The following is a 52,232-nucleotide window of genomic DNA, read 5'->3' as shown; positions in this document are numbered from 1 at the left end:
ACCGGTGCTATATACCACAGGTTCTGATACGGTTTCTCAATGACTCTCGCGAACCTGAATGACTGGCTCGGTACCTCTGAAGGCTGGTTGTGGACCTTCAACGGCATGCCCGTCGTCGTCGTTCTGGCGCTCTATTTCACCCTTCGAACCAAAGCCGTCCAGTTCCGCATGCTGCCGGCCATGTTCAAATCCATCACGGAAAAAGCGCAACGAGACGAGGACAGCAACACGAAATCGCTGTCGGCGTTCCAGGCGTTCATCGTCTCCGCGGCAGCCCGCGTCGGGACCGGCAACGTCTCGGGCGTTGCGGGTGCCTTGTTCATCGGCGGGCCCGGTGCGGTGATGTGGATGTGGATCATGGCCCTGTTCACCAGCGCCGCGAGCTTCATCGAATCCACGCTGGCCCAGCTCTACAAGACCCGGGGCGAAGACACCTATAAGGGCGGTCCGGCCTTCTACATCCACCGCGGCCTGGGCAGCCGGGGCTTCGGCGTCTTCTTCGCCACCCTGTTCATCTTCTGCTTCGCGCTGGCCTTCACCTCGCTGCAGTCCAACACCATCGTCGACGCCGTCACCGGCGCGGTCGGCACCTTCACCGATCCGGAATCCGTGACCTGGCTACCCTGGGCCCTGGGGCTGCTGCTGGCCGGCATGACCGCCGCCATCGTCCTGGGCGGGATGCGCCGCGTCGCCTTCGTGGCGCAGAACCTGGTGCCGTTGATGGCACTGATCTACGTCAGCTTCGGCCTCGTGATCGTGCTCATGAACTTCGAAGAGCTCCCACGCGTCATCGGCCAGATCGTCGACGGGGCCTTCAACGTCAAGGCAGCCGTCGGCGGCGGCATCGGCGTCGCCATCGTCCAGGGCGTCCAGCGCGGCATGCTCTCCAACGAAGCCGGCATGGGCTCGGTCCCCAACGTCGCCGCCACCGCCTCGGTCAGCCACCCGGTCAAGCAGGGACTGACCCAGACGCTGGGCGTCTACTTCGATACGCTGCTGATCTGCTCGATCACCGCGTTCATCGTCCTCATCGCCTTCCCGGACCTCGGACAAGGCGGCGAAGGCCTGGTGATGGTGCAGGAATCCCTGGTCGGCAACCTGGGGGCGTGGGCGGCGATCGCCCTGGCGGTGATCATGTTCCTGCTGGCCTTCACCTCGGTGCTGGGCAACTTCTCCTACGGGGAAGCCAACGTCAACTTCATCACCCGGAACAAGCGGGTGCGGACCCTCTTCGCGCTCGCCGTCACCGCCGTCGTCTTCCTCGGGTCCGTGATCTCCGTTGACCTGGCCTGGTCGCTGGCCGGGGTCACGATGGTCTTCATTGCCATGATCAACCTGGTGGTGATCACCATCCTGGCACCCACCGCACTCAAGCTCCTGCGCCACTACAACGCCCAACGGGCCCAGGGCCTGGACCCGGTCTTCCTGGCCACCGACATGCCGGAAATCAAGAACATCGATTGCTGGACCGAAGAGGACGTCAGTGACCACCTGACCCAGCGCGGCTACCAGCGGAAGGTGTCGGTGTCGGACACCGAATGATCAGCCAGCGGTACAAATTCGCTGCAGGGCGGGCAGGCACTCTTCATTCTGCAGGCTCGTCGTATCGCCCAACGCGGATCCTTCGAACAGTTGGGTCAATAGCCGGCGCATGATCTTCCCGGACCGTGTCTTGGGGACATCGGGGACGAAAACGATGTCGCGCGGTTTGGCGATCGGGCCGATCTGGGTTGCCACGTGAGCGCGCAGATCGGCGGCGGCGGCCAGTTGCGAGGGCGTCGACCCGGAACTGGTGCCGCCCCCGAGGAGCGCCTTGTCGCGGGGCACGACGAACGCCGTTGCCGCATGGCCGGTCGTGGCATCGACGGAGGGGCAGACCCCCGCCTCGACGACCCCCGCATGGGAGACCAGAGCTGATTCGATCTCGATGGTCGAGAGCAGATGACCCGAGATGTTCACCGCATCATCGGTGCGCCCCAGGATCCAGATGTCGCCGTCGTCGTCGTACTTCGCGCCGTCTCCGGCAAGGAACCAGCCCTGCGCGGCGTACTTCTGCCAATAGCTGGTGAAGTAGCGTTCCGGATCGCCCCACACGGTACGCGCCATGGCCGGGCCGGTGGCGGTGAGCACGATGTTCCCTTGCACGTTCGCCGGGACCCGGGCGCCGTCCTCGTCCACGATGTCCGTGGCCACCCCGGGAAGTGCGCGGGTGCCGCAGCCGGGCTTGAAGCTTATGTCGGTGGGGCGGGGGGAGAGGACCGTGGCGCCGGTTTCGGATTGCCACCAGGTGTCGACCATCGGGATGCCTGCATTGGGCTCACCGGGAACCACGGAATCGCGGCCGACTTGGGTGCGCAGCCAACGCCAGGCCTCGGGGTTCACGGCCTCCCCGACGGTGCCGGCCATCCGGATGGAGGAGAGGTCGTGATCGGCGGGGATACCGTCCGGGAACCAGCCCATGAGCGAGCGCACCAGGGTCGGGGCCGTGTAGTAGCTGGTCACCGAATAACGTTCGATGATCTCGAAGTGCCGTCCCGGATGCGGGGCGTTGGGGACGCCTTCGTAGAGGACCTGGGTGACACCGTTGGACAGTGGTCCGTAGATCTCGTAGGTGTGGGCGGTGACCCAGGCCAGGTCGGCGGTGCACCAGTGCACGTCCAGGTCCCGCTGGCCGGGGTCCGGATGGCTGAAGAGGAACTCGTGGCTCCAGGAGGCTTGGGTGAGGTAGCCGCCGGTGGTGTGCACCAGACCCTTGGGCTTCCCGGTGGTCCCCGAGGTGTACATGATGAACAGCGGGGTTTCGGCGTCGAAGGCCTCGGCGGCGTGGGTGCGCGGCTGCTTCTCGACCACCTCGTGCCACCACAGGTCCCGGCCTTCGGTCCACGCGATCCCGCTGCCGGTGCGACGGATGACCAATACGTGTTCGATGGCGTTGTCCCCGGCCACCGCGGCGTCGGCGTGGGCCTTGACCGGCACCGCGGTTCCGCGGCGGAACTGGCCGTCGGTGGTGACCAGGAGCTTCGCCCCGGTGTCCTCGACCCGGAATCGCAGGGCCTCGGCCGAGAAGCCGCCGAAGACCAGCGAATGCACCGCACCAATCCGGGCGCAGGCCAGGGTGATGACAATGGTCTCCACCAGCACCGGCAGGTAGATGACCACGCGGTCCCCGACGCCGATGCCCAGGGAGGTCAAGGCGTGGGCCGCCTGGCTGACCATGCCGGTCAGCTCGGCGTAGGTGACACTGCGCCGGTCCCCGGGTTCGCCCTCGAAATGCAGGGCGACCTTCTCCCCCTGGCCGGAGGCGACATGCCGGTCGGCACAGTTCACCGCCGCATTGAGTTTCCCGCCCTCGAACCAGCGTAGTTCGGGGCCCCGGCGGGCCACCGGGTCCACGGCGGTAGTGCTGTGGATCGTATGCCAGGGTTCGGTCCAGTCCAGGCGTGCCGCGGCCTCGGCCCAGAAGTCCAGGCGTGCGGCTTCGGCGTTCAGGACATCGAGCTGGGCGTCGGCAGTGGGGGAGTCCATTGTCGGTACGTTGGTCATGGGTGCTCCAATCGGGTGGGCAGTATGACGCGGGGCCATGTAAGGCTTCCCCGCGGTGGGTAGCGGCCCCCGGGAGATGACCGGTGGGGTCCTAGGCGGAAACCGGGATGGTTTCTTCCGTGGTGGGCAGGTGCTGCCGGCGGGTGGTTCCTACGGTGAGATTGAAGATCGCCAGTGAGTAGAGGGTCACGGCGGTGAAGAGTCCCAGCCCCAGAAGCCCGAAATGTCCCAGCCATTCTCCGAACGTCAGCAGTGCTGCAGCGACCAACGTTCCACCCGCGGTGTAGCGGATGCCGGCCGTTCGTCGTTTTCGATCCGGGGTGGATTCCCAGGGCACGGTCACCAGCGTGACCACGACCATGACTGCAAGGTTGATGCCCATTCCAACCCACACGGGATGGATTCCTGCGAAGAACGTTGTGGCGGACCAGCCCGAGAGCTGGTTCCAGGCAATGCCGGCAAGGAACCCGGAAAGCATGGCTGCATGTACTGCCCGACGGCTGGCCAACGGCCAAAGGAAGACCGCGAGAACCGGCGCCAACGTGGCCCCGTTGCGCAAGGTCCAGGCAAGGACGTTCCACCAGGCAGCCTGCTCGGTGCGAAGGATCCCGTAAAGGATCATCAAGGCCGTCAGGGCAACCAAGGAGTACCGGGTGTAGCGAACCAGATCTTGTTCGGTGGCCTTGGGGCGTAATGCGCTGCCGACATCACGGCCCAGGGACGTGGCTCCGGAAAACTGGCATGGCCCCGCCCAGCCCATGGCGCAGGCCCAGACGCCAAGGAAGAAGAGGCCGACCAGCGGCGCCGGCAGGGTCTCGCTGATGTAATAGGGGACAGCCACGAGGCCAAGTTCCTGGTCGGGAACCGCAATGGCTGCGGAGGTCCCCACCAGGGCACCGAGGACGATGAAGGGGATCCCGAAGAGGGCTGCCGCATACAGGCCCTTCTGGCCGTCACGCGGAGAGCGGCAGGACATGGTCATTTGGAAGGCAGCCTGCGCCAGCGGCACATTGACGATGAATGTCCCAAACCAGGCGACGATGAGGGACAGCCCGGCATTTCCGGGGTCGACCATCGCCGGACGGGTGGCTGCCAATTCCTGCCAACCGCCGGGGCCGGGATTCGACAACACTACGAAGCCCGCGATGACGAGCATGACGACGAAGACCAGGCAGTTCAACGTCTGATTGAATGCCACGGACCTCATGCCGCCCGACCAGAGAAAAACCAACAGAAGCAGCGCGGTCGCAGTGACCGTCCATTGCAGCGGCAAATCGGTGAACGCCGTCAAAGCCGAGGCGAAGGCGATCGTTGTGGCCACCGACCACATGGGGAAAGTGACCGCCGTAATGACGCCCGCGATGGCTTTAGCCGCCCGACCGAACCGATCACCGATGATGCCGGTGACCGTCACGACGAGCTTCTCCCGCAGCGGTTTCACCAGCAACAAGGCGATCAGCAGAATTTGCACCGTTTCGGCCACTCCGTACCAGGCAGCGGAAATCCCGGTCCGATAGCTGAGTTCCATGATGGAAATATATGAAGAGCCCGAGAAGAGCCCCGTGATGCAGAAGGCGACGGTCCAAGGGCTGAAGGAACGGCCGCCATCGAAGAAGCCCTGTCCGCCGGGACGCCCTGCGCGCACGCGGGACCAGCGGCCGCCAAAGAGCAAAAGAGCCGTATAGCCCACGGCTAAGCCGATGGTCCATGCGCCCGCCGATGTCACTGCTCCACCTTTCGGGACCGCGAGTCGAGACCGCGAGAGAGGGCATCCGCGTTGTTGCATTCCCTTTCAGGAGCGTCGACATCGATCAACTCCGCGAAATGCCAGCGGAGATCCACGACAACGCCGGCGGCGCGGATCAGGGTCAGCGCCGGACAACGTGATTCCACGGACGTCGTCAGCTGGTCCAACCGGCTGGCATCTTGTTCTCCGGTCTGGACGTGGACGGCGATCCGGCAGGAATGAAAAAAGGGCTGGACATCGGCGGTACCGGCGAATCCGCGCGTGTCCTGGGTAGCCAGGCAATAGGTCTCGATGGCTTCGAGACCGATCTGCAGTTCCTCGGCGATCTGTTCGACCACCACGCCCAGGCATGCGTTGACTGCGCCGACCATGTATTCCATGGGAGTGGGGGCGGTATCGGTCCCGCCAACGGGTTCGGGCTCGTCCACTTCGAAGCCGAAGGCCCGGATCCGGATCTTCGTCCGCATGGATCCCTGCCACGTCCCTTGGGAACGAATGCGTTTGTCGTGGGCTTTCGGGGAGACGGAGCCCCCGAGGCGGGTCTGCTGTGCGTCGGTCGTACGGGTCGGGGCAATGCTCATGAACTCAGCTCCATCGTTCCTGGCGGAAGCACCTTCGCCGGTGACGGGTTCCGCGGGGTGGCGGGGCCTTGTTCGGCGTGGTTGCTGCGGCGTCACGGAGCCAGATCTCTCGGCCGCTCGGGATGGGTACCTTTCCACTAAAGGCCACCGGCACCAGAAGAAGCAACTTCACACGACGCGTTGCGAAATATTTCATTGATGTTTCCTGCGAGGTGCCCGGATTGAACTTTCGTGTCCAGAACCCGTGCAAATAACGGAAATATTCGATGTTGCTTGGATTGCCTGGGGCTCGGAACCTGGGCTGAAACACCCCGGAAAAGTGGTTTCCGTTGACTCCAACGGTGGCGCTGAGGGCCCATGATGTGGCCCAATGGAGACAACAACCATCCAGAGCGGCCGAGAGATCTGGCTCCGTGACGCCGCAGCAACCCCTTCCCGATCCGTCGGGAGGAAGGTGCTCACGCCGGAACCGATGGAGTGATGTTCTGTGGCTGCCCTGCCGATCGACGAAGTGACCCCGCGACACCTGATCAAACTGACCCCCGGCGTGCCCGCCGACGGACACTACGACGAACTCGCGGCGGTCTTCAGACCCGTGTTCGCCAGCATCGCCGATGGCGCCGCCGACCGAGATGCCCGGCGGATCCTGCCCTTCGAACAGGTCGGCTGGCTCAACCAGGCCCGCTTCGGTGCCCTGCGGGTCCCCCGGGAGGTCGGCGGCTTCGGCGCCTCGCTGGTTGATTCCTTCCGCTTGCTCATCGAGCTGGGGGAGGCCGACTCGCAGATCGCCCAATTGCTGCGGGCCCATATCGGCTTCGTCGAATCGGTGCTGCTGCTCCACGACGAGGCGGTCAAGGCGCGCTGGTTCGCCCGCTTCGTCGCCGGGCAGATCGTCGGCAACGCCTACACCGAGCGCGGCGGCAACGACCTGGGCCACCTGAACACCGCCGTCGAACAGTCCGAGGCCGGCTGGCTGCTCACGGGGCAGAAGTACTACTGCACCGGGACGCTCTTCGCCGACTGGGTGGCGGTCACCGCCATGGCGCCGGCGGTTGAAGGGCGCCACGTCGCGGTGGTGTCCACCCAGCATTCGGGGGTGGTCATCCACGACGATTGGGACGGGTTCGGCCAACAACTCACCGGCACCGGGACCACCGGATTCACCCGGGTTCCCGTGGATACGCTCCTGGACCCCGAGGTGCTGGACGTCCACCCGGAATCGGCCATCTTCCAGTTGGTGCTGCTCGCCGTCCAGGCCGGTATCGCCCGGGCGGTCCTCGCCGACGCCCGCGCCCACACCCAACTGCGTGAACGAGCCTTCACCACCGGAACCGGCGTCCCCTCCCGGCATGAACCCCAGGTCCTGCAGGTCATCGGAGAGATCTCGGCGACCGCCTGTGCCGTGGACGCGATCCTGTTGGCCGCCATCGCCGAACTCGAATCGGTGATCGGCCAACCGGGGCTGAGCCCCGCGGAGCAGTACGCGGTCAGCGAGCTGGCCGCCAACCGGGCCCAGACGAGCATCCAACCACTCGTGCTCGAGGCGACCAGCAAGCTCTTCGACGGCCTCGGCGCCTCGGCGACCTCCACCGCCTGCAACCTGGACCGCCACTGGCGCAACGCGCGCACCATAGCCACCCACAACCCCGCCATGTACAAGTCCCGCATCGTCGGCGACTACGAGGTCAACGCCGCGACGCCGCGCAAACTCGGCGCCGTCGGCGACCTCAAGACCCCTGAAGGAGAAAAATGAGCACCACACCAGCACGCCGCCGGATCCGCCTGAACGCCTTCGACATGAACTGCGTGGTCCACCAATCGCCGGGGCTGTGGCGTCATCCGCAGGACCAGGCGTGGCGCTATAAGGAACTGGGCTACTGGACCGAGCTGGCCAAGACGCTGGAGAAGGGGCTGTTCGACGGGATCTTCATCGCGGACGTCTTGGGCACCTACGACGTCTACGGATCCACCAACTCCACCCCGCTCTCCGCCGGCGCCCAGGTCCCGGTCAACGACCCGTTCCTGCTGGTCTCCGCGATGGCTTCCGTCACCGAGAACCTGGGCTTCGGGGTCACCGCCGGAACCGCCTACGAACACCCCTACCCGTTCGCCCGCCGACTGGCGACCCTGGACCACCTGACCAACGGCCGCCTCGGCTGGAACGTGGTGACCGGATACCTGCCCTCGGCAGCCAGGAACATGGGCCAGGAAGACCAGATGGAACACGACGAACGCTACGACCACGCCGATGAGTACCTCGAAGTGGTCTATAAGCTGCTCGAGGGTTCCTGGGAGGACGACGCCGTTCTCCGCGACCGGGAATCGGGGGTCTACACCGACCCGTCGAAGGTCCACGAGATCGGCCACGAGGGCAAGTACTTCAAGGTCCCGGGCATTGCCATCACCGAACCCTCGGTGCAGCGCACCCCGGTCATCTACCAGGCCGGTGCCTCCCCGCGCGGCCTGGAATTCGCGGGGGCGAACGCCGAATCCGTCTTCGTGAATAGTCCGACCAAAGAAATCCTCACCGACACCGTGCGGAGGATCCGGGACAATGTCGAGGCCGCCGGCCGCGACCGCTACGACGTGAAGATCTACACGATGCAGACGATCATCACCGCTGCCACAGACGAGGAGGCGCAGAACAAATACGCCGACTATGCCTCCTACGCCGACATCAACGGGTCGCTGGCCCTGCTCTCGGGCTGGACCGGAATCGACATGTCACAGTACGACCTTGACGACGTGATCGGTGAGGACGTGAAGTCCAATGCCATCCAGTCCTCGGTGGAGACGTTCAAGAAGGCCTCCGGGGATGACGGCAAACCGTGGACCATCCGCCAGTTGGCCGAATGGATCGGCGTCGGCGGTTTCGGCCCGGTCACCGTCGGTGACGGGGCCCAGGTCGCCGCGAAGCTCGTTGAGTGGGTCCAGGACACCGACGTGGACGGCTTCAATATTGCCTACGCCATCACCCCGGGCACCTTCGAGGATGTCGTCGAATTCGTCATCCCCGAACTGCAGGCCCTGGGTGCCTACCCCACCGAATACGCGCCGGGGACCCTGCGCCAGAAGCTCTTCGGCGCCGGGGACCGGGTCAAGGACAGCCACCGGGCCGCCGACTACCGGCTCGCGGTAGCACAACTGGCCACCAGCTAGCAGCACCTACGAGAACCACCATCCAGAGCGGACGAGAGACCTGGCTCGTTGACTCCGCAGCAACCACCCGTTTCGGGCAGGTGCTTCCGCCGGGACCGATGGAAAGGAACCACCATGACCACCACCACGCCCACCCCGCCAACCCGCAGGATGCGTTCACGCGTCGCCGTCGCCAGCTTCATCGGCACCACGATCGAGGGCTACGACTTCGTGCTCTACGGGCTCGCCGCGGCGACTGTCTTCGGCCCGCTGTTCTTCGCACCGGCCGACCCGTTGGTCGGGACCATGGCGGCCTTCGCCACCTATGCCGTCGGGTTCATCGCCCGCCCCATTGGTGGGCTTCTTGGAGGGCACTACGGGGATCGGATCGGACGCAAGACCGTGCTGGTTGCCTCCCTGCTGCTGACCGGTATCGCCACCACGGCGATCGGTTTGCTGCCCACCCACGACACTGCCGGATGGATTGCCCCGGCGCTACTGCTGATCCTGCGCGTGGCCCAGGGCATCGGCTACGGTGCCGAATGGGCGGGAGCCGCCCTGATGACCGTCGAACACGCCGCCCCCGGACGCCGCGGACTGACCAGCAGCGCCACCCAAATCGGCCCGAGCGCGGGCATGCTGTTGGCCACGGCGGTGCTGTTGGGACTGGAATCAGCCCTGCCGGATGCCGCCTATCTGGCCTGGGGATGGCGGCTGCCGTTCCTGGCGAGCATCCTGCTGGTCGTCGTCGGTCTGGTGGTGCGGCTGAGGATCGAGGACAGCGCCTCCTTCAAACAGGTGGTTCAAACGCAGCAGGTCTCCCGCCGCCCGGTGCTGGAATCGCTGCGCACCCATCCCCGCCAAGTCGCCCTGACCACCGGGCTGCGCATCGCCCAGAACGCGTTCTACTACGTCTACACGGTCTTCATCCTGACCTACCTGGCCCAGGGCGGAATCAGCCGCGAAACCGGGTTGCAGGCCATTCTCATCGCCTCCGCCCTCGGACTGGTCACCGTCCCGTTCTGGGGCTGGGTATCGGACAGGATCGGGCGCCGGCGCACCTACCTCTTCGGCGGGATATTCAGCATCCTGGTTGCCCTGATCGCCTTCCCGCTGCTCGATACCGGCAGCTTCGTGCTGATCGTGCTGACCGTCGTGCTGGGCATGAACATCGGCCACGACGCGATGTATGGGCCGCAGGCGGCGTTCTTCTCCGAGCTCTTCGACACCCGGGTCCGCTTTTCCGGGGTGTCCATCGGCTATCAGATCGGTTCAGTCCTGGGCGGTGGCCTGGCCCCGCTGGTGGCCACCGCGCTGCTGGCCGCCGGCGGCGGCAGCCCGATCTGGGTCATCGCCTACTTCGTTGCGGTCGGCGCGCTCACCGTCGTCACCACCCTGCTTTCCCCCGAAACCAGTGCGCGGGATCTGGACGCACGCCAAGACGCCTGCCCCGTCTCCGAGCCCGAACATACCCTCGTCAGTTAGGAACGACCATGAGTGAAACCACCACCACCCCACCGGCCTTCGACACCCCCGTACCGGAGGGCTCCGAAGCCCGCTATCTTGCCCTGGCCGCACGCTTCCGCCCCGTCTTCGACGCCATCGCCGTCGACGCCGTCGCCCGCGAACAGGACCATGTGCTTCCCTTCGAACAAGTCGGGTGCCTCCAGGAGGCCGGTTTCACCACCTTGCGGGTGCCGGCCGAATACGGCGGGGACCCGGTGAACCATGAACACCTGTTCCGGCTGCTGGTGGAATTGGCTGCCGCCGATTCCAACGTGGCCCATCTGCTGCGATCACATTTTTCCTTCGTCGAAACCATTGCCTTGCAGCCGCGGGACTTCCGCGACACCTGGTTCCCGCGGGTGCTGGCCGGGCAGATCTTCGGCAACGCGGCCACCGAACGCGGCGGCAACGCCCTGGGCACCACGGCGACGAAACTGACACGGCACGACGGCGGCTGGGTCCTCAATGGTGCGAAGTACTACACCACCGGCAGCATCTTCGCCGATTGGGTGGTGGTGCTGGCCAGTACCGAGGGCGTCGAAGGCCGGCAGTACGCCGTCGTCCCCACCGATGCCGACGGGGTGGCCATCCACGATGACTGGGACGGCTTCGGCCAACCGTTGACCGGCACCGGAACCGCGATCTTCGACAACGTGGCCGTCGAGTCCTCCAACATCATTTCCCGCAAGGTCACCAGCACGCTGGAACCGGCGTTCTTCCAACTGGTCCTGCTGGCCGTGCTGGCCGGGATCGGCCGGGCCGCCCTGTGCGACGCCTCCGAACTCGTCGCCGCCCGCACCCGCACGTTCAATACCGGCTCCGGCGGACTCTTCCGCGATGACGCCCAGATCCAGGAACACGTCGGGACCCTCGCCGCACGGGTCTATGCCGCCGAAGCAGTGGTCGCGGCCGCGGCCCGCGACTTGGATGCCGCCGTCGACCCGGCCCTGGGCCTGGACACCGAGGCGGCATTCCTGCGCGCCGAACTCGCCGTGCAGAAAGCCCAGGTGGCTGTCCCGCCGCTGGTGCTCGACGCCGCAGGGGCCCTCTTCGACGTCACCGGGGCCTCCGCCACCAGCCGCGGAAAATCCCTGGACCGGCACTGGCGCAACGCCCGCACCGTGGCCACCCACAACCCGGCGGCCTTCAAGGCCCGCTCCGTCGGTGACTTCCATATCAACGCCACCATCCCCACCGGCCTGAACAGCATCGGTGAAGCCACCACGACCCCGAAGGGCCACGACCGAACATGAGCACCCACCACCGCCCGCGCCTGCTGCTGAGCGCCTTCGTGATGAACACCCCCAGCCATATCCTGGGAGGCCAGTGGCGCCACCCCGAGGCGCAACAGCACCGCTATAACGAACTCGGACTCTGGGTGGATCTGGCCCGCCAACTCGAGGACGCCAAATTCGATGCCCTGTTCTTCGCCGACGTGGCGGGCCTCTACGGCAACCATGAGGGCGGGTGGGCCTCCCTGGTGGAGAAGGGTCTCCAGGTTCCCTCCAACGACCCGCTGGTGCTGGCCTCCGCGCTGGCCGCGACGACCTCACAGATCGGCTTGGCGCTGACCAGCTCGGTGGTGCAGTCCGAACCGTTCCAGATGGCCCGCCAGTTCTCCACCCTGGACCACCTTTCGGGTGGCCGGGTGGCCTGGAACATCGTGACCAGCGTGCTGGAGAACTCCCACCGCAACTTCGGGGCGACGGGCCTGGCCGCCCACGCGGACCGCTATGACTGGGCCGAGGAGTACGTGGCGGCGGTCTATAAGTTGTGGGAAGGGTCCTGGGAGGACGGGGCGGTGCTGGCCGATAAGCAGGACGGCCGCTATGCCGATCCGGCCCGGGTGAATAAGATCCACCACCAGGGCCCGCGCTATTCGATCGAAGGCCCGCATCTGTGCTCGCCCAGCCCGCAGCGCACCCCGTTCCTCTTCCAGGCCGGCAGCTCACCGCGAGGCAAGGCCTTCGCTGCCACCCATGCCGAGGCCACGTTCCTGTTCGCCCCGACCACCGACTACGTGCGCAAACAAGCCACGGCCATCCGGGCGCTGGAGGCCGAAGCGGGCAGGTCACCGGGGGACGCGAAGATCTTCGCAGGACTGTCCTTCGTGGTGGGCAGCACCGAGGCCGAGGTCCGGCGCAAGGAGGCGGAGTACGACGACTACCTGGACCCCCACGCCCTGATCGCCCATATCGGCGGGGGCATCGGCGTGGACCTGGGGGGCCTGGACCTGGACACCCCGCTGGGCGATATCGAAACCGAAGGGGCCCGCGGAATCCTCGAAGCGGTCATCGCCTCGGTGCCCGGCGGAAAGCCGACCGTGGGGGATCTGGCCCGCTCGCGGGCGAAAGCACAACAGATCTCGGGGACCCCCGAACAAATCGTCGACGAACTCGAGCGCTGGCAGGACGCCGGGATCGACGGGATCAACATCGTCAACCAGATACTTCCCGGCTCCTATACCGACTTCATCGAGGGGGTCCTGCCGGAGTTGCGGGCCCGCGGTCTGGCCCAAAGCGAGTACGCGCCCGGCACCCTGCGGGAAAAGGTCTTCGGCCGGGGCGCCACTCTGGAAGACAACCACCCGGCCGCCGTCTACCGGGGAGCTTTCTCCGGTTGCTCGGCAGCGGCCACGCAGCAGGCAACCCCGGTGGGCTGACGGGCGTCGACGGGCCTTGTAGGGTGGTGGCCATGACGGAACCAGCACCGCAGAACCAACCGTCCGCCGCCGATCTGGCCGGGATCCCCGATCTGGAGATCCCCGCCGCCGAGATCCCGGAGGTCGACATGGCAGATGTCGACATCCCCGCGGCACCGGTCCGCCCACCCTCCACCGCCGGGGAACCGGGGTCGGAGGGCACGGAATCCGGGCGGACGGGCCGCCGCGGCGCGGTCGCCGAACCCGAGCTCCCCGAGGTCGAGGGCCCGCCGTTGGGCACCACCGATCCGCAGCTGCGCACCGGCGAACCGGTGCTGAACGTCTCCGATCCGGTGCTCTCGGAGCCGGTGCTGCGCGAACCGGTGCTCGGTGACGGTGGGACCGACGGTCCGCAATTGCGCCAGCACCACATCAACGATCCGGACACCATCCGGCGTTTGCTGACCACCCAGGCCCGGTGGGCCATCGTCGGACTATCCAATAATCCGCTGCGTGCCGCCGTCGGGGTGGCACGGATCATCCGTGACGACCTGGGCATGGACATCGTCCCGGTCTCGCTGAAGGGGGACACCGTCCACGGGGAGCGGGGCTACACCCGGCTCGACGAGATCCCCGGGACCATCGACGTCGTGGACTGCTTCGTGAACTCGCAGCGGGTCGGAGCGGTCGTGGACCAGGCCATCGAGATCGGCGCGAAGGCCGTATGGCTGCAGGTCGGGGTCGTCGATGAGGCCGCTGCGGCCCGCGCCACGGCTGCCGGGCTGGATGTGGTCATGGATGCCTGCCCGGCGATCGAGCGGCGCAACCTGATGCGCTCCTAGAGCCCGGCACCCTGTTTCATCTCGTCATAGCGCGAGCGCATGAACAAGAAGAGGGCGTAGGCCAGCAGGCCGACGGCGATCGCGATGAGGGCGAAGGACCCGAACGGCTGATCGCGCACTGCCTTCAGGGCCCCGTCCAGTCCGGTGGAGTCCTCGGGGTCGTGTTGTGCCGTGGAGACGACGATCAGCAGTCCCAGCGCGGCCAGAGTCAGCCCCTTGGCCACGTAACCCGCGGTGCCCAGGATCATCAGGGTGCGCTGCACCGTGGGGCTGGAGGGCCGGCGCAGGCTCTTGGTGAACTTTCTGGCCACGCCGGAGTAGATGAAGTAGATCCCGACGCCGATGACGACCAGACCGGCGATGATCAGGGCGACGCTTCCGGCGGGTGAGGACATCAGGGTGGCCGAAATGGACGTGCTCTGTTGGGAGGAGTCCTTTCCGGCGCCGAGGGCGTAGCTGCCGAACGTGGTGCCGATGGCCGCGAAGACGACGCCGGTGCCCGCCTGTTTAACGATGAAGCCGGCACCCTTGTGGCTGGGAACGACGGCCTGGGTCAGGCTCCAGATTGCCAGCAGGAGGCAGCCCAGGAAGCAGAGCCAGATCAGGATCCCGCCCCCGGGTTGCGCGGAGAGTGCCCTCATGGCGCCCGACTGGTCGGCGTCCCCGCCACGCGCCAAGGCCACGTTCAACGCCAGGAGGCCCAGCATGCCGTGCAGCACCCCGTTGGCCACGTAGCCGAGTCGGGCCGCGCGTTCGAACCACTCGCTGCGAGCTGCCTTGCGGGCTTCTGCGGCCGCCTTCTCGGTGTTCTTCATCCCCTGAGCCTAGGCCGAAGGAGCCGCCCGTTGGCGCATGAGCGCCAGAGGCAGAGTGGCCAGCGAGATTCCGGCGGCCACCAACAGGGCGATGGGGAAGGACAGCCCTGCGGCCAGGGCTCCCACGAGCACCGATCCCAGACCGGTTCCGGCATCAAAGCCCATGTTCCAGACGGCGCTCGCCGTCCCGTACTGGGAGGGCCTCACCGCCGAGAGGGAGAGCAGCAACGTGAGGTTCTGCAGGCCTCCGTAGGTGATGCCGATGATCGTCATGGCCACCAGCAGCAGGGGGACGCGGGTCGCGTCGGGATCCTTCACGGCCCAGGCTGCAAGCACGAGCCCGATGGCGGTGAGCAGGACCAGCGGCCACAGGAAGGCCTTCGTCCCGTGCCGGTCGGCCCAGGCGCCCAGACGCCACCGGCTGAGGGCCGCGGTCGCGGTGAGCAGGGCCAGTCCCCCGGTCGTCGCGGCGGGCGAGGAGCTCATCTGCGGGACGAAGGTGATCAGTGCCCCACCGGCGAGGGTGACGGCCAGCAGCAGGAGCATGGGACGGAGCAGTCCGCCCGGAAGCCGGGGGGCCCGTCGCTTCCCGGTCGTCGTGTTCTCCTCGGCCGGGGTCGCCGGGGCCGGGCGGCGACGGGATTGCTCGGCTTCGCGTTCACGTAGGGCCAGCGCCAGTCGCGGGGCCGCCACGATGCCCAGCAGCGGCAGGGTCCCCAGGGCGAAGACCGTCCAGAAGCCGATCGTGTCGGCCAACCAGGGTCCTGCAGGCAGCAGGAGCAGTTGGGGTACTGCGATCGCCGCGCCGTAGGCGCCGATGGCGGCACCATGCCTCGCCGGTGCCACCAGGTGGGCCACCGCCGCGGAACCGGTGACCGTCAGGATCCCGAACCCCACCCCACGGATCAGTGACAGGGCCAGGATCCAGCCGAGCTGGTCGGAGAGGAGCATGAGCAGGGACGGTCCGCCGAGCAGCAGCAGGCCGGCAGCCAGAACGCGACCAGTGCCCAGACGCTGGAGCAGCCGGGGGACGAACCCCTGGGTCAGGACGGTGGTCAGCAGCAGTGCGCCATTGACCAGGCCGGATCCGGCCTCGTCGGCGCCGCCGCGGACGGCCCACAGCGGGGCCATGGGTAGCAGGGCGGCGAATCCGGCGAATCCGGCGGCCGTCAGGGACAGCAATGCCGGCATTCCGGGGGCGCGCCACACCGAATTACCGCGGGAAGGATCTGAGCTGTTCACGAAGCCCCACCCTAGCAAGTGGGCCACCCTTCACTCGTATGCTCATTTGAGTATGGTGAGATGCTCATATGTTATGCTCTTGATTGTTAGCTACATCACGATCGGAGCACATCATGACTCGTCTGAATGCCGGGGCCCTGCCCGTACTGAAGGACCCGGTCTCCGTGCCCGGGTATCCGTTGGGGCAACGACGGATCGGCATCGTGCATTTCGGCGTCGGAGGATTCCACCGGGCCCACCAGGCGATGTATCTCGACGCGCTGATGAACGCGGGTCAGGACCTGGACTGGGCCATCTGCGGGGTTGGGCTCATGCCCCACGACCAGCGCATGCGCGATGTCATGTCCGACCAGGACGGGCTGTATACCTTGGTGGCCAAGGCCCCCGACGGAACCCGTGATGCCCGGGTCATCGGTTCCATCGCCCGTTACCTTTATGCCCCGGACGAACCCGAGCTGGTCCTGGAGCAGCTCACCGACCCGGAGGTGCGGATCGTGTCGCTCACCGTGACCGAGGGCGGCTACAACTACAACCCCTCCACCGGGGAATTTGATGCCACCACCCCAGCCGTCGCCGCGGATCTGGCCGAGGGGGCCGTGCCAACCACCACGTTCGGGTTCGTCACCGAGGCCCTGCGTCGCCGCCGAGCCGCCGGGATCGAACCGTTCACGGTGATGAGTTGTGACAACATCCAAGGCAACGGGCATCTGGCCGCGAAGGTCTTCACCACCTTTGCCCGGTTGAAGGATCCGGAGCTCGGGGCGTGGGTGGCCGAGCAGGTGCCCTTCCCGAACTCCATGGTCGATCGGATCACCCCGGTCACCACCGAGGCCGACCGGGCTGCCATTGCCGCCGAATACGGGGTTCAAGACGCCTGGCCGGTGGTCTGCGAGGACTTCATTCAATGGGTCCTGGAGGACAGATTCCCCACCGGGCGCCCCGACTGGGGGTCGGTAGGAGTCCAGCTGGTCGACGACGTCGAACCCTATGAGCTGATGAAACTGCGCCTGCTCAACTGCAGCCACCAGGGCATCGCCTACCTCGGTTATCTAGCGGGCTACCGCTTCGCCCACGAGGCCTGCTCCGACCCGCTGCTCGTCGAGTTCCTCCTCGCCTATATGGAACGCGAAGCCACCCCCACCCTCCAGCCCGTGCCGGGGATCGATCTGGACGCGTACCGGCACGAACTCATCGAACGGTTTGCCAACGAACAGGTCCAGGACACCCTGGCCCGTCTGGCCGCCGAATCCTCCGACCGGATCCCCACCTGGCTGGTCCCCGTGATCCGTGCGAACCTGTCCGACGGCGGTGCGGTGCGCCTCAGCGCCGCGATCGTCGCCTCCTGGGCCCGCTACGCCCGCGGCGTGGACGAGGCCGGGCAACCCATCGAGGTCGTGGACCGGCTCCGCGACCGGGTCCTGGCGGCGGCGGCCGCCCAGGATCAGGACCCGTTGGCGTTCCTGCGCGACCGGGAACTCTTTGGCGATCTGGCCGACCAGGAGGAGTTCACCCGGCCCTACCTGGAGGCGCTGGCCATCCTGGACGACGGCGGGGCGCTGGCTTTGTTGCGCACCTTGCGCGCGGATGGCTGGACGTAGGACTCCAACTCCCTGCTACTGCCTCGACGAGGGGCCTACACCCCGTAGAGGCGGGTGCGTTCGGTGGCGTAGAGGTTGCGGGATTGCGCGCCCCAGCCGGCTCCGGAGGGGCTGAGTCGGGTCTCGATCCGGCGTTCGAAGGCAGGAAGTTCGCCCGTCGCTGACCACACCGCCTGGCGGGCGGCCCCGAGTGCCACGTATTCGCCGGCTTCCAGGACGTCCACGTCGATACCCAGCAGTTCGGGGGCCACCGCGCGCAAGGATGCCGATCGCGCGCCACCGCCGATCAGTAGGGCCCGTTGGGCCGGTCGGGACACCTCGGAGAGGGCTTCGGCGGCATCGGCCAACGAGTTCATCACGGCCAGGACGGAGGACCGGGCCAGATTCTCCCGGGTCAACGAGGCCCGGCTCATTCCGGTCAGGCTCCCGGTGGCCCCGGGGAGGTTCGGCGTGCGTTCGCCATCGAAATAGGGCATGAGGTTCAGTCCTCCGGCCAACGGGTCCCCACAGGAGGCGAGCCGGTCGAATTCGGCCAGCCCAACGCCCAGCAGTTCGGCGGTGGAGGCCATCACCCGAGCCGAATTGATGACCGCGAGCAAGGGGAGATAGCCACCGGTGGCATCGGCGAAACCGGCCACCGCCCCCGTGGCATCCGCGGTGGGGCGATCTGGTACGGAGGCGAAAACGGTGCCCGAGGTGCCGATCGACACGGCGATTTCCCCGGATTGCAGGCCCAGGCCCAGGGCGGCTGCGGCATTATCGCCGGCGCCCGCCGAGACGACCGCACCGTCGGCCCCGAACTCGGGCAGGAGACGGCCTCCGACGGCATCCGGGGCGATCACCTCGGGTAGTTCGGGGGCGCGACCGAAATATTCGGTCAGCAGTTCCGGGAGGTATCCGGTAGCGGGGTGGTAGTAGGCGGTGCCGCTGGTATCCGAGCGATCGGTGAACCAGCGGCCCGTGAGCACGTGGTTCAGATAATCGTGGGGCAGCACCACGCGGTGTACCCGTGCCGCGGCTTCGGGCTCGTTCCTGGCCAACCAGGCCAGCTTCGTCAGGGTGAAGGAGGCCACCGGCACCGATCCCACTTCCCGGGCCCAGAAATCCGCCCCGTGGTCGGAGACCATGGCCGCGGCCTCGGGAGCGCTGCGGGTGTCGTTCCACAACAGCGCTTCGAAGACCGGTTCCCCGGACACGTCCAGGGCGACCATGCCGTGTTGTTGGGCGGCCAGCCCGACGCCGATCACCGTACCTGCCCCCGCAGGGTCTGCTTCTTTCCAGGCGCGGTGAAGGGCGGAGGCCCAGATCCGCGGATCGATGCTGGTCCCATCGGGGTGGGCCACCTTGGCCGAACGCAATTCGGTCCCGGTGGCGGCATCCAGGGCCAGCACCTTGCAGGACTGGGTCGAGGAATCAATGCCGACGACGACGTCGCTCATGCTGGATCCTCCGTCGCGGTTGCTTCAATCAGGTCAAGTTCCGTGGCCAGGGCGTGGGCCAGTGATGGGCCGAGGACCAAATGGTTCACGATTCCGGCGGCCACCGCAGCGCGGACCCCCGCGACACCGTCCGGGCTGGGGGCGACCATCACGACTTGCGGGGTGGCTTTCAGCTGGGCCAGCGAGACGGCGATGACACAATCATCGACCCCTGCCGCGGCCGCTGAACCGTCGGCGGCCAGCAGTCGGCCCGAGCATTCGGCGACGGTGCCCGCCGCGGTGGCGGCCTGACGCTGGGTGGGGGAGAGGCGTTCATAGACGGTTGACTTCCCGGGGACCCAATCGCCCAGGGCGACGACGGCGACATCGAGGTCCTCTGCCGCCTTCAGGGCGTCGGAGATCTCCGGCTGGCGGCGCAGACTCGCTGCCGTCTCGGCCGTTTCAAGGATGAGCGGGGCCGGCAGGGGCCAGGTCCGGCCACCGGCTGCTGCCCCGAGCCGATGGATCAGCGCCCCCGAACCGCTGCCGCCGGTGACCGTGATGGAGCCGGCGAGCTGGACGACGTCACAACCGGGCAGTGTTGGCAGGTGGCCGGCCATGGCCTGCAAGGTGCGCGACCAGGAGACCCCCAGTCGGCACCCCTCGGTGACGACCCCGGCGACGACTGCTGCTGCCGCACGGGCCAGTCGGTCGCGTTCGTCGAGGGCTCCCGTCGGGGTCGGAGCGATGGTCACCGACGTGATGCCCAGGGCGCGGGCCAGTTCCGCTTCTTCGACGGGTACGGCTGCAGGGCGACGGATGGTGATCTGCACGATGCCTTCGTGGCGTGCCTCATCAAGATAGCGGGCGACCTGGAAGCGGGAGATCCCGTGGGTTTTGGCGATCTCGACCTTCGAGGTGTTTTCGAGGTAGTACTCGCTGGCGATCTGCGCCAACATTTCCTCGTGCCGTTCGGGCATGGGGTGGATTCCTTCGTTTAGGTCGGCACTCCCTCGGGTCCGACTCATGTGAGTTGAATGTCTTGCTCAAATGATCTTATATGACTAGAGTCACATAACAAATGAGCACTTGATGGTTATCACATGAGCGAAGCGGTCGCTCGAGCGAGGAGCAGATAATGGCGATACGGGATTTTCCCCTCAGCCGCCGGGGATTCATGGGCGCCGGGATCGGTGCCGTGGCCGCTGCGGGGCTCAGCGCCTGCTCGGGACAGGCGACGGCGGGTGGGAAGACCAGCCTGATCGTGGCCATCGTCTCCAACCCGCAGATGAACGACGCGATCTCCTTGATGGATGACTTCCGGTCCAAGCATCCGGGCATCGACGTCCGCTTCGTTTCGCTTCCGGAAAACGAGGCCCGCGCGAAGATCACCGCCTCCGTCGCCACCGAAGGCGGGGAGTTCGACGTCGTGATGATCTCCAACTACGAGACTCCGATGTGGGCCGAGAACGGGTGGATCACCGATCTGGGTCCCTATATGGAACAGACCCAGGGCTACGACGCCCAGGATTTCATTCCGACCATCCGTGAGTCGCTCACCCATCAGGGAAGCCAGTACTCGGTCCCGTTCTACGGGGAGTCCTCGTTCGTGGTCTACCGCGAAGACCTCTTCGAGAAAGCGGGGCTGAGCATGCCCGAACAACCGACCTGGGAACAGATCCGCGGATTCGCGAAGGAACTGCACGCGCCGCAGAAGGGCTTCTCGGGGATCTGCCTGCGCGGGCTGGCCGGATGGGGCGAAGTGATGGCGCCGCTGGACACCGTCATCAACACCTACGGCGGGCGCTGGTTCGACGAGGACTGGAACGCCACCCTGGACAGCCCCGAGGTCCATGAGGCGGTGGCCGGATATGTCGACCTGGTCCGCAGCTACGGCCAACCCGGGGCGGCGACCTCGGGGTACGGCGACTGCATCACCCGGTTCTCCCAGGGCAACGCGGCCATGTGGTACGACGCCACGGCGATGGTCTCCTCCATCGAGGACCCGTCCTCGTCGAAGGTCACCGGAAAGACCAACTATGCCCTGGCGCCGGTGAAGGAGACCGAGTCGGCCGGCTGGCTCTACACCTGGGCGCTGGCCATCCCGCAAACCAGCCGGAAGAAGCAGGCCGCATGGGACTTCATCGCCTGGATGACCAATAAGGACTACCTGAAGCTGGTCGGCAACTCCATCGGCTGGGAACGGTTGCCCCCGGGCAGCCGCAAATCCACCTACGAGATTCCCGAATACGCCTCGATCGCCGAGGACTACGCGACACCGACGCTGAAGGCCATGGGCAATGCCACCCAGGACAAATCCATGATCCATCCGGTGCCCTACACCGGACTGCAGTTCGTGGGGATCCCAGAATTCCAGGACCTCGGCACCCGGGTGGCGCAGCAGATCTCCGCCTCCATCGCCGGCAGCCAAAGCGTCGAGGACGCGCTGCGCCAATCGCAGGACTTCGCGGCCACCGTGGCCCGGACCTACCAGAAGAAGGGCTAGGCCATGAGTACGTTGACCCGGACGGACCGCCAGCAGGCGGCCGCCGACTCCGCACCGCACGCAGCGCGACAGCGCCGTGCCCGGCGTAGGGAGGGCTGGAGCCGCCGGCTGCCGCTGCTTCCCGCGCTGATCTTCACCATCATCGTCACCCAGCTGCCCTTCCTGCTGACCATCTGGTATTCGCTGCGGTCCTGGAACCTGTTGCGTCCCGACGGCAACATCTTCGTGGGACTGCAGAACTTCGTGGACATCTTCTCCGATTCCACGTTCCGGGTCGCGGCCGTGAACTCGGTGGTGATCACGCTGGGCTGCGTGGCCGTCGCCCTGGTCCTGGGGACGTTCTTCGCGATTCTGTTGGACCGCGAATTCCTGGGCCGGGGGATCGTGCGGACCCTGCTGATCACCCCGTTCCTGATCATGCCGGTGGCCTCCTCGCTGCTATGGAGCGTTTCGATGCTCAACCCCAGTTACGGGATGGTCAACTGGGTGCTGGGGTTGGTGGGGATCGGACCGATCGACTTCACCTCCTCGCTCCCGCTGCTCTCGGTGGTCATCGCCCTGGTGTGGCAGTGGACCCCGTTCATGATGCTGCTGGTCCTGGCCGGACTGCAGGCCCAATCCAAGGACGTCCTCGAAGCAGCTTCGCTGGACGGTGCCGGCTGGTGGAAGACCTTCACCTGGGTGACCATGCCGCAGCTGCGCCGGTACATGGAACTGGCCGTGTTGCTCGGGTCGATCTACGTGGTCAACACCTTCGACCAGATCTACCTGATGACCGCCGGCGGACCGGGCACGGCCAGCGCGAACCTGCCCTTCTACATCTACCAACGCGCCTTCCTGGGCTTCGACATCGGCCAGGCGGCCGCCATGGGCGTCGTGGTGGTCATCGCCACGATCCTCATCGCCATATTTGCGCTGCGTTTGATCTTCCGCAGCTTCGACGACAAGGAGCTGTCATGAGCGCCACAACCCAACAAACCGCGGGGTCCGGCACCCGGGCCGAACGCCCGGAAGTCTATAAACCGCGACGGAAGGGGGTGGTCAGCGGAAGTCTGCTGACCACGTTCACCTGGGTCGCGGCACTGGTCTTCTTCGCCCCGATCGCATGGATGGTGATGACTTCCTTCAAGCAGGAGAACGTGGCCTCGTCGAGCCCGCCGAGCTTCTTCTTCGAACCCACCTTGGATCAGTACAAGGCAGTGCTGGGCTCCGATGCCGCCCCCTACTTCCTGAACTCGCTCATTGCCACCGGTGTTTCGACGCTCTTGGTGATTCTGTTGGCCATTCCTGCCTCCTATGCGTTGAGCATCCGGCCGGTGAAGAAGACCAATGACGTGTTGTTCTTCTTCATCTCCACCAAGATGCTTCCGATCGTCGCGGTCATCATGCCCATCTACGTGATCTCCGGTCAGCTGCGGGCGCTGGACAGCATCTGGACGCTGGTCATCCTCTATACGGCCATGAATCTGCCGATCGCCGTGTGGATGATGCGTTCCTTCTTCCAGGAGGTCCCCGGGGAGGTGCTCGAAGCGGCCTCGGTGGACGGGGCCGGACTGATCAAGACGCTGCGCTCCGTATTGATCCCGATGGTCACCCCGGGGATCGCGGCGACCGCGTTGATCTGTGTGATCTTCTCCTGGAACGAGTTCTTCTTCGCTCTGAACCTCACCGCCGCGAAGGCGGCGACGGTCCCGGTGTTCCTGATATCGCAGATGACCAGCGAGGGCTTGTTCCTGGCCCAACTCTCGGCGGCCTCGGTGCTGGCCTCGCTGCCGGTGGTCCTGGCCGGTTGGCTGGCCCAGAAGCAGCTGGTCCGTGGCCTGTCGATGGGTGCCGTGAAATAAACAGCAACCACGTCCTCCTGCGGTACGACGCCGGCACCCCTCGGGTGCCGGCGTCGTACCGCGTAGGATGCCGGGTATGGACGACTCCGCCTTCCGTGCCTATTGCCTCGGGTTGCCGGGGGTGTTCGAGGACCATCCGTTCGGCCCGGATGCCAGTGTGTTCAAGGTTTCTGGATCCCCCGAAGGGCGGGTGAAGATGTTCGCCCTGCTCTGGGACGGATCGGACCCGGCGCGCGCGAACCTGAAATGCGAGCCGGTCCTGGCCGACCAGCTGCGGGCCGCGCACCCTGAAATCACTCCCGGCTACCACATGAGCAAAAAACACTGGAACACGGTGGCCTGCGCCGGATCACTCGATGATGCCACGGTGCGTGACCTGATCGAGGACTCCTACGATCTGGTCGTCGAATCGCTTCCGAAGGCCGAGCGCGAACGCCTGGGGTGGAATGGGCTGGCTCGGGGATAGGCTGGGCGCATGATTTTCATCGTCGTCAAGTACAAGGTCAAGCCCGAATTCGTCGACTCGTTCCTCGAGATCACCCGGCCCTTCACCGAGGCCACCCGCGCCGAGGAAGGCAACCTCTGGTTCGAGTGGTCGCGCAGCGTCGAAGCGGAGAACGAGTTCGTGCTCGTTGAGGCGTTCCAGGACGGGGCCGGTGAGGCCCATGTGCGCAGCCAGCACTTCGCCGATGGCCTGGAGGCCATGCGCCCGACCCTGGCCGAAACACCGCTCATCGTCAGCCGCCAGGTCGAGGGCGAAGGCTGGGAGCAGATGGGCGAACTCCAGGTCGACGCCTGAAGCACGCCCCCTGCGATGGTCCCGGTTCTAGGCCGGTTCACCCGTGGAGACCTCGACGTCGAAGGCCACGGGGGTTCCGTGCTCGACGGTGCGTGAGACCGTGCAGTGCTTATCGTGGGAGAGCTTGACGAGGCGTTCGACCATGCTGGCCGCCTTCTGGCCCCCGGCGTCATCGCCGAAGGCCAGCTTGAACGCGAGATTCAGATTCTCCATCCGGCTGGCACCGCCCTCGTCGGCGATCTTGTCGCCCGAGGCGGTGACCTCGAATTGGGTGGGTTCGGCGCTACGTGAGGTGGCGACGTCCACATCGATCGCCGAGCAACCGGCGATGGCCGCCAAGAGCAGTTCCACGGGGGAGAGCAGCCCCTCGCCCTGGCCGAATTCGACCTCGGCTCCCGCGGCATTGCGGGCGGTGTAGTGGCCCGTCCGGTTACGTGACAATTCGATGGAACGGGTGCTGGAATCCTGGGTTTCACTCATGCGACCATCATGCCATCGGCGGATCGGTCCGCGGGGCGGGGGGATACGCTGGCGCTATCGACGTCACCGAGGAGGAACCCCCATGAATCGCCCGCACTCAGTGTCCGGCATGTTCGTCGCCACCCTCGTGCTGTGGCTGGTGTCCATCGGCTGCGGCATCGCCGCCGGACTCACGCTGAACTGGAACGCGGATCCGGGGCAGCAGATCCAGCCGCTGGTCGTCATCGGGGCCGTGGCCGCGGTGGGGTCGGCCATCTTTGCCCTCTGGACCGGGTGGCGGGCCTGCCGGGCGCTGGACTACCTGGTGGCCACCGCCCGGTAGTGCGGGCGTCACCGGCCCGCCCCGGCGCCCGGGATCATCCCTGGGCCGGGGAAGTCTCCGCCACCGAGGAGCGTCGCATCCGCTTGCCGTTGACCAGGCCGATGGACACCGAAGCGAGCAGCAGGACGCCCATGCCGATCAGCAAGGGGTAGGGCCCGAACTGGTAGATCAGGGGCATTGCTGCTGCCGTGATCAGCCCGCCGCCGAAGAACGGCTCGAAGACCAGTTGCTTATATCCGAAGGCCTCGTAGGCGGGGCTCTTGCCCTCGGGGTCGGCGATCCGCATGAGGATCAGGCCCGTCGCAGTGACCCCCATCGACTGCCCGAAGTCCCCGATCCCGCGTTCGAACCAGTACTTCGGGATGTAGCGGCGGGCGAGGAAGAACAACACGACCACGTTCCAGATGATGCCCACACCGGCCAGGAGCAGGAAGGGGCCGATGTTGGCGGCGATCGCCTTCAGCGACAGGGACGCCAGGGCACTGACGATCAGCAGGTCCAGGGCCAGGCCCTGGATGCGCATCATGGATCCACGGTCGATGAGGTGGGTCTTGCCGGTCTGGTCCAGGACGAGCTGGATGATGACCCCGCCGAGCATCGCCAACGGGAAGAGCGGAACGTATTCGAAGACCTGGACGCTGTCGGCCCAGGTGACGCTCTCGATCCACTGCAGCGCCGAGAGGAGCACCTGTCCGACGAGGATGGCCAGCGCGATGAAGGCCACGTGCAGCGTCATGCTTTCCACCGACGAGGAGCGCACGGTCAATTGCCCGGCCGAGGGCTGGTCGTCCTTGGAGTAGAGGCCCTTGAGCTCATTGTCCGGAAGCTTGGTCGAGGCGGAGATGACCTCGGTCCGCCCCGTGCGCACGGCCCAGTTGATGGCTGCGATCCCGATGACGATGCCGCTGACGATGCCGATCGTGGCCATGCCCAGCGCCAGGTCCGGTCCTTCGGTGAAGCCCAGTTCGTTCATGACCGGGGCCATGCCGGCTGCCGTGCCGTGGCCGCCTTCGAAGCCGATCTCGATCAGTGCCCCGGCCATGGGGGTCATCCCGAAGAGCGGGACCAGGACCAGGACGGCCAGGGCCAGGCCGAAGACGTACTGCCCGGAGGCGAAGGTGACGCCCAGGCTCAGTTGCGGGCCCAGCAGCCGGGCGGCACGTTTGGGGGAGGGGATCGATTCACCCATGAACAGTGCCGCGAACACCACGCTGATGAGCAGGCCGGGCAGCGTGCCCCAGACCTCGAGGATCTGCGTTCCGAAGAGGCCACCCTCGGCGAATCTGTCGGTACCGGCCAGCGAGGCCAAATTGCCGAACACGTAGGGTCCCAGCAGCAGGGCCAGGAATCCCCCGAGGATCGAGGCCGGCAGGAACAACTTCTGCGCGATCTTGCTACGTACCCGGATCAGCTTGCCGAGCAGGACGATGAGTCCCAACAGGGCAAGAGCCAGGCCCACGACGTCTGCCGACATGGTTCTCCGATTCTTGGTGGGCGGACGCTGTCACAGCAGCGGCGCGGTGGTCGATCGGCAATTATTGCGTGATGCAGGCCTCTCGGTCCACTCGGATCTTCGGCCCGGAGGCCGGTTCCCGTACCGCCGCGTGACAATTCGGTGCAATAGGTGAACAAGGTCACACGGTATTGGTTGAAACCGAGCAAATTCCGTGCGTTGTTTGCCGCGTCCTCAGGGCACCCCGGCGGTGGGGGCCGGGATCATTTCTGGTGGATCTGTACGCGGTGCCCGTCGGGGCCGTCGATGAAGGCAAACGAGCCCCACGGCTGGATATCGGGGTCGGTGACCGTGGCGCCGCGCTCGCGGAGCCAGCCGACGGTCGCGGCGATGTCCTCGCAGGCATAGGTCAGGTAGGCGCCCTCTCCCGCCTGCTTGCCGGCCTGGCCGGCATCGAGCAGCGCCATCGTGGTCGCTCCTTCCGCCGGGGCCAGCTCGAGCCATCGGGCGCCGTGGCCCATGTCCTGATCGGTGACGATCACGAATCCCAGCAGATCACGATAGAACCGAAGGGACGCGTCCTGATCCGAGACGTACAACATGGCGGTACCGATGCGGGTGATCATGCGCTCACGGTACGCGGAAGGGCCCCGCGGACCAAGGGGTGAAGCGCTGTCGCGCTAGGCTCACTGGATGCGCTTTTCCGCTTTCGACTGGTACGTCGAGCACACCCTGGGCCTGCGGACGGAATTCGTTCCCGTTGCCCCGGAGGAACAGAACAGCGATTACGAAGCAGGCAATGCACCGGTCTCAGGGCAGCGCTGGCGGTTGCGCACCGCCCGCGTCACCCCGACGAAAGCGGGAGCCTTCGTGGCCGTGTGGCGCCGATCCGAGCAGGGCGCCACCGAGCCCTTTCCGGCCGATGAAGAAATAGCGGGTCTCGCCGTATTCGTGGTGGAGGAGGACCAACGCCGGGGGCTCTTCTGGTTCACCGCGGCACACCTGCGCGAGCTGGGCATCACCAGTTCGCAGGGGCATCCCGGAAAACGGGGGTTCCGCGTCTATCCGGAATGGTGCACCGGCCTGAACCGGCAGGCTTCGAGAACCCAGGCGGCGCAGGCTCCGGCGTTTGTCCGGCTCGGAGCAACTTCAGGATCGTGAGCCCGGTCCGGGGGAAACTGCGACAGAATGGCAGGATGGACGCCAACGCCCCGGAATCCGCTCCGGCCCAGGGATCGCTCAAGCGCAGTCTGACATTGGGGCAGTTGGTCTTCTACGGTCTGGTCTTCATCGGTCCCGCCGCTGCCGTGGGCATCTATGGCACCCTCGACGCCAAGTCCGGGGGAGCGGTGGCGACGGTCTATGTCGTGGCCACCCTGGTCATGGCCTTCACCGCCTCCAGCTACATGCGCATGTCGCGGGAAATCCCCCGGGCCGGCTCCGTCTTCGCCTACGCCGGGGCCGGGATCGGGCCCCGCGCCGGGTATGTCTCGGGGTGGATGATCCTGCTGGACTACCTGCTCATCCCCTCGGTCGCCTACATGTTCACCGGCATCGCCCTGAACTCGTTGTTCCCGTCCGTGCCCATCTGGGTGTTCGTCGCCGTCGCCGTGGTGGGGACCACGGCGCTGAACCTGGCCGGGGTGCGTGTGGCCTCCAAGGTCATCACCGCCGTCGTACTCCTGGAGGTCCTGGTCCTGCTGATCGTGTTGGTCTGCGGTGCCTATGTGCTGGCGACGGCCGGACCGGAACGGCCCTGGCTCAGCCCGTTCACCGGGATCGGCGGCTTCTCGCTGACCGCGGTCCTGGCGGCCGTCTCCGTCGCGGTGCTTTCCTTCCTGGGCTTCGACGCCCTGGCCACGTTCGCCGAGGAGACCAAGGGGACCGTCCGGCTCGTCGGCCGGGCGACACTGATCTGCCTGGTGGCGGCCGGACTGCTCTTCGTCGCCCAGACCTACGTCGGGGCACTACTTTCCACCACGACGCCTGCGCAGCTGGCTGCCGATCCGAGTCTGGAAGGTGCCGCCTACTATGTGGCCGTGGAGGACAGCATCGGCGAATGGCTGCACTGGTTGCTCGCCCTCTCCAAGGCGGCGGGCGCGGCCTTCGCGGCGATGGTCGGGCAAGGCGCGGGCAGCAGGATCATCATGGACATGGCGCGGGAGCGGCGCCTGCCGCACGCACTGGCCGCGGTTTCGGAGCGGACCGGGGTGCCGGTACGCAGCATCCTGATCACCGCCAGCGGGAACATCGTCGTCGCCGTCTGGGCGGCCACCCGGGCCGACGGGCTCGATATCCTCAGCTCGATCGTGAACGTCGGGGCGCTGACGGCGTTCATCCTGCTGCACGTCTCGGTGATCGGCTACTACCTGGTGAAGCAGAAGGCCGCCGCGCGCGGGACCTGGTTCGCCCACGGCGCCATCCCGGTCGTCGGGGCCCTGATGCTCGGGGTGGTCCTTGCCTCGGCCACGCAGCTGGCACTGCTCGTCGGGCTCGTCTGGTTCGGTGTCGGGCTCATCGTTGCCCTGGTCTCGCATCGGAGTAGCCGAACCTGACCCGGGAGTAGGCTCGGGGAATGGACCTGTTGGCACCTTTGAGAACCCGTTTGCGGATGACCTTCGCCGGCCAAACCGAAACTGTTCCTGCCTGGGAAGACGCGTTGGAGAACGGCGAGGATGCCGGATACTTCAACGCCGGATCCGTCGTCTGGCAGGTGAACGGGGGCACGACGCCGATTGCCGCCGGGATCCGTGCCCTCCTGATCCAGGCCCTGCATCCGGGCGCGCTCGCCGGCGTCGCCGAGCATTCGAATTACCGCGAGGATCCGCTGGGTCGACTCGCGGGAACCATCCGCTGGATCTTCACACTCACTTACGGCGATACGGTCGCCGCCCACGAAGCCTGCCGGTATGTCCGCAAACTCCATGTTCCGGTCCGGGGGGAGTATATGGACGCGCAGGGTACCGGCCGTCGCTACTCGGCGAACGACCCCGGGCTGTCCGAATGGGTCCACCTGGCCTTCACCGACGCATTCCTGCGTTCCTACGAACTCTTCCGCGGCCCCGTGCCAACACGGCTCGGTGGTGCCGACGCCTATGTCGGCCAATGGGCGAAGGCCGGTGAACTCATGGGGGTCATCGATCCACCGCGCACCGACGCCGAATTGCGTCAACGCCTTCAGGGGTACGACGACGAGGGCCTCCTGGCCGGTGGTCCTCGCGTGGATGAGGTGGTGTCCTTCCTGAAGAACCCTCCGCTGGATCCGATGCTGATGCCCGGCTACCGCCTGCTCTTTGCCGCCGTCGTTGATTCCCTTCCGGGGCGGTACCGCGACCTGCTCGGGCTCTCAGCCCCTGCACTGGGACTGCCCGGCGGCCGTCAGGTCCACGTTCCCGTACGCTCCGGCGCGAAGGCGTCGTTGGCCGTCATCGGTGCCGCCTTGGGCAAACAGGGGCCCAGCGAGCTGGCGGCACTGCGCCGGCTCGCCCGGATCGGCCAGCCCGGGGATCTGACCTACACCGATTATGGGTTGACCGAACTCGGGCACGCGCCGGCGGGTTACCGAACCGTCAGGCGGCGCTCACGCGTCGGGGCCGGCGAGGACGCGTTCCGCCGCCTGGCCGACGGGATCCTGGATTGGCAGATGCACCGCGGTGCCGGACTGAGGGTGCCGGAGGATACCCCGCGGGCGAGCCCGGGCGTCCGCGTCGTCTCCGGCATGGGGATCGGACCGATCCGGGTGCCCGCGCCCTGCCGGGTGTTGTGGAGCCTGGAGCCGGAGGCTGCGGATCCGGATACCGGGCCGCGCCGGGCCGGCTTCGGCTACGGAACCCTGAAGGGCCATCCCGTGGCGGGGGAGGAGGCCTTCACCGCCGTGCTAGATGACGAGGGCACCGTCTGGTTCGAGGTCCTGGCCTACTCGAAGCCGGCCAACTGGTTGATGCGGGCTGCGGCACCGGTGACCCACCGAACCCAGGAGTGGGTGACTCGGGCCTACTTCGAATCCGCCGAACGGTTGGCCGACGGCCGCCTGTCCTGAGGATGGACCGCGGAAGAATCCCGAGGAATCAGGGGCGGGGCGCCCGGCGGCGCAGAGGACTGTTGACCACGCGGCGGGAGGATCTGGACACCGGGGGGTTCGAGATGACGATCTGGGATCCCTGTTCGCTGCGCTCGGTGCGGGCGATCAGATCCGGGAGAGTCGGGACGTCACCGCCGTCGATTTCGTCGCGGAGCTGCGGCAACGGTGGAGATTGCGGCCGACCCACACCTTGGCGTCCCAACATCAGCGAGACAAGCAGGGCGAGTGCTCCCGCCACCGCGAGGATGCCCGCCCAGAGCCAGGTGCTCTGGAAGGCGCCGGAGAGCAGCAGCAGGGCGGGGATCGTGGCCGAGAGATGGGCGATGAGCACGGTGAACCAGCCGGTGGCGGCGGTCAGCGACTCCATGCCCAGGGCAAGGACGAGGTAGAACATCAGCCACAGGATGGTCCATAAAAGCCAGATCACCCCGAAGACCGGATCCCCGACGAGGGTGAACTGCAGATAGGACATCACGACCGCGACGCCGGAGACGAACAGCGAAAACCAGCCGACCCCTTCGCCATCGAGCCCGAAGGTGATGTTGAAGGCGATGTAGAGGTAGGTGAACCCGAACAGGTACAGGCCCGAGGCGGAAAGCGTCATGGCCGGGTCGCCGCCGGACTGGGCGATGATGATGGTGGGGAAGATGACCTGCATGGCCCCGACGAAGTAGTTCATCGGGGCGGCAGCGCGTCCGGGGACGAAACCCAGCAGCATCAGGCCGTTGATGAAGAGCACGGCGCCGACATACAGCAGTCCGACGTTTCCCATGGGGAACTCCTTGTGAAGTCGTGTTGACCGGTGGAGGTCCCCGAAAGGTGGGCCAGCATTTGGCGGCGCACGCGAGGGTGGTCGATGAGGCCCATCATAGTCGTGAAACAGGGCCCGACCAACGCGAAGCCGGTGTCGCTGAAGGATGAAAATGTCTTTCCTGTATGGCAAGACAAATGTAGTCTGGCCGCATGGATTCCGATGACACCCCCAATGCGGCCCAGGCCGGGGAGTCGCTTGTAGCACTCGGCGCCGTCGGTGAACTGAATGCCGAACGCCTGCAATGCCCACCACGCTATTGGTTCCTGGTGGGCTTCATCCTTGCCGTCCTGGCCCTGGTGCCACTGGTCACCGATCTGCTGTCGATGCCGGCGGCCCTGCTGGTGCTGCCGGGAGCGATCCTGGTGGTCTTCCTCTTCGCCTCGTGGAAGCAGCCCAGCGCGGTGCGCCATATCCGCCTGCACGGTTCCATGTGGTTGCCCTTTCTGGGCGGCGTGCTGGTGGTGGGGTTCATCGGAGGAATCAACTCCGCCCTCTACGACACCCATGGTTGGTGGTGGATTCCGGTCATTGCCGCCGTGGTGTTGTTCTGCCTGGGCACGATCGGCGGACCGGCGCTGGACCGGTATTGGGCCCGTCGCGTCCGGAACCCGCGGGACTGAGCCGTCATGAGCCAGGACGGGTTCGACCCGGTGATCCACCCCCTTCCACGGCTGCGGATCTGTGCCCTGCTGGAGCCGGTCCGCGGCGAAACCTTCGGGAGGGTCCGTGACCTGCTGGGGTTCACCGACGCGACGTTGAGCAAGCACGTCCGGGTGCTGATCGATGCCGGCTATCTCGAGCCGACGAACGCGGTACGCGCGGGACGCCGTCCCGTCACCCTGGCCATGACCCGTGCCGGCAGGGTGTCCTTCCGACTCCATATCGACGCACTGAACCAGCTAGCCGAAACTCCGAAGGAGACCAACTGATGACAGGAAGCACCACACCAGCTTCGGCCGGACGGACTCCGGCCACAGTGCTCGGTCGTGCCGGGGCCAGCGGGGCTGCCGTCGGGCTCTGGTACGCACTGCCCGATTATGTGGATCGGCGCCGGTCGCGGGTCCTGGCCAAGCTGGCGATCCTTGCAGGGGCGGGCGTCGTGTTCGCCCGTCGACAGGATCCGGATTCATCGCCGACTGCGCCGTCGGCAGTGGGAACGACGCCGGGGCGCGGCCCCGGGCCTCTGGATACCGCCGGCCAGGGGCAGCTCGCAGACGAAACGGCGGGAACCAGGGCCCGCCTCAAGAACCTGAACCCCGGGCTAGTGATCGGACTGGGTGCCACGATCCTGATAGTGGGCATCGGTGCGAACATCGCCACCGAACGCTGGATCCATCGGTTCGGCGAACGCCTCAAGGCCAACGGATCCAGCCGCCCCCATACGGCCATCGGTTTGATAGCCGGGAGTCTGACCGCCCTGGCGAGCCTGGATGATCTCCCGTCTCCACGGGAATGAGGAAAGTGACGATCTCACTCGTCTAAGATCATCACTTTCCATAACGGGGCCTAGTGCCAGCTTGCGGTGTCGGGGTCGATGCCGTGGTTGCGGGCGTTGGCATCGATGCTTTGACGGAACCATGCCGCAAGGCCGGTACGGACGCCGTCGTAGTGAGCAGCGAACGCCGGATCAGACTCATACATACGACCGAGACAGACCTGCATCTGTCGGGTGAGGGAAAAGTATGAGGCCGAGAACACTGCGCGGTGACGTTCCACGAGTAGCTGCGCTTCCGGGCTGCCAGGTGTGAAACCGGCCTGCATGGACTCCCCGAGGGAACGGTCGAGGTCGGCCATGGTATCGGCGATGGATTGCCATTCCGCCGGACTACGGGTGGCTGATTGCTCGGCATACTGCTGCCATTGGGGCGTGCCTTCGTAGCGTTGGCGGGCTTGGGCCGACCAGTCAGGGTTCCACCGCGGGCCGAAGATGGCCGTCTGTTCCTGGACGGTCAGCAGCAGGCCGTGCTCATGGGCGTCGATCATTCGATCCAGTCCGGCACCGAGCTGCTGGAGATGCTCGATCCTGTCGGCGACGTGCTGGCGTTGGGTGCGCAGGGCGGCCGGTACGTCCGTCGCTGAGTCGTCGAGGATGGCACGGATTCTTTCCAATCCGAGGCCGAGCTCGCGGTAGACGACGATTCTGTGGAGGCGTTCCAAATCAGCGGCGGTGTAGAGCCGGTATCCGGTAGGCGTGCTCAGCGAGGAGCGCGCCAGGCCAATCTCATCCCAGTGGTGTAGCGCGCGGATGGTTACGCCCAGTCGCGTCGCGGCCTGACCGACGGTCAGGCCATCGGCAGAAGTTGCCTCAGGCATGCTCCTGATTCTCCCCTGGACGGCCCTCCGAAGGGGTGATCCCGATATCTTCAAGATTCCGCGCCTCCTGGCTGGCCGGGTCAAAGGGCTTGGCCGCGGTGAAGACGACCCGGGCGTTCTCTGGGGTGATCACCTCGACATCACGAGTGTTCCACGGGGTATCTCGGGGTCCCGCGACCGAGCCAGGGCGCAAGGCGCGGCAGGCTTCAACCAAGGCATTGATCTGGCCCAGGACGCCCGCGAAACTGAAGCCGATGGCCGGGGGCTGGTCTGGAATGCTCCGCGCCTGGACGAGAAGCACGTCCTGGAAGGCCCACCGGCGCAGATGTACCAGCGTGCCGGGGATGCTGAAGAGTTCGAAGAACCCGAGTCCACGAATCCAGAAGTCCACGGATTCCTCCAAATCGCACGACGGAATCGTGACGAATGCGGGCATCCCATAGATGCCGCGGAAGGGTTCCGGCGGCACCGCTTCCGGTGTGGGTACGGGTACGGGGCTGATGTCGAATGCGTTGTAGTAGTCGCTCATGTACCCCAGCCTCCGGCCTCACGCTACGTGAGGGTCAAGCCGTCGCGCGAAAACACCCGTGGCCCGGCGGAAGACCGCCGGGCCACGGGTGTCAATGAGCTAACCGATCAGAAGTACTTCGGCAGCGTGCCCTCGTGGGCGGTGCGCAGTTCCTCCAGGGTGGCGCTGAACTGGCCCTGGATGTCCAGGGAATCCGAGGCAGCATCGACGATGCCCAGCCGGACCACCGGGAAATCCCGGGCGGTGGTCATGTCCTTGAAACGGACCTCCTCGGAGCGAGGCACGGCCACGACGGCGCGGGCCTGGGACTCGGAGAACAGGGCGGTGAACACATCGACGCCGTCCCGGTCGCAGAGATCCTGCAGGGCCACCCGGGCGCCGACGCCGTAGCGCAGCGACATCTCCACCAGGGCTGCCGCGAGGCCACCCTCGGAGAGGTCGTGGGCCGCGTCGATCATGCCGTCGCGTGAGGCGTTGACCAGCAGGTCGCCGAGCAGCTTCTCAGCAGCCAGGTCCACCGTCGGCGGCAGACCGCCCAGGTGTCCGCGCAGGTTCGCGAACTCCGAACCATCCAGCTCATCCGCCGTCGTCCCCATCAGGTAGATGGCCTGCCCGTCGGCGCTGGAGTGCCATCCCGAGGGGGTGCGGCGGGCGACGTCGTCGAACCTGCCCAGCACCGCGACCACCGGGGAGGGATGGATCGGGGTGGTGCCGGTCTGGTTGTAGAGCGAGACGTTGCCGCCGGTGACCGGGATGCCCAGTTCCATGCAGGCATCGGAGAGCCCGCGGATGGCCTCGGCCAATTGCCACATCACGTCAGGGTCCTCGGGGGAGCCGAAGTTCAGGCAGTCGGAGACGGCCAGCGGGACGGCCCCGGTGGTGGCCACGTTGCGGAACGCCTCGGCCAGGGCCAGCTGGGAGCCGTGGTACGGGTCCAGGTAGGCGTACCGGCCGTTGGCATCGGTGGCCAGGGCAACGCCCATCCCGGTTTCCTCATCCACGCGGACCACGCCGGCGTCATCGGGGGACGCCAGGGCCGTGTTGCCGCCGACGTAGCGGTCGAACTGGTTGGTGATCCAGGACTTGTCGCACATGTTCGGTGAGGCGACCAGCTCCAGGACGGCATCCTTGAGCTCCTCGCCCAGGCTCGGCAGGGTGAGCCCCGCCGGGGAGGCCCTGAACGTATCGGCCTGCAGGGCGTCCTGCCAGTCGGGGCGGGCATAGGGGCGGTCGTAGACCGGTCCGTCGTGGGCGACGGTGCGCGGATCCACGTCGACGATGACCTCGTCGTCCCAGGTGATGACCAGCCGTTCGGTGTCGGTGACCTCGCCGAGCCAGGAGTACTCCACGGCCCATTTGTCCATGACCGCTTCGAAGGCCTCGAGGTTTTCCGGGGAGACCACGGCCATCATGCGTTCCTGCGACTCGGACATCAGGATCTCGCCCGGGGTCAGCGTCGGATCGCGCAGCAGCACGTTGGTCAGTTCGACCCGCATGCCGCCGTCGCCGTTGGAGGCCAGTTCACTGGTGGCGCAGGAGATGCCCGCGGCGCCCAGGTCCTGGATGCCCTCGACGAGGGAGGCCTTGAACAGTTCCAGGCAGCACTCGATGAGCACCTTCTCGGCGAAGGGGTCACCGACCTGGACCGCGGGGCGCTTGGAGGGTTTGGTCGCATCGAAGGACTCGGAGGCCAGCACCGAGGCGCCACCGATCCCATCGCCGCCGGTACGGGCACCGAACAGGACGACCTTATTGCCCTTCCCGGAGGCGTTGGCCAGGCGGATGTCCTCATGGCGCATGACGCCCACGGCCAGCGCGTTCACCAGCGGGTTGCCCTGGTATACCGGGTCGAAGACCATTTCCCCGCCGATGTTCGGCAGGCCCAGCGAGTTGCCGTAGCCGCCGATCCCGGCGACGGCCCCGTGCATGACCCGGGCGGTGTCGGGGTGGTCGATGGCCCCGAAACGCAGCGGATCCATCACGGCCACCGGGCGGGCGCCCATGGAGATGATGTCGCGCACGATCCCGCCGATGCCCGTGGCCGCGCCCTGGTAGGGCTCCACGAAGGAGGGGGAGTTATGCGATTCGATCTTGAAGGTGACGGCCCAGCCATCGCCCAGGTTCGTGACCCCGGCGTTCTCGCCGATGCCCACGAGCAGGTCCTTCTTCATCTCATCGGTCACCTTGTCGCCGAATTGGCGCAGGTGGTTCTTGGAGGACTTATACGAGCAATGCTCGGACCACATGACCGAGTACATGGCCAGTTCCGCGCCGGTGGGGCGGCGGCCCAAAACATTCACGACGTCGTCGTACTCGTTCTGCTTCAGCCCCAATTCGGCCCACGGCAGCTCGGTGTCGGGGGTTGCCGCGGCGTTCTCCACGGTGTCGATGTTGAATTGCTGGCTCATTTGGTGCCTCCCACCAGGGTGCTCAGGACGGAGGAGAAGAAGCCCAGGCCGTCGGTTCCGGTGTGTGCGCCGGCGGCCGTCGTGGGGCCGAATCCTGCCTCGACCGCGTGTTCGGGGTGCGGCATGAGTCCGACGACGTTGCCGGCGGCATTGGTGATGCCGGCGATGTCGCGGCGCGAGCCGTTGGGGTTCCAGCCCACGTAGCGCAGGGCGACGCGGCCTTCGGCCTCCAGGGCGTCCAGGGTCTTCTCGTCGGCGACGTACTGCCCGTCCTGGTTCTTCAGCACCACGGTGATCTCCTCACCGGCGTCGTACTGGTTGGTCCACGCCGTGGTGTTGTTCTCCACCCGCAGGACCTGGTCCCGGCAGAGGAACTTCAGGTGGTCGTTCTTGATCATCGATCCGGGCAGCAGATGCGATTCGGTGAGGATCTGGAATCCGTTGCAGATGCCCAGCACGGGGAGCTTGGCCTCCGAATTCGCGGCGTCGATGATGCGGGACATCATCGGGGCGAATCGGGCGATGGCCCCGGCGCGCAGGTAGTCGCCATAGGAGAAGCCACCGGGGATGATGACGGCGTCGACGTCCGCGAGGGAGTCGTCTCCGTGCCAGAGGGCCACGGCTTCGGCGCCGGCCAGCCGCACGGCACGGGCGGCGTCGCGGTCATCGAGGGTGCCGGGGAAGGAGACGACGCCGATGCGGGCGCCGTTCAGGGTCGTGTCCGGCGCGCTGTAGTCGCCGATCAGGGGCAGTGAATCGTTGCTCATGCTTCGGTGACGACCTCGACGTTGACCACGTCTTCAATCACCGGGTTGGAGAGCAGGGTCTCGGCCGCGGTGCGGGCCTGGGCCAGGATCTGATCGGTCACCTCGCCGTCGACGGTCAGTTCGAAGCGTTTGCCCTGACGGACTGACGAAAAGGCGTCGAAGCCCAAACGGGGCAGTGCGCCCACGATGGCCTTGCCCTGGGGGTCGAGGATCTCTGGTTTGGGCATGACGTCAACAACGATGCGGGGCATCCGGGGTCTCCTGTGCGCGAGGTGGTTTGAGTACGCCTGCGGAGGTGCCGTCTCACGCCGGGCTGGAGGCGCTCCGCGAGCTTGCCCGATCAGTCTACCGGGTTCGGCGGGGCCCGCGGCCCGGGGTGACCCACCCCACGTATCCGCGTGAGGGTCCACGGTTTGCCCCTAGGCTGGGGCCATGGATGAGCAGCAGGATGCCGGTGCCGATTTCCCCGTGCTGGACGCCGATGCGCGCTGCCCCTGCCTGTCGGGCGAGGTCTTCGGCGCCTGCTGTGGGCCGGTGCACGCCGACCGTGCGGCAGGAGGTCCGGGGGCGGCGACGGCCGAGGCCCTGATGCGTTCGCGTTATAGCGCCTTCGTCACCGGGGACGCCGCCTACCTGCTGGCCAGTTGGCATCCCTCGACCCGGCCGGCGGAGCTGGACTTGGACCCGTCGATGAGCTGGCGGCGGCTGGACATCGTGGACACGGTCGCCGGAGGCCCCTTCGAGGGCACCGGGATCGTCGAGTTCGCCGCGCATTACCGCCAGGACGGCCGGCGCGGCGTCCAACGCGAACGCAGTACCTTCCTGCGCGAGGACGGACGCTGGTTCTACCTCGAGGCAGTGGCCGGCTAGGAGTCCTGTCCGGTCTTCCCGGCCGCCTTGGCCGTGGCCTTCGCGCGCCAATCGTCTTCGATCTCCTCCAGGGAGCGTCCCGCGGTTTCGGGGATGCGGGTGAGCACATACCAGAGCCCGAGCGCCGAGAGCAGGGCGAAGAGCAGGAAGACCACCCCGCCGAACTTCTCCAGGGCGACGGGGAAGGCGGCAGCGAAGATCGCGTTGAACAGGTATTGGGTGAACGTGATGACCCCGACGCCGATGGCGCGCATGCGCAGTGGCAGGATCTCCGGCACATAGAGCCAGAACACCGGGCCCAGGCCGAACCCGAAGGAGAAGGTGTAGACGAAGACCGCGGCGATGGAGAGGTATCCGGCGTCGGGGAGCAGCCACAGCCCGACCATGGCCACGGCCTGTCCGGCCATGCTCAGGGCCAGCATCTTGATCCGGCCCAGCTTGTCGATCAGCGGCAGGGACACCCCGGTGGAGATGACCAGGGCGATGCCGACACCGTAGTTGGCGACGGCCCCGGCATTGGAACCCATTGAGGTGATGTCGGCGAAGATGATCGGCGCGTAGTAGACGACGGCGTTGATCCCGGTGAAGACCTGGAAGAACGTCAGGACGAACAGGACCACCATGGCCGGGCGGGCGGAACGGAACAGCGTCCCGATCCCCGCGTCCTGCTGTTGGAGGCTGGCTTGGATGTCGTCCACTTCGGCCTGGGCGATCTCGTCGGTACCGCGCAGCTTCTTCAGGACCTTCAGCGCTTCCTGGCCCCGGCCCCGGGTGAGCAGCCAGCGCGGGCTGGCCGGGCTGAGCAGCATGCCGAAGAAGAAGATGATGGCGGGGAAGACCCCTGCCGCGAGGATCCACTGCCAGGACCCCGAATCGTGGAGCAGGTCCCCGACGATGTAGGCGCCGAGGATGCCGACGTTGACCGCCAGCTGGTACAGGCCGGTCAGCAGACCGCGAATCCGTGTGGGGGCCAGCTCGGAAAGGTAGATCAGGCCGAACATGTTGGCGATGCCCACGGCCAGGCCGAGGAAGAAACGGGCGAACATCAAAAACCCGATGTTCGGGGCCAGCCCGCAGGCGATGGACCCGACGATGAAGATCCCCGCCCCCACCAGCAGGATGTGCCGGCGGTCGAAGCGCCGTGAGGCGATGGTGCTGACCACGATGGCCGGCAAGGCGCCCCAGAGGAGCAGGGAGGTGACCAGCCCCTGGGTTTGGGCGTCGATGCCGAAGTCCTGGGTCAGCAGGGGCAGGGCCCCGGAGATCGCGCCCGAGTCGTAGCCGTAGAGCAGGCCGGAGAACCCGGCCAGGATGGCAATGAGGATGACCACCTTGGGGATCGCCTCGGTGGAATGATCTCTGGACGATGGCGCCTTGTTCTCAGCCATGGAGGTGCTCCTTTGCGGGCTACGTGTCGGCGGATTCGTTGGCCGGGGGGAGACTGCCTCCACATCGGCCGGAAGGCTCGGCCCGAAAGTAACGAACGACACAACACTAGAGGTCCTATGTCTGGATCGTCAAAACTGGCAATTCAGCACGGATTTACGAATTCATGCACAAATCACCGGAGTTACATAGGATGTTTTGCCGTCGGGTTAGCGGTCCAGGGTGACCGTACGCAGGTCCAACCGGCGTAGCACCCGATCCACCGCCTCGGGATCCGCCTCGGGTTCCCGGCGCATCGACAGCACCTCGCGCCGGGCTGCGTCGAGGGCCTCGCGTTGGACCTGGTCCATGGCCGCGAGGGTCTTTTTGACGATGCGCGCCTTCTCCGGGTCGTCGCCGAAATCGTGTTCGAGGATCCGGTGCAGCGAGGACATGCGACGGGCGAGCTTCTCGCGCCGTTCGGGGGAGAGCTTCTGCGCCGCCTCGGATTGCCTGACGGTGTCCATGGCCACCTCCTCGGCGCGGACGGCGATGGCCCGTTCGGCCCGTTCGGCCTTGGCCCGGTCGTCGGGCAGCTTCAGATGCCGCATCAGGGTCGGCAGGGTCAGCCCCGGGCCCACCAGGGTGACCAGCAGGACGGCGCAGGCGCAGGTGATGATGAAGTTGCGCCCCGGGAACGGGTCCCCGTTGTCCATCTCCAACGGGAGCGCCAAGGCCAGCGCCAGGGTGGCCAGACCCCGCATGCCGCACCAGCTGACCACGAGCACTTCCTTGAGCGAGCCCGGCACGCTGTTGCGCTTTTCGGTGCCCCCGACCTTGTACATCAACATCATCCAGCCGAAACGCACCAGCAGCACCGCGGCGCAGACGACCAGGATCCCGGGGATGAAGGCCATGATGCCCGCTCCTTCGTCCTCGAAGACGTAGCGCATCTCGATGCCCAGCAGGCCGAAGGCGACCCCGGTGGTCAGCATCTCCACCACGTCCCAGAAGGAGTTGCGGGTCAGGCGTTCGGCGGAATCCTGGGGGCGGGCCCGCCGGCCCAGTTCCAGGGCGGTGACCACGACGGCGACGACGCCCGAGCAATGGATCTCCTCGGCCAGGATGTAGACGGCGAAGGGGGCCACCAGGGTCGCGGCGGAGCGGGCCACCAGATCGGGGACGAAGCGGTTCAGTGTTCCCACGAGCCAGGCCATGGCCAGGCCCAGGACGACGGCTCCGGCGGCGCCGAGGAGGAAACGCGGGATCACATCCCAGCCGACGTCCCGGCCGCTGGCGGCCGCGGCCACGGCGGTCTGGAAGATGACGATGGCGGTGGCGTCGTTGAACAGCCCCTCGGTTTGTAGCACGGTGGTCAGCCTGCGGGGCATGCTGACCTTGGCGGCGACCGCCTCGACGGCCACGGGGTCCGGCGGGGCGACGATGGCGCCGAGCGCGATGGCCGCCGGCAGTCCCATGGAGGGGATCAGCAACCAGGTGGCCCCGGCGACGATGGCCACGGTCACGGCGATGAGCAGGACCGCCAGCAGCACCAAGGAACGCCAACGCAGCCGGAAGACCGCCCAGGAACTACGCTGGGCCACCGCATACAACAGCGGAGGCAGGAACAACGGAAGGATCATTTCCGCGTCGATGTGGATCTCGGGGATGAACGGCAGATAGGCCACCAGCGCCGAGAAGACGAGCATCAGCACCGGATAGGGCAATCTGATCCGCTCCCCGAGCCCGGCGACGAGCACCGTTCCGAACAGCAGGCCAACGAGCAGGATCAAGAATTCCATGGGTGTGTTCCTCCGGGCGCCAGTCTTTCACGCCGCGGGCCCGCCCGGGCCCTGAAATCGACCTGGGCGGTAATGAATCGGTGACTACCCGGGGGAGGGGGCAGTGCCTACTGGTCGCCGCTGGCCGTTCCGCGTCCCAGCAATGCCTCGGCGGACTTCCAGGCCGAGATCTTGCACCCGTTGCCCAGGGCGAAGGCACGTTGGACCGTCGTCTCGTTCAAGGTGCCCTCCACGATGGCCGTCTGTGGACCGGCCGACTCCTGGGTGCAGTCGGCATCCTTCTTCGCCTTCCCGGTCAGCACGGTCTTGCCGGGGCCGTCGAGGAAGGTGCAGGCCTCCTCGGCCTGAGGATGGTCGGTCCCCTTACCGGGGACCCCTCCGGAACAGACGAGCCGGTACCGGTGGACTACATCCTCGCCATTGGAGGTGATGGTGATGGACAGATCGGCGTCCGTCCCCTCCTCCGGGCCCGCCGGTTGTTCGGTGGGCTCCGGGGCCGAGGACTCCGTGGCGGCAGTGGTCTGCGTTGGTTCGGAGTCGGGACTTTCGCCTGCGCAGCCGCTGAGCAGCAGCAATCCCAGTGCGGCGGCGGCCATCGTCGATAAGGTTCGTGCGGTCCAGCGGTTGGCTTGGTTCGTTTCCATCGTGCACCCCCGGTAGCGGTTGGTCGGACAAAGACCCTTAGGGGTGAATCTGCCACTCCCGGCGTCCGGTGTCCACTGTTCGGCGTCGGGGATTCATCGGCCGGGGGTCGGGACCGGCTCCGTTTCCGCGGCCGCGATCAGGTCGTCGGCGACGGCCAGCAGGCGAAGGCGCAGCCCGGTGGCCTGCTCGGCAAAACCCTGTTGCAGCCTCACGTATTCGGCCTTCCCGGCGGCGGTTTCGATACGGATCGGCGTATAGCCCCAGTCGCCCAGTTCGTAGGGGGAGGCCCGCATGTCCATGGTCCTGATGTCCCAGGCCAGTTCGAAGGTCGCCAGCAGCAGTTCCCCCGGAACCGCGGCCGAGAGCTTATAGGCCCATTTATAGAGGTCCATGTTCGCGTGCAGACAACCGGGCTGGTCCAGCGACGCCTGGTTCTCCCGGGTGGGCCGTTCCTCGTTCAGGCCCACGGCCTGCGGGGTGTAGAAGCGGAAGGCGTCAATATGGGTGCAGCGGATCCGGTGGCCTTCGACGACCTCGTCGGTGCCGGCGGCGCCCAGCCGCAGCGGTAGGTAGTCATGGCGTACCCCGTTCTCCTCCGATTTATACGCCATCGCCCATTCATGCAGACCGAAGCAGGAGAAGCGGGCGGGGTTCGAAGCCGCCCCGGCCAGGATCGACCGGGCGTGGGTGACGGTGCGGTGCCGTTCGGCCATGAAGGCCGCCGCGTCGAAGGTGACCCCCTCGCCGTGGGGCCGGTGGTGCCTCCACGTCAGCCGCTCGGCGGCCTGGTCGCCCAGCAGGACGACGCCGGTGCCCGGGTTCCAGCGCTGCAGCCGGCCGGGCTTCTCGGTGTAGTAGGTGAACAGGAAGTCCTCCACCGGATGTTTGCGCTGGGTGGAGCGACGCTGGAGGAATGGTGCGGCGAAGTGTTGGACCCGGTCACGGTGGGCCCGGGCGCGGGGGAGCCAGAGGTCCTCGGTCAGATGGGGCAGATCGGCTGGCATGGTCCCATTATCGCGTTCTCCCGCCCCCGGGACCGCATCGGCGGCGGGAGAGGGGAAAAACAACCGTGGAGTAGGATGGTGGGTCGGGGGGTTCCCGTGCCCCGGGTGCTTCCGTACCCGGCTCGAGGCCGGAATCCCGAGCCTGAAAGGGACACATGGACCATAAGCGGTTGCCCATAGTGAAGGACACCACCGGTTTGGGGATCGGATACAAGATCGGGTGGTGGTTGCAGTTCATGGGGTATTTCTTCTTCGGGCCCGCGGATCAGCTGCCCCACCTCGATCCACGCGAACGCCTGAAGCGTGAAAGGGCACGGCGGGTCCTGCGGGCCCACCGCAAGCGCGGGACCGACGCTCCGGATGAGGTACTGCTGGTCGCCGGCTCCGACTGAACCATCGAGGAGGCGGAGGGCTGGAAAGGACCGCCGGGCAAGGTTGTAGGATTGTTTGCATCCGACAAAACCGACCCCAGTGAGGAACCCCCATGCCCGCCTCGAGCCTCGAGCCGTTGCACCAGGAGTCCACTCCCTCGATCATCGCGCGCAAGATCCGCACCGCCATCGGCAACGGGGAGTTCGAGCCCGGAACACAACTGGGGGAAGCCGACCTGGCCGGGCGGCTGGGGGTCAGCCGGGGCCCGCTCCGCGAGGCGATGCAACGGTTGACCCAGGAGGGCCTGCTGATCAGCATCCGCAACCGGGGGCTCTTCGTCGTGGAACCGACCCCGGCGGATATCTCCGATATCTATCTCACCCGTACCGCCGTCGAACGCGGGGCCGCGCTGAAGATCATCGAACTGGACCGGACCGGAAGCGAGGCGGGGGCGGAGCTGTTGGCCATCGTGGAGAAGATGGCGGCCCTGGGGCCGGGAAGCGATCCTGCCGAACTGAGCCTGATCGACCTCTCCTTCCACGAGGCGATGGTCCGCTGGGCGTCCAGCAAACGGCTGACGCGGATCCACCGGACCCTGGTCACCGAAACCCGGATGTGCCTGGTCGCGCTCGAACAGGCCGAATACTCACTCCAGCACCGGGTGGATGAACACCGGCATATCGCCGAGGCCATCCTCGCCGGGGATGTCCCGGCGTTGCACCGGGCGCTGGCCGAACACATGGACAGCGCCATCGCCCAGCTGCTCGAGCCCCTGGCCGATGGGGCCGGCACCGACTGAGCCCCCTGCCCCGAAGACACCACGAACCGAAAAAAGGGAGGGTGTGCGCCGCGGCGCACACCCTCCATTTCCGAGCTGTCTTCCTACTGCGCCATGGCCTTGCCCGCGTCGGCCTTGGTCCGGTTGACCTGGACCCACTTCCTGGACGGCCAGCCGACCGATCCGGGATCGCCGGGCAGATCCTCGCCACGCAGTGACGCCTGGGACGTCTCCCGCATGCACAGGATAGCGATGAAGCCGACTATGCCGGCCAGCGACATGTAGATCCCCGGCACCAACACGTTTCCGGTGATATCGATCAACTCGTTGGTCAGTGTCTGCGAGGGGCCCGCAATGAACGCCACGGAGAAGTTGTAGCCGATCGCGAAGCCCGTATAGCGCACATTCGTGGGGAATAGTGCCGGCAAGGTGGAGGACACCGAGGCGACCAGGATGACCAGCAGGGCGCCCAGCACGGCCAGACCGATGAACTGCAGGAACAGGTTGTCGATCCCCAGCAACACCATCGCCGGAACGGCCAAGAGAATATACCCGCCAGCAGCGGTCAGGAGCAGGGGTTTGCGTCCGATCCGGTCCGAGAGGGCGCCCATGAACGGGATCACCACCAGCATGACGACCATGATCGCCACCAGCATCCAGTTGCCCTGGGCGGTACTGTGACCTAACTGTTCGGACATGTAGGTGGGCATGTAGCCGAGGATCAGGTAGAAGGCGACGTTGAGCAGGACGACGAACCCGCCCAGGATGAGCACTTCGCGCCACTGGGTGCGCAGGGTGTGGCGGATTGGGGTTTTGGAGGTTTCCTGGCTATCGGAGGCTTCGGAGAAGACTGCTGCTTCGCCCAGCTTCGTCCGGATGTACAGGGCGGTCAGCCCCAGGGGGATGGTCATCAGGAAGGGCAGACGCCACCAGCCGGCGAGCATTCCGTCGTCACCGACGATCGTGATCAGTGCGGTGCAGACCGTGGCCGAGAGGATGAAGCCCACCATCGTGCCGAATTCCAGGAACGAGCCCAGGAAACCGCGACGCTGATCGGGGGCGCATTCGGCCATGTAGACCGCAGCGCCACCATATTCGCCGCCAGCCGAGAAGCCCTGGACCATGCGGCAGAGCAACAGCAGCAGCGGAGCCGCCAAACCGATCGTCTGGATGGTGGGCAGCAGGCCGATGACGCCGGTGGCGGTGGTCATCATCAACACGGTCAGGACCATGACCTTCTGCCGGCCGAATTTATCGCCCAGCGGGCCCAAGATCAGACCGCCCAAGGGGCGGACGAGGAAGGACATCGCCAAGGTGGCCAGGGCGAGGGTGACTCCCAGCCCGCCGTCACCCTCTTCGGAGCCGAAGAAGTTCACTGCCATGTAGATGGTCAGGTAGCCGTAGACGCCGTAGTCGAACCACTCGACCGCGTTGCCCAGTGCCGAACCCAGGATGGAGCGGTGCAGGCTATCCTTGGCTTCCTGCGTCTGGGGCTCGGCGCCCGGGGCATTGGGGTCCTCCATCGTCATTGCGCCGGATGATCCCTGGGGTTGTTCGCTCATGATCGTTTGCCTTTCGGCCGTCGGTGGGCTAGGCGCCTGATGCGCCGTTATCGGGGTTCAGCAAGGTGGATATCAGCATGCCATATGCGCGCGTTGCCGCCACAACTTCGGAGACACGAACTGATTCGTTCGGTTGGTGTGCCTCGTCGTTGAGCTCGCCCGGACCCAGCACGATGCTCGGAATCCCGAAATCGCGGGAAATGAACCCGCCATCACAGGAGGCGCTCCATCCCGAGATGCTGGTCTCCACCCCGGCGTCGGCCAAAGCGCCGACGGCCGCGGTGACCAGCGGATGGTCCGGATCGGTGCGGAATCCCGGCATCTCCATGGTGGTGTTGACCTGGACGGAAATCCCGTCCCCGGTGATGCCCGCCGCCTCGATGCCCGCGACCAGCTCCTCACGGATGGCCGTGGTGTCTTCACCGGGCATGAGCCGGCGGTCGAACCATAGATGGGCTTCGGGGGCGACCATCGAGGTGCCCCGCCCCCCGGAGATCATGCCGGTGTTCCAGGTGGCGTACCCCAGCAGCGGGTCGTTTTCGGCCCGCAGGCGCTCCTGGTCGGCGGTGACGAGGTTGCAGATCCGCACGGCCGCGTCGATCGCATTGCGCCCATCGCTGGGCCGTCCGGAGTGGGCGGCCTGTCCGGTCACCTCGACCTCCAGATAGGAATCCCCCCGGCAGGCGATGACCGTTTCCAGATCGGTCGGTTCGGCGACGATGCAGCCGAGGTAACGGTGTTCCAGTCCGTCGGCGACCAAGGCCCGGATCCCGGCCCCGGTCTCCTCCTCGTCGACCAGGCAGGCCAGAGTCACCGGACCGGCGAGCCGGGTTCCGGCCTCGTGCAGCATGGTCATGGAGGTCAGCACGGCCGCCAGGCCGCCCTTCATGTCGGTGGCGCCGCGGCCGAAGAGCCGGCCGTCGGCCTCATAGGCGTCGAAGGGCTCGCGGTCCCAGCCGTCCCCGACGGGGACGACGTCGGAGTGGCCCAGGAAGAGCAGTCCGTCCCCGTCCCCGCCGGGCAGGGTGATGAACACATTCGGCCGGCCCGGCTCGACCTCCCGGGTCCTGACCTGCAGGCCCCGCCGCTTCGCTTCGGCGACCAGGGCCTCCACGGTGGCCTGTTCGGTGCCTCCGGGGTTCACCCCGCCGGCGTTGATCAGCTCGATCGTCAGGGCAGTCAGGGCCGGGGCATCGACCTGCCACGCAGTGCTCCCGGTGGCCGTGTCCGTCATTCAGCCACGCCCCGACGCCGGCGCGGAGCCGGTGGCGGCGGCATCGGGCTGCCGGGTTTCCTCCAGGGCGAGATCCAGTGCGGCGGCCAGGCGTTGGACGCCGACGTCGGTGCGCTCGGGCCCGGTGGAGGCGAAGCACACCCGGAAGGCCGAGGCGAAGCGGCCCCCTGCCGACAGGGCCGGGCCCGGGATGAAGGCCACGCCTTCGGCCAGGGCGATCTCGAACAGCCGGCGGGTGTCCACTGCCGCGTCCTCCCCGGTGAGGGTGACCCAGAGGAAGAAGCCCCCGTCCGGATGCGTCGTGCGGATCCGTCCGCCCAGGTTCTTTTCCAGGCTCGCCTGCATCGCGTCGCGCCGGGCGTGGTACTCCCCGCGCAGGAAGGCCAGGTGCTCGTCGAGGATCCCGCGGCGCAGGTATTCGGCCACCACATGCTGGGCCGGGACGTTGGTACAGGTGTCCATCGCCTGCTTGGCGTTGATGATGAGCTGCTGCAGCGAAGGATCGGCGTCGATCCAGCCCACCCGCAGCCCCGGAGCCAAGATCTTGGAGAACGTCCTGACCGAGAACACCAGCGGGTCGTTGTCGCTGAGTTGGCGGAACCCGGGCAGGTCCTCGCCGGCGAAGCGCAGCAGTCCGTAGGGGTCGTCGTCGATGATGACCGCCGCCCAGCGGCGGGCCAGCCCGATGAGGCGTTCCCGCCGTTCCACCGAGAGCGTGGTGCCCGAGGGGTTCTGGAAGTTCGGGATCGTGTAGATCGCCTTGGGGGTGCGGCCGGCGGCGTCGACGAGGCGTTCGAGCTCGTCGATGTCCATCCCGTCCGCATCCATCGGCACCTCGAGCAGTTCGGCCCCGTAGCTCAGTGCGGTGGCCGACCCGTTGGTGTAGGTCGGGGATTCGACGATGACCAGATCGCCCGGATCGACGAAGAGCTTGCAGGCGATGTCCAGGCCCTGCATGCCGCCGGAAGTGATGCTGATCCGTTCGGGGCTGGTGGGCTCCGCCGTGGTGCCCAGGTAGTCGACCAGTGCCTTGACCAGGCGGGGTTCCCCCTCGGAGGCGCCGTAGGTGAAGGAGGAGGCGTCGTGGACGCTGGCGGCGATCTCGGTGAACGTGTCCACCGGAACGAACTCGTCCGCCGGGGCGCCCATGGCGAAACGGATGATGTCGTGCTTCTGGGCGGCGAGCAGCGAGGTGCTTGAGTCGATGACGGAGCCCACGAGGTTCTCGGCGCGGCCGGCGAGTGGCAGGTTCACGGTGGTCATGGTGTCTCCTTCGGGGGGTTTTCGGTGTCGCTGTCGTCTTCGAGGGCGTCCAGCGGAGGGCTGGTGGGACGGGCCGGGTCGCTATCGGCGGCCTCGGCGTTTCGTGCCACGATGTTCATCGAACCGGTCAGGGTCGATTCGTCGGGAGTGGTGAACCCGAAGCGGGGGGTGGCCGGACGGCGTGGTTCGTTCGTCGGAGGGGTCATCCCGGGCAGGCCGGGGGCATTGGAGATCGCGCGCTCGCCGGGGTTGCCGAGCACGTTGATCGACTCCGCCGCCTCGTGGCCGGCCTTGCCGGCGGGAACGAGCCCGCGGGGGAAGGACGTGAAAGTCTCGACCCCGGTATCGGTGACCCGGATGGCCTCGGAGACCTCGTAGCCGTAGCCGTCCATCCACATGCCACACATCAGGTGGAACGTCATGTTCTCGGCCAGCAGGGTCTGGTCCTCGCTGCGCAACGAGATCGTCCGCTCGCCCCAGTCCGGGGGGTAGCCGACCCCGATGGAGTAACCGATGCGCGAGGCCTTCTCGTAGCCGTATTCGAAGAGCGTGCGGTTGAAGACCTGCGAAAGCTCCTGCACCGGAGCCCCGGGATGTACCGTTTCCAACACCGCGGCCAACGCATGGTCGGTGGCCTGGGCCAGATGCCCCAGCTGGGCGGTGGGCGTGCCGGTCATGAACGTCCTGGCCATGGGTACGTGGTAGCGCTGGTAGGCCCCCGCCAGCTCCACGATCATCGCCTGGTCCTTCTCGAGCGGCTCGTTGTTCCAGGTCAGATGCGGGGTATCGGCCGACTCGCCGGTGGGGAGCATGGGCACGATGGCGGTGTAGTCACCACCGAACTCCTCCGTGCCACGGATCTGGGCGTTGGTGATGGCCGCGGCGACATCGCACTGCCGGGCGCCGACTTCGATGGCGTCCTGGGCCGCGTGCATGGCCATGTTGGTGACCACCGCCGCATGGCGCATCAGCTGGATCTCCGCCGGCGATTTGATCGCCCGGACCCAGTTGACCAGTTCGAAGCAGTCCACCAGCGTCCACTCCGGCAGAGCGTTGACCAGCGACCGGTATCCCTTGGGGGAGAAGAAGTGGGCGTCCATCTCCAACCCCACGCAGCCCCTCGTGGCCGGGGCGATGAGGTACCTGGCGCGCAGGGCGTAGGCGACCCAGTCGAAGGGGTGCAGGTGTGGGCGGTGGACGTAGCGTTCGGGGTATCCGACGATGTTGTCCGAATCCAGCCAGGTGGTGCGGAACGCGCCGTTGGCGTCCATCTCACGGGTAAACAGGATCATGTCCCCTTCCATGGGGACGAAGACCATCTGCGGGGTGTAGAACGACCAGGCGTTGTACCCCGTCAGATAGTAGATGTTCGCCGGGTCGGTGACGATCAGCGCACTGAGTCCCTGGTCCTGCATGCGCACCCGTGCCGCGGCCAATCGTGCGGCATACTCCTCGGTGGTGAAGAGCATTGGTGCGAAGCCCGTCTGTACCATTCAAGCTCCTTAAAAACCCATCGTAGATTGTCTACAATTCTAGGGTGTGGTTCAGGTCACTGGCAAGCATGACGCCTAGCTGTTCTGCTCATGGAGGTTGGTGACGCCCGGTGTGGCGGATAGCTAAAGAGGGCCTTTCTTGGATTCGGTGTTAAGCGACCAAGCAAAACGCCGAAAAGAAAGGCCCTCGATGTCCCACCGTAACGCCCCGCTGACCCCTGAAGGACGTCGCCGCCTCTGTGAGCGTGTTGATGCCGGCCGCCCGATCTGCCACGTCGCTTCCGAGGCGGGGATTGCCCGTCAGACACTCGGGCGTTGGTACGCCCGCTGGACCGCGGAAGGCGAACCAGGGCTCGAAGACCGGTCCTCACGCCCCGAGACCAGCCCGAACCAGACCGACCCGGACATCGAAGCACGGGTCTGCCAGCTACGCCGGAAGGAAAAGCTCGGCCCGATGCAGCTGGTCGGGCTGCTCGTCACCAAAGGCATCGAGCTACCGGCCTCGACCATCTACCGGATCCTGCTTCGCCATGGCATCTCCCGGCTCCGGGACCTGGACGTGTCCGGGGAGGACCTGCGCGAGCCCGTGGTCCGCTACGAGTGGGACCGGCCCGGGGACATGGTCCACGCCGATGTGAAGAAGATCGGCTTCATCCCCGACGGTGGCGGTTGGCGCATCCATGGCCGGGGCTCGGCCCAGCACAAGGCCTCCAGCCGCGCCAAGAATGCAGGTGCCCGCGCCGGCTACGTGTACCTGCATTCAGCCGTCGATGACCACTCCCGGCTGGCCTACACCGAGGAACACATCGACGAAAAGGGAGCCACCGCCGCCGGATTCTGGGAACGGGCCGTGAAGTTCTTCCGCCGTCACGGGATCACTCGCATCCGCCGGGTCCTGACGGACAACGGCTCCTGCTACAGGTCCTGGCTGTTCACCGCCGCGCTGGCCAAGTCCCGTACCCGGCACAAGTTCACCCGGCCCTACCGTCCGCAGACCAACGGCAAGGTCGAGCGCTACCAGCGCACACTGGCCCGCGAATGGGCCCACCGGCAAGCCTGGGCCAGCAACGCCGAAAGAACGGCGGCCCTGCAAGGATTCCTGGACCACTACAACTACACTCGATCACACACCGCGCTCAAGGGCAGGCCCCCAGCCAGCCGCGCGCCAATCGGTGTCACCAACCTCGCGGCATAGAACACCTAGCGGCGTGGCATGGCCATGTACTTGGTTTCAAGGAACTCCTCGATCCCGACCCGGCCGCCCTCGCGTCCGAGTCCCGAGGCCTTGATGCCGCCGAAGGGTGCCGCCGGATTGGAGACGATGCCCGTGTTCAGTCCGACCATTCCCACTTCGAGGGCATCCCCGACGCGGAAGGCCCGATCCAGGTCCTGGGTGAAGAGGTATCCGGCCAGCCCCCAGGGGGTGTCGTTGGCCATCGCCACGACCTCCTCCTCGGTCTGGAAGGGGATCAGCGGGGCCACGGGTCCGAAGATCTCCTCGGTCATCAGGTGGGCCGAGGGGTCCACGCCGGTGAGCACGGTGGGGGAGTAGAAGTAGCCGGCCCCCTCGGGGCGGGAACCGCCGCAGACCACGCGGGCGCCCTTGGCCACCGCGTCGTCCACCAGTTCCTGGACCTTGGTCAGTGCCTTGGGCTCGACCAGCGGGCCGACGTCGGTGCCGTCAAGGGCACCGTTGCCGACGGTGAGGGCCCCCAAACGCCGTGCGAGCTTGTCGGCGAATTCCTCGGCGACGGAGGACTGCACGAAGATCCGGTTCGCTGCGGTGCAGGCTTCGCCCATGTTGCGCATCTTCGCGGCGAACGCCCCTTCCACCGCACGGTCCAGATCGGCGTCCTCGAAGACGATGAGTGGTGCGTTTCCGCCCAGTTCCATCGACGAGCGCATGACGTTCCGGGCTGCCTGTTCCAGCAGCCGGATGCCGACCCCGGTGGAACCGGTGAAACTGACCTTGCGGGCGATCCCCGATTCCATCCACGGGGTCACGACCTCGGAGGCGGATTTGGTGCACACCACGTTCAGCACCCCGGCGGGCAGACCCGCTTCGATCAGGATGTCCACCAGGGCCAGCGAGGACAACGGGGTCAGATTGGCTGGTTTGAAGACCATGGTGCAGCCGGCGGCGATGGCTGGACCGATCTTGCGGGTGCCCATCGCCAACGGGAAGTTCCAGGGGGTGACCAGCACGCAGGGCCCGACCGGTTCCTTGGAGACCATGATCCGGTTGGCCCCGTCCCCGGTGACCATCTGGTCCCCGCCGATGCGCACGGCCTCCTCGGAGAACCAGCGGAAGAACTCGGCGGCGTAGGCGACCTCGCCGCGGGCTTCGGCCAACGGCTTGCCCATCTCGGTGGTCATCACCAGGGCCAGCTCGTCCTGCCGGGCCATGATCAGGTCGTAGGCCCGGCGCAGGATCTCGCTGCGCACCCGCGGGGGTGT

Annotated in this window: 49 protein-coding genes and 2 riboswitches (1 of these 51 only partly in view); of the genes, 24 read left to right on the top strand and 25 right to left on the bottom strand. The window is 66.6% G+C overall.

All coding sequences use genetic code 11. The annotated features are described in order from the left end of the window. Positions 1-39: 39 nt before the first annotated feature. Positions 40-1,542 (top strand): alanine/glycine:cation symporter family protein, encoded by a 1,503-nt coding sequence (locus ACT3UE_RS08410; RefSeq protein ID WP_444566518.1) that lies wholly within the window; start codon positions 40-42, stop codon positions 1,540-1,542. Here ACT3UE_RS08410 and acs read toward each other — a convergent pair whose 3' ends face one another. The 3 genes from acs to ACT3UE_RS08395 form a co-directional block, all read right to left on the bottom strand. Continuing rightward, positions 1,543-3,543 carry an acetate--CoA ligase gene (gene acs, locus ACT3UE_RS08405; RefSeq protein ID WP_444555357.1) on the bottom strand — a complete coding sequence of 667 codons (2,001 nt, stop codon included), beginning with the start codon at positions 3,541-3,543 and terminating at the stop codon, positions 1,543-1,545. It lies immediately after the preceding gene. Positions 3,544-3,634: 91 nt separating this feature from the next. Further along, the gene (locus tag ACT3UE_RS08400; RefSeq protein ID WP_444561719.1) at positions 3,635-5,329 is read right to left on the bottom strand and encodes a sodium:solute symporter family protein; all 1,695 of its coding nucleotides are present in this window, start codon (positions 5,327-5,329) and stop codon (positions 3,635-3,637) included. After that, positions 5,266-5,871, bottom strand: coding sequence for an OsmC family protein (locus tag ACT3UE_RS08395; RefSeq protein ID WP_444555355.1), 606 nt, complete (start codon positions 5,869-5,871; stop codon positions 5,266-5,268). Before ACT3UE_RS08395 ends, ACT3UE_RS08400 begins: the two co-directional genes overlap by 64 nt. A gap of 380 nt (positions 5,872-6,251) precedes the next feature. Then, a riboswitch (SAM riboswitch) is annotated at positions 6,252-6,350 on the top strand. Between the two features lie 8 nt (positions 6,351-6,358). Between ACT3UE_RS08395 and ACT3UE_RS08390 the strand changes: the two genes are divergently transcribed. From ACT3UE_RS08390 to ACT3UE_RS08365, 6 genes are all read left to right on the top strand, one after another. After that, positions 6,359-7,624 carry an acyl-CoA dehydrogenase family protein gene (locus ACT3UE_RS08390; RefSeq protein WP_444566517.1) on the top strand — a complete coding sequence of 422 codons (1,266 nt, stop codon included), beginning with the start codon at positions 6,359-6,361 and terminating at the stop codon, positions 7,622-7,624. Then, positions 7,621-9,030, top strand: coding sequence for an LLM class flavin-dependent oxidoreductase (locus ACT3UE_RS08385; RefSeq protein ID WP_444566516.1), 1,410 nt, complete (start codon positions 7,621-7,623; stop codon positions 9,028-9,030). Before ACT3UE_RS08390 ends, ACT3UE_RS08385 begins: the two co-directional genes overlap by 4 nt. 15 nt (positions 9,031-9,045) lie before the next feature. After that, a riboswitch (SAM riboswitch) is annotated at positions 9,046-9,135 on the top strand. Positions 9,136-9,144: 9 nt separating this feature from the next. Next, positions 9,145-10,494, top strand: coding sequence for an MFS transporter (locus tag ACT3UE_RS08380; RefSeq protein WP_444555352.1), 1,350 nt, complete (start codon positions 9,145-9,147; stop codon positions 10,492-10,494). An 8-nt stretch (positions 10,495-10,502) separates the two neighbouring features. Then, positions 10,503-11,768: an acyl-CoA dehydrogenase family protein gene (locus ACT3UE_RS08375; RefSeq protein ID WP_444566515.1), complete on the top strand. Its 1,266-nt coding sequence runs from the start codon at positions 10,503-10,505 to the stop codon at positions 11,766-11,768. Beyond that, entirely contained in the window at positions 11,765-13,177 is a 1,413-nt protein-coding gene (locus tag ACT3UE_RS08370) for an LLM class flavin-dependent oxidoreductase (protein ID WP_444566514.1), read from the top strand. Before ACT3UE_RS08375 ends, ACT3UE_RS08370 begins: the two co-directional genes overlap by 4 nt. A 395-nt stretch (positions 13,178-13,572) precedes the next feature. After that, complete coding sequence (locus tag ACT3UE_RS08365) at positions 13,573-13,998, top strand: CoA-binding protein (protein WP_444566519.1); 426 nt, start codon at positions 13,573-13,575, stop codon at positions 13,996-13,998. Here the strand turns inward: ACT3UE_RS08365 and ACT3UE_RS08360 are convergent. After that, positions 13,995-14,813: a DUF1206 domain-containing protein gene (locus ACT3UE_RS08360; protein ID WP_444555349.1), complete on the bottom strand. Its 819-nt coding sequence runs from the start codon at positions 14,811-14,813 to the stop codon at positions 13,995-13,997. The genes ACT3UE_RS08365 and ACT3UE_RS08360 overlap by 4 nt on opposite strands. A gap of 9 nt (positions 14,814-14,822) precedes the next feature. After that, a complete protein-coding gene (locus ACT3UE_RS08355) occupies positions 14,823-16,055 on the bottom strand; it encodes an MFS transporter (protein ID WP_444555348.1) in 1,233 nt (410 codons plus the stop codon). Positions 16,056-16,168: 113 nt separating this feature from the next. Here ACT3UE_RS08355 and ACT3UE_RS08350 point away from each other — a divergent pair, with 113 nt between their 5' ends. Continuing rightward, positions 16,169-17,653 (top strand): mannitol dehydrogenase family protein, encoded by a 1,485-nt coding sequence (locus ACT3UE_RS08350; RefSeq protein ID WP_444566513.1) that lies wholly within the window; start codon positions 16,169-16,171, stop codon positions 17,651-17,653. A 35-nt stretch (positions 17,654-17,688) separates the two neighbouring features. On the opposite strand, the gene ACT3UE_RS08345 is transcribed toward ACT3UE_RS08350, so the two are convergent. Then, on the bottom strand, positions 17,689-19,092 hold the full coding sequence (locus tag ACT3UE_RS08345) for an FGGY family carbohydrate kinase (RefSeq protein WP_444561721.1): 1,404 nt from the start codon (positions 19,090-19,092) through the stop codon (positions 17,689-17,691). Continuing rightward, the gene (locus ACT3UE_RS08340; RefSeq protein ID WP_444555345.1) at positions 19,089-20,051 is read right to left on the bottom strand and encodes a sugar-binding transcriptional regulator; all 963 of its coding nucleotides are present in this window, start codon (positions 20,049-20,051) and stop codon (positions 19,089-19,091) included. Before ACT3UE_RS08340 ends, ACT3UE_RS08345 begins: the two co-directional genes overlap by 4 nt. 158 nt (positions 20,052-20,209) lie before the next feature. On the opposite strand from ACT3UE_RS08340, the gene ACT3UE_RS08335 reads away from it, so the two are divergent. From ACT3UE_RS08335 to ACT3UE_RS08315, 5 genes are all read left to right on the top strand, one after another. Then, on the top strand, positions 20,210-21,577 hold the full coding sequence (locus ACT3UE_RS08335; RefSeq protein ID WP_444555344.1) for an ABC transporter substrate-binding protein: 1,368 nt from the start codon (positions 20,210-20,212) through the stop codon (positions 21,575-21,577). 3 nt (positions 21,578-21,580) lie between these two features. After that, entirely contained in the window at positions 21,581-22,537 is a 957-nt protein-coding gene (locus tag ACT3UE_RS08330) for a carbohydrate ABC transporter permease (protein ID WP_444555739.1), read from the top strand. Then, positions 22,534-23,421: a carbohydrate ABC transporter permease gene (locus tag ACT3UE_RS08325; protein WP_444555738.1), complete on the top strand. Its 888-nt coding sequence runs from the start codon at positions 22,534-22,536 to the stop codon at positions 23,419-23,421. The genes ACT3UE_RS08330 and ACT3UE_RS08325 overlap by 4 nt, the downstream gene beginning before the upstream one ends. A 76-nt stretch (positions 23,422-23,497) precedes the next feature. Beyond that, positions 23,498-23,887: an MmcQ/YjbR family DNA-binding protein gene (locus tag ACT3UE_RS08320; RefSeq protein ID WP_444555737.1), complete on the top strand. Its 390-nt coding sequence runs from the start codon at positions 23,498-23,500 to the stop codon at positions 23,885-23,887. Between the two features lie 9 nt (positions 23,888-23,896). Then, a complete protein-coding gene (locus ACT3UE_RS08315; RefSeq protein WP_444555736.1) occupies positions 23,897-24,220 on the top strand; it encodes a putative quinol monooxygenase in 324 nt (107 codons plus the stop codon). A gap of 27 nt (positions 24,221-24,247) precedes the next feature. Here ACT3UE_RS08315 and ACT3UE_RS08310 read toward each other — a convergent pair whose 3' ends face one another. Beyond that, positions 24,248-24,700, bottom strand: a complete 453-nt coding sequence (locus ACT3UE_RS08310; RefSeq protein ID WP_444555735.1) for an OsmC family protein — start codon at positions 24,698-24,700, stop codon at positions 24,248-24,250. A gap of 82 nt (positions 24,701-24,782) precedes the next feature. On the opposite strand from ACT3UE_RS08310, the gene ACT3UE_RS08305 reads away from it, so the two are divergent. Further along, positions 24,783-25,022 carry a hypothetical protein gene (locus tag ACT3UE_RS08305; protein WP_444555734.1) on the top strand — a complete coding sequence of 80 codons (240 nt, stop codon included), beginning with the start codon at positions 24,783-24,785 and terminating at the stop codon, positions 25,020-25,022. Positions 25,023-25,056: 34 nt separating this feature from the next. Here ACT3UE_RS08305 and ACT3UE_RS08300 read toward each other — a convergent pair whose 3' ends face one another. Together ACT3UE_RS08300 and ACT3UE_RS08295 are read right to left on the bottom strand one after the other, a co-directional pair. Continuing rightward, positions 25,057-26,496: a sodium/glutamate symporter gene (locus ACT3UE_RS08300; RefSeq protein WP_444555733.1), complete on the bottom strand. Its 1,440-nt coding sequence runs from the start codon at positions 26,494-26,496 to the stop codon at positions 25,057-25,059. Positions 26,497-26,738: 242 nt separating this feature from the next. Continuing rightward, the gene (locus ACT3UE_RS08295) at positions 26,739-27,101 is read right to left on the bottom strand and encodes a VOC family protein (protein WP_444555732.1); all 363 of its coding nucleotides are present in this window, start codon (positions 27,099-27,101) and stop codon (positions 26,739-26,741) included. 67 nt (positions 27,102-27,168) lie between these two features. On the opposite strand from ACT3UE_RS08295, the gene ACT3UE_RS08290 reads away from it, so the two are divergent. The 3 genes from ACT3UE_RS08290 to ACT3UE_RS08280 are packed head-to-tail and all read left to right on the top strand — an operon-like array spanning position 27,169 to position 30,514. Continuing rightward, the gene (locus tag ACT3UE_RS08290) at positions 27,169-27,636 is read left to right on the top strand and encodes a MepB family protein (protein ID WP_444555731.1); all 468 of its coding nucleotides are present in this window, start codon (positions 27,169-27,171) and stop codon (positions 27,634-27,636) included. Positions 27,637-27,671: 35 nt separating this feature from the next. Further along, entirely contained in the window at positions 27,672-29,030 is a 1,359-nt protein-coding gene (locus ACT3UE_RS08285; protein WP_444555730.1) for an APC family permease, read from the top strand. 20 nt (positions 29,031-29,050) lie between these two features. Next, the gene (locus ACT3UE_RS08280; protein ID WP_444561722.1) at positions 29,051-30,514 is read left to right on the top strand and encodes a DUF1990 family protein; all 1,464 of its coding nucleotides are present in this window, start codon (positions 29,051-29,053) and stop codon (positions 30,512-30,514) included. 28 nt (positions 30,515-30,542) lie between these two features. Here ACT3UE_RS08280 and ACT3UE_RS08275 read toward each other — a convergent pair whose 3' ends face one another. Beyond that, positions 30,543-31,328, bottom strand: coding sequence for an AmiS/UreI family transporter (locus ACT3UE_RS08275; RefSeq protein ID WP_444554496.1), 786 nt, complete (start codon positions 31,326-31,328; stop codon positions 30,543-30,545). A gap of 191 nt (positions 31,329-31,519) precedes the next feature. On the opposite strand from ACT3UE_RS08275, the gene ACT3UE_RS08270 reads away from it, so the two are divergent. The 3 genes from ACT3UE_RS08270 to ACT3UE_RS08260 are packed head-to-tail and all read left to right on the top strand — an operon-like array spanning position 31,520 to position 32,826. Beyond that, positions 31,520-31,990, top strand: a complete 471-nt coding sequence (locus ACT3UE_RS08270; RefSeq protein WP_444554497.1) for a hypothetical protein — start codon at positions 31,520-31,522, stop codon at positions 31,988-31,990. Positions 31,991-31,996: 6 nt separating this feature from the next. Next, positions 31,997-32,299 carry a transcriptional regulator gene (locus ACT3UE_RS08265; RefSeq protein WP_444554498.1) on the top strand — a complete coding sequence of 101 codons (303 nt, stop codon included), beginning with the start codon at positions 31,997-31,999 and terminating at the stop codon, positions 32,297-32,299. Continuing rightward, positions 32,299-32,826 (top strand): hypothetical protein, encoded by a 528-nt coding sequence (locus ACT3UE_RS08260; protein ID WP_444554499.1) that lies wholly within the window; start codon positions 32,299-32,301, stop codon positions 32,824-32,826. Before ACT3UE_RS08265 ends, ACT3UE_RS08260 begins: the two co-directional genes overlap by 1 nt. Before the next feature lie 50 nt (positions 32,827-32,876). Here ACT3UE_RS08260 and ACT3UE_RS08255 read toward each other — a convergent pair whose 3' ends face one another. From ACT3UE_RS08255 to purS, 5 genes are all read right to left on the bottom strand, one after another. Next, the gene (locus ACT3UE_RS08255; protein ID WP_444554500.1) at positions 32,877-33,683 is read right to left on the bottom strand and encodes a MerR family transcriptional regulator; all 807 of its coding nucleotides are present in this window, start codon (positions 33,681-33,683) and stop codon (positions 32,877-32,879) included. Next, entirely contained in the window at positions 33,676-34,212 is a 537-nt protein-coding gene (locus ACT3UE_RS08250) for a VOC family protein (protein WP_444554501.1), read from the bottom strand. Before ACT3UE_RS08250 ends, ACT3UE_RS08255 begins: the two co-directional genes overlap by 8 nt. 107 nt (positions 34,213-34,319) lie before the next feature. Then, positions 34,320-36,620 carry a phosphoribosylformylglycinamidine synthase subunit PurL gene (purL, locus tag ACT3UE_RS08245; RefSeq protein WP_444554502.1) on the bottom strand — a complete coding sequence of 767 codons (2,301 nt, stop codon included), beginning with the start codon at positions 36,618-36,620 and terminating at the stop codon, positions 34,320-34,322. Next, positions 36,617-37,387 carry a phosphoribosylformylglycinamidine synthase subunit PurQ gene (gene purQ / locus ACT3UE_RS08240; RefSeq protein WP_444554503.1) on the bottom strand — a complete coding sequence of 257 codons (771 nt, stop codon included), beginning with the start codon at positions 37,385-37,387 and terminating at the stop codon, positions 36,617-36,619. The genes purL and purQ overlap by 4 nt, the downstream gene beginning before the upstream one ends. Next, on the bottom strand, positions 37,384-37,638 hold the full coding sequence (purS, locus tag ACT3UE_RS08235) for a phosphoribosylformylglycinamidine synthase subunit PurS (RefSeq protein ID WP_444554504.1): 255 nt from the start codon (positions 37,636-37,638) through the stop codon (positions 37,384-37,386). The genes purQ and purS overlap by 4 nt, the downstream gene beginning before the upstream one ends. 181 nt (positions 37,639-37,819) lie before the next feature. On the opposite strand from purS, the gene ACT3UE_RS08230 reads away from it, so the two are divergent. Further along, positions 37,820-38,257 (top strand): YchJ family protein, encoded by a 438-nt coding sequence (locus tag ACT3UE_RS08230; RefSeq protein WP_444554505.1) that lies wholly within the window; start codon positions 37,820-37,822, stop codon positions 38,255-38,257. Here ACT3UE_RS08230 and ACT3UE_RS08225 read toward each other — a convergent pair. The 4 genes from ACT3UE_RS08225 to ACT3UE_RS08210 form a co-directional block, all read right to left on the bottom strand. Further along, positions 38,254-39,645: a sugar porter family MFS transporter gene (locus ACT3UE_RS08225; RefSeq protein ID WP_444561448.1), complete on the bottom strand. Its 1,392-nt coding sequence runs from the start codon at positions 39,643-39,645 to the stop codon at positions 38,254-38,256. The two genes, ACT3UE_RS08230 and ACT3UE_RS08225, sit on opposite strands and share 4 nt — an antisense overlap. Positions 39,646-39,852: 207 nt before the next feature. Continuing rightward, complete coding sequence (locus tag ACT3UE_RS08220) at positions 39,853-41,424, bottom strand: Na+/H+ antiporter (protein WP_444554513.1); 1,572 nt, start codon at positions 41,422-41,424, stop codon at positions 39,853-39,855. Between the two features lie 107 nt (positions 41,425-41,531). Next, positions 41,532-42,068, bottom strand: a complete 537-nt coding sequence (locus ACT3UE_RS08215; RefSeq protein WP_444554514.1) for a serine protease inhibitor — start codon at positions 42,066-42,068, stop codon at positions 41,532-41,534. A 93-nt stretch (positions 42,069-42,161) separates the two neighbouring features. Further along, positions 42,162-43,073 (bottom strand): 3-methyladenine DNA glycosylase, encoded by a 912-nt coding sequence (locus tag ACT3UE_RS08210; RefSeq protein WP_444554515.1) that lies wholly within the window; start codon positions 43,071-43,073, stop codon positions 42,162-42,164. Positions 43,074-43,252: 179 nt separating this feature from the next. Between ACT3UE_RS08210 and ACT3UE_RS08205 the strand changes: the two genes are divergently transcribed. Together ACT3UE_RS08205 and ACT3UE_RS08200 are read left to right on the top strand one after the other, a co-directional pair. Beyond that, complete coding sequence (locus tag ACT3UE_RS08205; RefSeq protein WP_444561459.1) at positions 43,253-43,465, top strand: hypothetical protein; 213 nt, start codon at positions 43,253-43,255, stop codon at positions 43,463-43,465. Between the two features lie 92 nt (positions 43,466-43,557). Further along, the gene (locus tag ACT3UE_RS08200; RefSeq protein WP_444554517.1) at positions 43,558-44,244 is read left to right on the top strand and encodes a GntR family transcriptional regulator; all 687 of its coding nucleotides are present in this window, start codon (positions 43,558-43,560) and stop codon (positions 44,242-44,244) included. Positions 44,245-44,327: 83 nt separating this feature from the next. On the opposite strand, the gene ACT3UE_RS08195 is transcribed toward ACT3UE_RS08200, so the two are convergent. From ACT3UE_RS08195 to ACT3UE_RS08180, 4 genes are read right to left on the bottom strand one after another with little or no spacing between them, the layout of a single operon-like run. Next, positions 44,328-45,785, bottom strand: coding sequence for an MFS transporter (locus ACT3UE_RS08195; protein ID WP_444554518.1), 1,458 nt, complete (start codon positions 45,783-45,785; stop codon positions 44,328-44,330). Positions 45,786-45,813: 28 nt separating this feature from the next. Next, positions 45,814-47,019 carry a M20 family metallopeptidase gene (locus tag ACT3UE_RS08190; protein WP_444554519.1) on the bottom strand — a complete coding sequence of 402 codons (1,206 nt, stop codon included), beginning with the start codon at positions 47,017-47,019 and terminating at the stop codon, positions 45,814-45,816. Then, complete coding sequence (locus tag ACT3UE_RS08185; protein WP_444554520.1) at positions 47,020-48,282, bottom strand: aminotransferase-like domain-containing protein; 1,263 nt, start codon at positions 48,280-48,282, stop codon at positions 47,020-47,022. Continuing rightward, positions 48,279-49,775: a M24 family metallopeptidase gene (locus ACT3UE_RS08180; protein ID WP_444566512.1), complete on the bottom strand. Its 1,497-nt coding sequence runs from the start codon at positions 49,773-49,775 to the stop codon at positions 48,279-48,281. Before ACT3UE_RS08180 ends, ACT3UE_RS08185 begins: the two co-directional genes overlap by 4 nt. A 190-nt stretch (positions 49,776-49,965) precedes the next feature. On the opposite strand from ACT3UE_RS08180, the gene ACT3UE_RS08175 reads away from it, so the two are divergent. Further along, positions 49,966-50,970 carry an IS481 family transposase gene (locus ACT3UE_RS08175; protein WP_444553909.1) on the top strand — a complete coding sequence of 335 codons (1,005 nt, stop codon included), beginning with the start codon at positions 49,966-49,968 and terminating at the stop codon, positions 50,968-50,970. Between the two features lie 5 nt (positions 50,971-50,975). Here the strand turns inward: ACT3UE_RS08175 and ACT3UE_RS08170 are convergent, their stop codons facing one another. Next, positions 50,976-52,232: the 3' portion of an NAD-dependent succinate-semialdehyde dehydrogenase gene (locus ACT3UE_RS08170; protein WP_444554522.1), read on the bottom strand. It continues 234 nt past the right edge of the window; 1,257 of the gene's 1,491 nt are visible here — the last part of the coding sequence; its start codon lies beyond the right edge, outside the window; it ends in the stop codon at positions 50,976-50,978.

The sequence above is a fragment of the Arthrobacter sp. 179 genome (assembly GCF_052379645.1).
Classification (GTDB): Bacteria; Actinomycetota; Actinomycetes; order Actinomycetales; family Micrococcaceae; genus Arthrobacter_H.
Note: the sequence above shows the minus strand (reverse complement) of the source record. Positions and strands in the feature narration are given on the sequence as shown.

Excerpts from the sequence above, each read along its gene's own strand:
- ACT3UE_RS08280 (WP_444561722.1), top strand. The coding sequence starts at position 29,051 with ATGGACCTGTTGGCACCTTTGAGAACCCGTTTGCGGATGACCTTCGCC.
- ACT3UE_RS08410 (WP_444566518.1), top strand. The coding sequence starts at position 40 with ATGACTCTCGCGAACCTGAATGACTGGCTCGGTACCTCTGAAGGCTGG.
- ACT3UE_RS08380 (WP_444555352.1), top strand. The coding sequence starts at position 9,145 with ATGACCACCACCACGCCCACCCCGCCAACCCGCAGGATGCGTTCACGC.
- ACT3UE_RS08225 (WP_444561448.1), bottom strand. The coding sequence starts at position 39,645 with ATGGCTGAGAACAAGGCGCCATCGTCCAGAGATCATTCCACCGAGGCG.
- ACT3UE_RS08305 (WP_444555734.1), top strand. The coding sequence starts at position 24,783 with ATGAATCGCCCGCACTCAGTGTCCGGCATGTTCGTCGCCACCCTCGTG.
- ACT3UE_RS08325 (WP_444555738.1), top strand. The coding sequence starts at position 22,534 with ATGAGCGCCACAACCCAACAAACCGCGGGGTCCGGCACCCGGGCCGAA.
- purL (WP_444554502.1), bottom strand. The coding sequence starts at position 36,620 with ATGAGCCAGCAATTCAACATCGACACCGTGGAGAACGCCGCGGCAACC.
- ACT3UE_RS08350 (WP_444566513.1), top strand. The coding sequence starts at position 16,169 with ATGACTCGTCTGAATGCCGGGGCCCTGCCCGTACTGAAGGACCCGGTC.
- ACT3UE_RS08260 (WP_444554499.1), top strand. The coding sequence starts at position 32,299 with ATGACAGGAAGCACCACACCAGCTTCGGCCGGACGGACTCCGGCCACA.
- ACT3UE_RS08255 (WP_444554500.1), bottom strand. The coding sequence starts at position 33,683 with ATGCCTGAGGCAACTTCTGCCGATGGCCTGACCGTCGGTCAGGCCGCG.
- ACT3UE_RS08320 (WP_444555737.1), top strand. The coding sequence starts at position 23,498 with ATGGACGACTCCGCCTTCCGTGCCTATTGCCTCGGGTTGCCGGGGGTG.
- ACT3UE_RS08285 (WP_444555730.1), top strand. The coding sequence starts at position 27,672 with ATGGACGCCAACGCCCCGGAATCCGCTCCGGCCCAGGGATCGCTCAAG.
- ACT3UE_RS08335 (WP_444555344.1), top strand. The coding sequence starts at position 20,210 with ATGGCGATACGGGATTTTCCCCTCAGCCGCCGGGGATTCATGGGCGCC.
- ACT3UE_RS08275 (WP_444554496.1), bottom strand. The coding sequence starts at position 31,328 with ATGGGAAACGTCGGACTGCTGTATGTCGGCGCCGTGCTCTTCATCAAC.
- ACT3UE_RS08190 (WP_444554519.1), bottom strand. The coding sequence starts at position 47,019 with ATGACGGACACGGCCACCGGGAGCACTGCGTGGCAGGTCGATGCCCCG.
- ACT3UE_RS08310 (WP_444555735.1), bottom strand. The coding sequence starts at position 24,700 with ATGAGTGAAACCCAGGATTCCAGCACCCGTTCCATCGAATTGTCACGT.
- ACT3UE_RS08180 (WP_444566512.1), bottom strand. The coding sequence starts at position 49,775 with ATGGTACAGACGGGCTTCGCACCAATGCTCTTCACCACCGAGGAGTAT.
- ACT3UE_RS08295 (WP_444555732.1), bottom strand. The coding sequence starts at position 27,101 with ATGATCACCCGCATCGGTACCGCCATGTTGTACGTCTCGGATCAGGAC.
- ACT3UE_RS08175 (WP_444553909.1), top strand. The coding sequence starts at position 49,966 with ATGTCCCACCGTAACGCCCCGCTGACCCCTGAAGGACGTCGCCGCCTC.
- ACT3UE_RS08200 (WP_444554517.1), top strand. The coding sequence starts at position 43,558 with ATGCCCGCCTCGAGCCTCGAGCCGTTGCACCAGGAGTCCACTCCCTCG.
- ACT3UE_RS08215 (WP_444554514.1), bottom strand. The coding sequence starts at position 42,068 with ATGGAAACGAACCAAGCCAACCGCTGGACCGCACGAACCTTATCGACG.
- ACT3UE_RS08230 (WP_444554505.1), top strand. The coding sequence starts at position 37,820 with ATGGATGAGCAGCAGGATGCCGGTGCCGATTTCCCCGTGCTGGACGCC.
- purS (WP_444554504.1), bottom strand. The coding sequence starts at position 37,638 with ATGCCCCGCATCGTTGTTGACGTCATGCCCAAACCAGAGATCCTCGAC.
- acs (WP_444555357.1), bottom strand. The coding sequence starts at position 3,543 with ATGACCAACGTACCGACAATGGACTCCCCCACTGCCGACGCCCAGCTC.
- ACT3UE_RS08330 (WP_444555739.1), top strand. The coding sequence starts at position 21,581 with ATGAGTACGTTGACCCGGACGGACCGCCAGCAGGCGGCCGCCGACTCC.
- ACT3UE_RS08400 (WP_444561719.1), bottom strand. The coding sequence starts at position 5,329 with ATGCAACAACGCGGATGCCCTCTCTCGCGGTCTCGACTCGCGGTCCCG.
- ACT3UE_RS08360 (WP_444555349.1), bottom strand. The coding sequence starts at position 14,813 with ATGAAGAACACCGAGAAGGCGGCCGCAGAAGCCCGCAAGGCAGCTCGC.
- ACT3UE_RS08185 (WP_444554520.1), bottom strand. The coding sequence starts at position 48,282 with ATGACCACCGTGAACCTGCCACTCGCCGGCCGCGCCGAGAACCTCGTG.
- ACT3UE_RS08250 (WP_444554501.1), bottom strand. The coding sequence starts at position 34,212 with ATGAGCGACTACTACAACGCATTCGACATCAGCCCCGTACCCGTACCC.
- ACT3UE_RS08290 (WP_444555731.1), top strand. The coding sequence starts at position 27,169 with ATGCGCTTTTCCGCTTTCGACTGGTACGTCGAGCACACCCTGGGCCTG.
- ACT3UE_RS08220 (WP_444554513.1), bottom strand. The coding sequence starts at position 41,424 with ATGGAATTCTTGATCCTGCTCGTTGGCCTGCTGTTCGGAACGGTGCTC.
- ACT3UE_RS08300 (WP_444555733.1), bottom strand. The coding sequence starts at position 26,496 with ATGTCGGCAGACGTCGTGGGCCTGGCTCTTGCCCTGTTGGGACTCATC.
- ACT3UE_RS08270 (WP_444554497.1), top strand. The coding sequence starts at position 31,520 with ATGGATTCCGATGACACCCCCAATGCGGCCCAGGCCGGGGAGTCGCTT.
- ACT3UE_RS08195 (WP_444554518.1), bottom strand. The coding sequence starts at position 45,785 with ATGAGCGAACAACCCCAGGGATCATCCGGCGCAATGACGATGGAGGAC.
- ACT3UE_RS08340 (WP_444555345.1), bottom strand. The coding sequence starts at position 20,051 with ATGCCCGAACGGCACGAGGAAATGTTGGCGCAGATCGCCAGCGAGTAC.
- ACT3UE_RS08210 (WP_444554515.1), bottom strand. The coding sequence starts at position 43,073 with ATGCCAGCCGATCTGCCCCATCTGACCGAGGACCTCTGGCTCCCCCGC.
- ACT3UE_RS08265 (WP_444554498.1), top strand. The coding sequence starts at position 31,997 with ATGAGCCAGGACGGGTTCGACCCGGTGATCCACCCCCTTCCACGGCTG.
- ACT3UE_RS08315 (WP_444555736.1), top strand. The coding sequence starts at position 23,897 with ATGATTTTCATCGTCGTCAAGTACAAGGTCAAGCCCGAATTCGTCGAC.
- ACT3UE_RS08370 (WP_444566514.1), top strand. The coding sequence starts at position 11,765 with ATGAGCACCCACCACCGCCCGCGCCTGCTGCTGAGCGCCTTCGTGATG.
- ACT3UE_RS08395 (WP_444555355.1), bottom strand. The coding sequence starts at position 5,871 with ATGAGCATTGCCCCGACCCGTACGACCGACGCACAGCAGACCCGCCTC.
- purQ (WP_444554503.1), bottom strand. The coding sequence starts at position 37,387 with ATGAGCAACGATTCACTGCCCCTGATCGGCGACTACAGCGCGCCGGAC.
- ACT3UE_RS08345 (WP_444561721.1), bottom strand. The coding sequence starts at position 19,092 with ATGAGCGACGTCGTCGTCGGCATTGATTCCTCGACCCAGTCCTGCAAG.
- ACT3UE_RS08375 (WP_444566515.1), top strand. The coding sequence starts at position 10,503 with ATGAGTGAAACCACCACCACCCCACCGGCCTTCGACACCCCCGTACCG.
- ACT3UE_RS08385 (WP_444566516.1), top strand. The coding sequence starts at position 7,621 with ATGAGCACCACACCAGCACGCCGCCGGATCCGCCTGAACGCCTTCGAC.